Here is a 56045-nt window from a genome sequence, read left to right as displayed (position 1 = left end):
CTGGATGCGGCCGGCAAGCTGGTCACGCTTGCCGTTGATCTGCGTGATGTCATCGTCGGTCAGCTTGCCCCACTTCTCCTTGACCTTGCCCTTCACTTGTTCCCACTTGCCTGCGATCTGGTCCCAGTTCATGTCGTGCTCCTTCATCCGGTGGCAAGGGGGCGCCATCCGAGGCGTCCCCTTGCGCGTGGTGCGGTGCTGGCGGAATGCCGCGAAGGCTTACTTGCTGTACTTGGCCTTCACATCGGCCTGGCACTTGTCCTTGGCATCGCCCGACATCGCGTCGCAGCGTTCCTTGTCGGCCTTGTACGCGGCGTCGGTGGCGTCCTTCTTCGCGTCGGCGCGGGCTTCCGCCACGTCGGCACGCGAACCCGTGGCCGCGGCCTTGTCGACCTTGGCAGCCATCAGTGCCTTTTCATGGGCGGCCTTGGCGTCCTTCTTGCAAACGTCCTTGTCGTTGCCCTTCTTGTCGTCGCACATTTCCTTGGCCACGTCATAGTCGCGGTCGGCCTTGACCTTCTCGGCCTTGGCCATCGACTTCTGCGTGCCGTCGCGGCGGGCTTCGGCCTGGGCCTTGGCCACATCGCGGTCGCGCTTGGCCTCGGCCTTGCAAACGTCCTTGGCGTTGGCCTTCATGCCATCGCACTTGGTGGAGGCAGCCTTGTAGTCCGCATCAGCCTGCTTCACCGCGGCGTCATAGTCCGCCTTTGTCCCGGTTGCAGCCGTTCCGGCCGTGGTTGCTGGCGCGGTCATCTGGGCCAAAGCAAATCCCGCCGGTGCGGCAACCATCATCGAACACACTGCTGCGGTCAGCCATTTCTTCAACATGTCGATCTCCTTTCCGGGTGGATGCGTCAGGGTACGCATGAGAGGCCGGCGGCTATGCTGCTGGCCATGCCGTAAGTACAGAGTAGGCTCGGGGAAATATGGGAAGCAGGCGTCCGGCTCCGAAAGGAGCGTCAGACTATTCCGACATTGCGATTCGGGCGAGGCACACGGCGGGGCATGCACCGGATTGCGGAGGGACTTGTGGAATGCGCCTTAAAAGAAAAAACGCCGCCCGGTGTGGGGGCGGCGTCATGCCTGGGGCCAGTCTGCAATGCCACAAAGGCCGCGAGGGACATGCCTCCGCGGCCCTGTCATCACCCCGCAATCGACGGCGTCAACCGGCTCTCGTCGGGCTTGTCGCCCTCTTCGTCCGGCCAGTTGCGGCCCACCATCCATTCATACAAGGTGGGCAGCACGATCAGCGTCAGCATGGTGGCGGTGATCAGCCCGCCGATGATGACGATGGCCAGCGGGCGCTGCGTCTCCGAGCCGATGGCGCGCGAGATCGCCATCGGGAACAAACCCAGCATGGCCAGCAGCGCGGTCATCAGCACCGTGCGCAGCCGGTCCATCGAGCCGGTCAGCACGGCCTGGCGCACCGGCATGCCTTCATCGCGCAGCTGGTTGAAGTAGGTCACCATCACCACGCCGTTGAGCACCGCCTGGCCGAACAGCGCGATAAAGCCGATCGCCGCCGACACTGACAGCGGGATCCCGGTCAGGAACAGCGCGAACACGCCGCCGATCAGCGCGAACGGGATGTTCGAGATGATCAGCGTGGCGCTCTTGAACGACTTGAACGCATTGAACAGCAGCAGGAAGATCACCAGCACCGACAGCGGCACCACGATCGAGAGCCGCGCCATGGCGCGCTCCTGATTCTCGAACTCGCCCGACCAGCTGATCTTGACGTCCTCGGCCTTGACGTTCTTCGCCACCAGCTTCTGCATGTCCTTGACCACGCTGCCCATGTCGCGGTCGCGGATAAAGATGCCGATCGAGGTGGTGCGCTGGCCGTTCTCGCGGCTGATGTTCATCGCGCCGGATGCCGCGCGGAAGGTCACCAGCTGCGACAGCGGCACCTGCGCGCCGTCGGCGGTCTGCATGAAGATATTGGGCAGGTTAGGCAGCGCGCGCTCCGACGGCTTCAGGCGCACGGCCACGCTGAAGTGCTTCTCGCCCTCCCACAGTTCGGTCGCGGCCTTGCCGGCCAGCGCGGTTTCCATCAGGTCCTGCACGTCGGCCACGTTGATGCCGTAGCGCGCGGCCTGGGCGCGGTCGAACTCCAGCACGTACTGCGGCAGCTCGCCGTCGCGGTCGATAAAGGCGCGCATCACGCCCTTGACCGACTGCACGTTGGCCAGGATCTGGTCGGCCACCTTCTTGTTCTGCTCCAGGCTGTCGCTCTGCACCTTGATCACGATCTGGCCCTTGATCTGCGAGATGCTCTCCAGGATGTTGTCGCGCACCGGCTGCGAGAAATTGGGCTCGATGCCGGGGAGCTGGCGCAGATTCTTGTCGATCTCGCCGATGATGCTGCGCTTGTTGAAGCCGTCGCGCCACTGCTTCTCGGACTTGAGGTCGACCAGGATCTCGACGGTGTTGATCAGCTTGGGATCGGTGCCGTCGTCGGGGCGCCCCACCTTCGAGATGGTGGTATTGACCTCCGGGGTCTTGCGGATCACGCTGCGCAGCAGCCGCGCCTGGTCGCGCGCTTCATCGATCGAGACCGATGCGGGCAGGTCGAAACTGACCCACATCGAGCCTTCGTCCAGTTCGGGCAGGAACTCGCTGCCGAGGAACTTGCCCACGCCAACGGTCACCACCAGCAGGCCCAGGGCCGAGCCCACCACCAGTTTCTTGTGGTCCAGCGCCCAGGCCAGCATCGGCTCATAGAGCCGCTTGCAGTGGCGCACGATGAAGTTGTCATCGTGCGCGATGTTCTTGGTGAGCAGCAGGTGGCACAGCAGCGGCACCAGCGTCAGCGAGAGGATCAGGGAACCGATCAGTGCACCCGTCACCGTGTAGGCCATCGGCGCGAAGATCTTGCCCTCGTGCCGCTGCAGCGTGAAGATCGGGATGTGCGCTGCAATGATGATGACCATCGAGAACACGGTCGGACGGCCCACTTCCGTGGTGGCCTGCAGGATCGCGTGCAGGCGCGCCTTGCTGTCCTTGATCTGCTGCGCCTTCAGCTCGCCCAGCCGCTTGAAGATGTTCTCGACCACGATCACCGCGCCGTCGACGATGATACCGAAGTCCATCGCGCCAAGAGACAGCAGGTTAGCCGGAATGCCCACCCAGGTCAGGCCGATGAAGGTCGACAGCAACGCCAGCGGGATGATCAGCGCCACGATTGCCGCGGCGCGCACGTTGGCCAGGAACAGGTAGAGCACCGCCATCACCAGCAGCGCGCCTTCCACCAGGTTGCCGAACACGGTGTGCAGGGTCTTGTCGATCAGCGTGGAGCGGTCGTAGTACGGCACGATCTTCACGCCCTTGGGCAGGATCTGGTCGTCCAGCAGGTCGATCCTCTTCTGCAACGCCTCCAGCACCAGCGAGGGGTTCTCGCCCTTGCGCATCACCACGATGCCCGAGACGATGTCGTCCTCGTCGTCCTGGCCCATCAGGCCTTGCGGCGGCGCGCTGCCGACCCTCACGTCGGCGATGTCCTTGACCAGGATGGGGGTGCCCTGGTTCTCGGCCACCACCACGTTGGCGATATCGGCCGAGGTGCGGAAGCTGCCCAGCGAGCGCAGCAGGAACTGCTGCCTGCCGTGCGCCACGGCGCCGCCGCCGGCGTTGGCGTTGGCGCGCTGCAGCGCGGTGAACAGCTGCGACAGCGAGATCTTGGCATCGCGCATGCGCGCCAGGTTGGGATTGACCTCGTACTGCTTGATGGTGCCGCCAATGGTGACCAGGTCGGCCACGCCGGGCACCTGGCGCAGGTTTTTCTCCACCACCCAGTCCTGCAGCGTGCGCAGCTCTTGCGCGGTATAGCCCTTGCCGGTCAGGCGGAAGCGGTAGATCTCGCCGATCGCGGTGGACAGCGGCGCCAGGTCCGGATGCACGCCGTCGGGGAGGTCCACGCTGCGCAGGCGCTCCAGGATCTGCTGGCGCGCGGTCACGTCGGTAGCCTTGTCGTTGAAGGTCACCATCATGAACGACAGGCCGAACTGGGTGTGCGAGAACACCCGCACCGCATTGGGCGTGCCCGCCAGCGCGGTTTCGATGGGGATGGTGACCTGGCGCTCCACCTCTTCGGCGGCGCGGCCCGGGTACAGCGTGATGACGTTGACCTGGATGTCGGAGACATCCGGGAAGGCTTCGATCGGCAGGTTCTTGAACGCGGCCAGGCCGCCCCCGACGAAGATAAGCAGGCCCAGCCAGACAAAGAGCTTCTGGTGCAGGGCAAAGCTGACAATGCGCGAAATCATGTGGCGGCCGTCCTCACTTCTTCTCGGACGCACGCGCCGCGTTCACGGCAGTGGCATCGCGCAGGATGTCCTGCAGGTAGAGGTTGCCGTCGGTAATCACGGTCTCGCCGTCCTTCACGCCTTCAAGCAGCTCGGTGGTGCCGGGCAGCGTCACGCCCACGCGCACCAGGCGGCGCTCGAAGGTATTGGCGGCGGTGCGCACGAACACATAGTTGCGGTTGTCGGCCAGGAACACGGCCTTGGACGGCACGGCGATGCCCTTGAACGATGCGGCCGGCAGCTTCGCGGTGACGAACATCTCCGCCTTCAGGCGGCGCTCCGGGTTGGGCACGGTCAGCCGCACCTTGATGCTGCGCGCGGTGGGATCGACATAGTCGGCGATCTTAATCACGGTGCCGGAGAAGGTCTCTCCGGGCCAGGCAGCAGTGGTCAGCTGCACGTCCACGCCAGGCTTGAACAGGCTCAGGTCGGTCTCGCCCGCATCGACCTGCGCCCACAGCGTGGTTGGATCGGTCACCAGGAACAGCGGCGCGGCGGGCGGCTGGTCGGGGCGCAGCTCCATGCCGAGGTTGATGTTGCGCTCGACCACCAGGCCGTCGATCGGGCTGCGCAGGGGAAAGCGCTGGTTAACGGTGCCTGTGGCGCCTGCGCCGCCCGCGGCCGCGCCGTACTGGCCCAGCGCTGCCTGGGTGCGCTGCAGGTCCGCCGCGGCACGCGCGGCGTCGGCCTGCGCCTGTTCCAGTTCCTTCTGCGCGATGATGCCGGCGCCGTACAGCTCGCGCTGCCGTGCCAGCGCCTTGGCCGCAACCGCGCTGTCGGCGGCGGCCTTGCGCGCATCGGCCTGGGCCACGCCGAAATCGGGCGAGGTCAGGCTGGCCAGCGGCTGGCCCGCTTTCACGGTGGCGCCGGGCTGCACCAGGATCTCGGTGACGCGGCCGGCAAACGGCGTCGACACGCGCACGGTCTTGTCCTCGTTCCACACCAGCCGGCCGGGCAGGCTCAGCATGCGCTCGCCGCCGGTTTTGGCGGCCTCGCCGGCGATGCCCGGCAGCGTCTTCACGCTGGCCGGGAACTGGATGGTATTGCCGCTGACCTTGGGATCGTCATCGGCCTTGGGCGCTTCAGACTTGCCGCAGGCGGCCAGCGCCAGCGCGCACAGGGACAGGGCAGCAAGCCGTGCGGGCAGGCCGGCGGGGAAATGGACAGAAGACATGCGGCGGGACATGCGTGACAGGAGAGAGTGCATTGGATTCGCTGGAACTGCGGTTCAGGGACGCGAGGTCGTCGCAGTGCCGGTCGTGGAGGTCTGCAGCGCGGCGCGGTAGGCCGACAGGGCCTTGGCGTAATCGCCCTGGGCGCTGACGGCGTCGAGCCGGGTCTGGCGCAGCGCGCGGCGGGCATCGAGCAGATCGAGCACGCCCGTGGCGCCCTTGCCGTAGGCAAACTCGGCGCTGCCGGCCACGCTTTCGGCAGCGGGCAGCACGTCGTCGCGCATCTGCCGCAGTGACTGGCGCGAGGCTTCGAGCTGGTTGCGCAGCCGTTCCATCTCATTGCCGGCTTCAAGCAGCACGCGGTTGCGGTCGTCCAGCGCGGCGTAGTAGTCCACCTCGGCGCGGCGGGCCTCGCCGCCGTTGCGGTGGCGCACGTACAGCGGGATCGTCAGGAACACGCCGTAGCTGTTGCCGCTGCCATTGGTATTGGTGGCCGAGACCGGATAGTGCTCAGCCTGCGCGCCCACGGTCACGTCAGGCACGCGGCCGGCGCGCGCCAGGTCGCGGGCGGCAGCGGCCGCCGCCAGGCGGGCCTCGGCCGCGGTCACGTCGGGGCGGCGCTGCAGCGTGTCGGGGTCGACCTGCGGCACGGGGGTATCCAGCGGCGGCCAGTCCGGCACCAGCCGGTTGTCGGCAAGCGTGCCGGGCACGCCCATGGCCTGCGCCAGCTGGGCCTTGTCGCGGGCGTGGTCGGTCATGGCCTGGCGCATGTCGTTCTGCGCGCGCAGCGCGTCGAGCTGCAGCTTGGTCACGTCGGCACGCGAGACATCGCCGGCCTTGAGGCGGGTCTCGCTGGCCTGGCGGGTGCGGTCGTACAGGCCCAGCATCTCCCTGAGCACGCCCACGCGCTCCTGGCTGACCACCGCCTCATAGAAGGCCTGCTCCGCCCCGGCGGTCTGCTGCACCACCACCGCCTGCACCGACTCGCCGGCGGCCGCGCTGGCCTTGCGCGCGGCGTCCACGCGCAGGCCGCCCTTGTTGGCGGTCTCGATCAGCTGGTCCACGCGCAGGGTGGAGTCCACGGTCTTGCTGCGCAGGTTGCCCGAGCCGATGCCGGCATGCGGGTTGATGTTGGTCACGCCCAGGCTCAGCACCGGGTTGGGCCGCTGCGAAGCGATCTGTATGTCCGCCTGGCTGGCTTCGACGCCGCGGCGGGCGGCGATGATGTCGCGATTGCAGCGCAGTGCGTTCAGGCGCACCTGCGCCAGGGTCAGCGTCGCGCCCGCTGGCGGCGGCACGCAAGGACCGGCAGCATCTGCGGAATCAGCGGAAGGAAGCGGATCGGCGGGGGGTTCGGCGGCAAGGATTGCCGCGGGCCGGGCCAGAACCCCCAGTACCAGCAGGGCACCTACGGCAATACGGGAAAAGACAAAAGGCACGGTCAGTCAGGCTCGGTTCGACAACGGTCTGCGGTAAACGACCGTGCCCGCCGAACGGTGCACCGGGGCGGCAAATATTCATCCGACCCCGATCCCGCCAGTGCGGTCGCGAAGCGTGGCTGTCTTGGTGCGCCCTCGCCTGCTGTCCTGATGCATCAAACGCCACCCGGACACGATCTCCCGCACGCATTCAAACCGAATCGCATTACAAACAGCTTTCATTGGGCTGACAAAAGCCTTTAACTACGCGAAAACCCTAGCCAACCGGAAAAAACAACCAACGGCGCGGGCCGTTGCCGGCCATGCCGTCGGAAATTGCGGCGGACCTGATCCCCTCGTCCGCGCGCCTGGTCCGTTTCTCCTTACCCCTTCACGCGGTCATCCAGCCCCAGGCTGCGGCCGATGATCTCCTTCATGATCTCGCTGCTGCCAGCGTAGATGCGCGAGATGCGCGCGTCGGTGTACATGCGGCAGATGCGGTATTCCTCCATATAGCCGGCGCCGCCGTGCAGCTGCACGCCCTCGTCGACCATGCGCCCTTGCAGTTCCGACGTAAGCAGCTTGGCCGACGCCGCCGTCTCCACGGTCAGCGTGCCGGCGTTGTGCCGCAGCACACACTGGTCGACAAAGGTCTGCAGCGCATCCAGCTGCGCACGCAGCTCGGCCAGCTTGAAGCGCGAGTTCTGGAACGTGCCGATAGCCCGGCCGAAGGCCTTGCGCTCCTTGACGTAGTCCAGAGTGAGGTCGAACGCCACCTGCGCCGACGCCATGTAGCCGCAGGCGCCAATCAGCCGCTCTTCGGCCAGGTGGCGCGTCAGGTAGTGGAAGCCCTGGCCGGGCTCGCCCAGCACGTTGGCCTTGGGCACCTTGACGTTGTCGAAGAACAGTTCCGAGGTGTCCTGCGAGTGCAGGCCCATCTTGCGCAGCTTGCGCCCGCGCTCGAAGCCCGGCATGCCGCGCTCGACGATAAAGAGGCCAAGGCCGTGGCTGCGCTCCGGATCGGTGCGCGCGACCACCACCACGTAGTCGGCCAGCTGGCCGTTCGAGATATAGGTCTTGGCGCCGTTCAGCACCCAGTGGTCGCCATGGTCTTCGGCACGCGTGCGCATGCCGGCCAGGTCGGAGCCCGCCTGCGGCTCGGTCATGGCAATGGCAAAGATCGACTCGCCGCGCGCGGCCGCCGGCAGCAGGCGCAGGCGTTGTTCCTCATTGCCGATGCGGCCGATATATGGCGCCACCAGCCGCGAGTGCAGCGTGCCGAAAAAGCCCGAGTCGCCGTGGCGCGCGTTTTCCTCGATCAGGATCTGCTCATAGCGGAAGTCCTCCACGCCGGCGCCGCCGTATTTCTCATCGGCCCACATCAGCAGGTAGCCCTGCTCGCCGGCCTTGCGGAACACTTCGCGGTCCACGCAGCCCTGTTCGCGCCAGCGCTCGCCGTGCGGCCCCACCTCGCGCTGGTAGAAGCGGCGGGCGGATTCGCGGAAGGCATCGTGTTCGGCTTCGAAGATCAGGCGTTGCATGGCGGGGTCTCCTGGTGTTTTTGAGAGTGACCGGCCGAGTGTCTGCCGTGCAGCGTCTATGAGATTCGTCGGAAAGGATGATTTTTCCTACCGCAGCCGAACGGGCAGCTTTGAAGGAGAAGCCCGCTTGAATGCAATTTTATTGATATGAAGTGGAAATAACTTTCATTTACCCGCCGGCACGCTTTGCGCCAATACTGGAATCACAGAACCCTATTCGATGGAGCGGGAACATGGAAGCCGTCCTCTGGATTGCCCTGGCGCTGGCACTGGTGGCACTGGGAGGCACCGTCACATGGCTGATCGGGACCCGGGTGCCCGAGCCGGTGTTCGAACGCGCGCAGCAGCATGGCCGCTTTGCCGGGCTGGAACCGCGCCCGCCGCGCGGCGGCGGGCGCGGCCGCCGGGTGCGGCGCGTGCGGCAATGGCGCCTGGTGGCCGTGCCCGGCCCGATGGGCGAACTGGTGCCGGTCCGGATCTGACCGCTTTGCGCTATTGCGGGAAATCCCAGCGCTGCGACCAGTCGGATTCTTCGCGCACGATGTCGCGCAGGATGCGCACCGCGTCCTGCGCCGCGCCTGTTGGGGTCTTGGCGCAAACGAGGAATACCGGATAAGAGAACTCTGACGCGCCACCGATGCGCGCCAACACCCCGCTGTCCAGGTAGCTCTGCACCACGCGTGTCCGGAAATACCCGCTGCCGCCGAACTGCAGGATGTACTGCAGCGCCAGCGGCCCCAGGTTGAAGTACAGCGAGGCGCGCGCATGCTCCGGCAGCGCGCTGTCATGCTGGCGGCGGAACTCCGGCCCCCAGTCGACATAGACATAGCCGCCATCGCGCTGCGTCGAGCGGATCAGGATCAGCTTCTCTTCCATCAGCGCCTCGACATGCATGCCGGGCGCGTACTCCGGCTGGTAGACCAGCGCCGCGTCCAGCGTGCCTGACTGCAGCTTGCGCTGCAGCTCCGCCCCTTCCCCCACTTCCGCCCGCACCGCCTGCGCCGGCATCAGCTGGCGCAGGCGCGTGGTCCACAGCAGCACCAGCGGATTGCCCAGGCTGATTTCCGTGCCGAAGCGAAACAGGCTGGCCAGCCCGGCCGGCAACGGCAGCTCGCGGCAGGCCGCCTCCCAGGTCTGCACCAGCTGGCTGGCGTAGCCGAGAAAGCGCTGGCCATCGGGCGTCAGCCGTGCGCCCGCCTTGTTGCGCTCGAACAGGCGGCAGTTGAGCTGCGATTCCAGGCTCTTGATGCGCGCGGTCACGGCGGTCTGCGTGACATGCAGCTTGTCGGCCGCGGCCAGCAGGCTGCCGGTGCGGACGACTTGCAGGAAGGTGCGGGCGAGATCGATGTCCATGGGGCGGGGGATTGGCTGGTGTGACGAATTGTAGGCAATTGGGGGCGAATATTCCGCAATTGCCGTCACATGGATGCCCGCCGACGCTGCTGCAACTATGCTGTCCTGTCTGGATGAAATGAGAAACCACCATGCCACGTACCCGGCTTTACCGATCTCTTATGCAGCCCGACGGCATCCCAGCTGATGCTGCATGCCCCGACTCCGGCGTACCGCCCGAGACTGTGCCCGGCGAAGACAATGCAGTCAGACCAGCATGCCGGCGCCTGACGGGATTGCTCGATATCTTCGCGGCCTTCCCGAACGACTTCATGTCGGCAGGGCGGGGCGAACAGGAACAGATCAGGCGCTAAAGACCCGCACGGCGCCACTTGCTTCGCCGCCCTGCTCCCGGGGGCCCCGCCGGGTCAGCGCGCCGGCTGCGGCCGCACCGCCGCTGGCATGGCAACCGGCACGGCGCCTACCGCCGGCGCACTGCGCGCCTCGCGCGGCGGCCTCAGCGGCGCGAGGCCTTCCGGCTCCCGCAAGGCCAACCCATTGTCATAGCCGGTGGCAACGGCCTCCAGGTATCCGGGGGCAAACTTCTGTTCCGGCGTCACGGCCTGCACGGCCGGCGCTGCAGCCTGCGGCGCCTCGGACTGGGCGCAGGCGACGCTGTTGATGCATAAGCCCAGCACACGCAGCAGCGTCATGGCCTGGCGCGAGCGATGCAGGATTGTGGGCGGGCGCGGCGCGGCCTGCCCTGTCTGGCATTGGGGTCGGGTGTTCATCGGGGTTCTCCGGGAAGCCATTGCTGGCTGGTGGCACAACGAGCCGCGGCGCCGCGCTCGCTGTCCATTGCGCAATGACCGTGCCACCGCCGCAAGGCTGGTTGCGGCGTGGATTACGGCACTTTCCGGGGATGGGATGGTGGGGCCAGGCCGACGCTGGCGGCGGGGATGTCGGTCGATCTCCAACACTATCGGCGGCGTCCGCGCGCCGCGACGGGTGCGTGAGCCCCGCCCTCAGGGCTTGACCGCCGCCGCCAGCACCGCCGGCATCGGCACCTCGAAGCCGCTGCCGCGCATATAGGCGGCGACGGTGCCGCGCAGCACGGCGCGGATCTCATCGCGGGCCTTGGGGGTCTGCGCGCGCAGCGTGGCGGCGGCGCGCACGGTGCCCTGGGCCAGCGCATCGAACAGCTGGTCGGGCGTGGAGAAGCGCCATACCTGCGGCACGTTGCGGCAGGTGGGCGAGACAAAGCCGGCCTGCTGCAACGCGGTGCGGCAATGGCCCGGATCGCTGAACAGGAAGAAGTTCGGCCCCACGGGGATATCGACCTCCATCGAGCCATAGGCGCGGATCGCGGCATAGACCGCGCCGAAACCGACCGCGCGCTCGGGCGTGTCCCACACGGTGAAGGCGATGCGCCCGCCCGGGCGCAGCACGCGGAACGCCTCGGTCAGCGCGGCGTCGGGGTCGGACAGGTGACACATGCCGAAGCCATTGACCACGGCATCGAAGCTGGCATCGCCGAACGGCAGCGCCTGCGCATCCGCTTGCTCATAATGGACATCCGGATGGAGCTTGCGGGCCAGCTGCACCTGCGCCAGCGAGAAGTCGATGCCGACGGATTCGGCACCGCGTTGCACCGCCCCCGCCGCGACATGGCCGGAGCCGGTGGCCACATCCAGCACGCGCAGCCCGCTGGCCACATGGGCGTCATCCAGCAGGGACTCGACCGATTGCCGGGTCACGTGCGACAGATGCTCCTGGTACTGGCTGACGACCTCGGGGTCTTCCCAGCCAGCCAGCTCAAAGGCCCGAAACGAATCTGCGGTGTGGTCCATGCCCTCTCCTCGGCGTCGATGTCAGGCTGCCGGTTTGCGCGGACGCAGTGCCCCGCCGCCGTATGACCCCGGTAAACCAAGTATAGACAGCACCGGCCGCGCGAAGGCCCGCCCTACTTCGCGCCGGTGACCCGCCAGATCGCATTGCCGACATCGTCGGCCACGAGCAAACCGCCTTGCTTGTCGATGGCCACGCCCACCGGCCGCCCGCGCGCATTGCCGTCCTCATCGAGAAAGCCAGTCAGCACGTCGAACGGCGCGCCGTCGGGCCGGCCCTTGCTGAACGGCACGAAGATCACCTTGTAGCCCGCCAGCGGCCTGCGGTTCCACGAACCGTGCTGGCCGATGAACATGCCGTCGCTGAAGCGCGCCGGCAAGCTGTTGCCGCCGGCGGCAGCCAGCCCGAGCGATGCGGTGTGTGCCCCCACGGCATAGTCCGGCACGATGGCCCTGGCCACCTGGTCCGGCGCCGGCGGCTTCACGCGTGCGTCGACATGCTGGCCGTAGTAACTGTAGGGCCAGCCATAGAAGCCGCCGTCGCGCACCGAGGTAATGTAGTCCGGCACCAGGTCGCTGCCGATCTCATCGCGCTCGTTGACGGCAGTCCAGAGCATGCCGGTGACCGGCTCCCACGCCATGCCGTTGGGATTGCGCAGGCCGCTGGCAAAGATCCGGTGCGTGCCGGCCTTCGGGTCGACCTCCCAGATGGCGGCGCGGCCAACCTCCTTGTCCATGCCGTGCTCGCCCACGTTGCTGTTGGAGCCCACCGTCACGTACAACTTGCTGCCGTCGCGGCTGGCGACCAGGCTCTTGGTCCAGTGATGGTTGAGCGGCCCGCCGGGCAGGTCCACCACCTTCTGTGGCGCGGCAGTGATCTGGGTCTGGCCGGGCTGGTACGGGAAGCGCAGCACCGCGTCGGTGGCGGCCACGTAGAAGTCGTTGCCGACCAGGGCCATGCCGAACGGCGAGTTCAGGTCCTTCAGGAACACCGAGCGCTGGTCGGCCACGCCGTCGCCGTTGGTGTCGCGCAGCAGCGTGATGCGGTTGGCGCTGGGCGTGCCGGCGCCGGCGCGCTTCATCAGCTTCTTCATGATCCAGCCGCGGATGCCCTGGCCGTCATCGGGCTTGGGCGGGGCATTGCTCTCGGCCACCAGCACGTCGCCGTTGGGCAGCACGTAGACCCAGCGCGGATGGTCCAGCTTGTCGGCGAAGACTGTCACCGCCATGCCTGCGGCCGGCACCGGGCGCTGGCCCGCTGCCCAGCCGATGGCCGGCGCGATCTTGACGGTGGGGATCGCGGTCTGGTTGGGTGGCGGCAGCTGCGGCATGGGGCCAAAGCCCGCTTCGGAAGGCAGCTTGGCCGATTCGCCGCAGGCGGCGAGCGCGGCGGTGGCGCCCGCCAGCAGGACGACACGCAACAGGGAGATCGTGGTGGGCATCGGCATGGTCCGGGCTCCTCAGGCAACGCGGGGCGGCGCGCCTGTCCCTGGACTATAGGATGCGGGCCACCCGCCCCTCTGCAGGCGCCGGGGAAGCCACCGTGTAGGACGATGCCCCCGCCTGCGGCGCACGCACGCACGCCGCGGGCTGCCTCAGCCGCGGTGCGGCGTATCGAGCCCCTTCACCACCGCCGGGCGCTTCACGAAGGCCTCCAGCACGCGCCGGACGTGCGGGAAGTCCTGGATGCCGACCAGTTCGCCCGCCTCATAGAAGCCAACCAGGTTGCGCACCCACGGGAAGGTGGCGATGTCGGCAATGGTGTATGCGTCGCCCATGATCCAGTCGCGTCCCTCCAGCCGCTGGTTCAGCACATTCAGCAGGCGCCGGCTTTCGGCCACGTAGCGGTCGCGCGGGCGCTTGTCCTCGTACTCTTTGCCGGCGAACTTGTGGAAAAAGCCCACCTGCCCGAACATCGGCCCGATGCCGCCCATCTGGAACATCACCCACTGGATGGTTTCGTAGCGGCGCGCGGGGTCGGCCGGGATCAGCTTGCCCGACTTGTCGGCCAGGTAGAGCAGGATCGCGCCCGACTCGAATAGCGCCAGCGGCTTGCCGCCCGGGCCATCGGGATCGAGGATGGCGGGAATCTTGTTGTTCGGGCTCAACGACAGGAACTCCGGCGACATCTGGTCGTTGGCGTCGAAGCGCACCAGGTGCGGTTCATACGGCAGGCCGGTCTCCTCCAGCATGACCGACACCTTGACCCCGTTGGGCGTGGGCAGGGAATACAGCTGGATGCGGTCGGGATGCTGCGCCGGCCATTTGCGGGTGATGGGGAAAGCGGACAGATCGGGCACACTGGCTCCTGGTTCAGGCGCTTGCGCACTGCGCAAGAAGGCGCCGGACAACGGAAAAGCCCGATCATAAACCGCCCCTGCCATGCATGCAGCGCAGGGCCTCAGGCGGTCTCGGCCGGCTGCACAACCTGATGCGCAAGCTCGACCTGCATAACACCGCCGAAGTGGTGGCTTACGCCGCGCGCCAGGGTATTCCGCTGGATTGAGCTTTTGCGCTCCTGCCGGTTTGCTCCCCTTGCCCTGCCTTCTTCTTCATCCGGATAGCCGGCCTTCAAATGGCAACTCTCAGCTGAGCCCGAAGCGCTCCAGCGTGCCAGCAAGTCCCAGCAACTCGACCATGGTCTTGCCTTGCACTAGTTGCTGGCGCATCCAGTCCTCCTTCTCCTCGCGCTCCGCACTTCTGGCCAGCACGGACTCAACCTCCGCGGCGGCAACCACGACCAGCCCGTCGCGGTCCCCGACAACGATGTCTCCGGGCGCAATCGATACACCGCCTACGCAGACCGGCACATTGACCCTGCCGGGCTGATTCTTGTGAGTGCCCTTGATCGACAGGCCACGGCAGAACACCGGGAACCTCATGTCGACAATCGCGTTGCCGTCGCGCACGGCGCCGTTGATCACCAGGCCGGCCAGGCCGATGTGCTGCGCGGCCAGCGTCAGCACGTCACCCCACGGGCCGGCTTCGGTAAAGCCCTTGGCGTCGAGCACCAGCACGTCGCCGGGGCGCGCCTTGGTCAGTGCGTAGTGGACCATCAGGTTGTCGCCGGGACGCAGGTCCACCGTGAGGGCGGGCCCCGCCATCCTGATGTCCGGGTCCAGCGGCTTCAGGCCACCGTCCAGCGCGCCCTTCTGGCCTTGGGCTTCATGAATGGTGGCGGTGCCGAAAGCCTTCAGCCGTTCGAGTTGCGTTGGTGTAACGGAGTGGATCATGGCGCTATGACTTATCGGATAAAAGATGCCGGCTTGGGCCTGTAGGCGTGCCGCCTTAGCTGGCAGCGCGTTGCAGCGTGTGGTAGCCGTGCTGGTGCCGGGCTTCCGACAGCGTCGCGCCCGCCAATGCCGCGGCCAGGATCTTCTCTTCCGCGGCGCGCGTCGCCAGCGCCTTGCGGAACACTTCTTCGGCCCTGCCCTGCGGCACCACAACGATGCCGTCGGCATCGCCAACGACGAAGTCGCCGGGGCACACCCGTACATCACCAAGGCTGACCGGCACGCGCACCGCTTCCACCTGCACGCGGTCCTTGCCCGTGCGCATGAAGCGGCCGCGCGCATAAAGCCGGTAATTGGCCTGGTCAGCCTCCTCGGTGTCGCGGCACACGCCGTTGATCACGGTGCCGGCGATGCCCCGCTGCGCGGACAGCGCGCTGAGGATGCCGCCCCATACCGTGCAGTCGGTGCGGCCACCGTTGTCCAGCACCACGACCGCGCCGGCGGGCACTTCATCGAAATAATCGCCGACCGTGCCGGGTGCGGCCGTATCGACCGGCGCGTAGCGCACGGTATAAGCCTGGCCGAACAGCTTGCCTGCGCCCGCAATGCGCCCGATGCCGTGCGCGCTGCCCGGCAACCGGAAAAAGTCCAGCGCATCGGAAACCTCCGCGGTAGTCAGTGCCTTCGCTGCCTCGAGCCAATCGGCTTGTGTCTGCTGCGTCATCGTCTCGCTCCATGTGTTGATGCATTGGAGTTTCGAGTAAAGTAACGCCGAGATCAAACATCGTTTAATGGATATAACTTCATAAAAAATGAACCAACGGCAGCTACGATACTTCTGCGAGGTGGTCGATGCGGGCAGCGCGGCGGAGGCGGCAAAGCGCCTCTTTGTCGCGCCAACGGCGATCAGCATGCAGCTTGCGCAACTGGAGGAAAGCGTCGGCGCGCCGCTGTTCGACCGCACGCACCGGCCCATGACGCTGACCGCGATGGGCCGCTTCCTTTATCCGCGTGCAAAGGATGTGCTGGCCATGATGGGCAGGCTGGAGGAGGAAACACGGGCGGTCGCGGCCGGCAGCGGCGGCTGGCTCGGCATCGGCTTTACCCGCTCGATGATCTTCAGCATCCTGCCGGCGGCGGTGCGCCGCTTCCGTACCACGCGGCCCAATGTCCAGGTCGATCTGCTGGAACTGCTGTCGGAACACCAGCCCGAGCAGCTAAGGCGGGGGCGCATCGATATCGGCATCTCGCGCTATGTCGGGATCTTCGAACAGGCGCCGGACCTGCTGTACACGCCGCTGTTCCATGACCCGTTCGTTGCCGCCGTTCCCGCCAGCAGCAAGCTGGCCAAACGCAAGACCATCCGCGCGGCCGAGCTGAACGGGATGCCACTGATCCAGTACCCGAAAGATCCGCAGAGCGGCTTCGCGGCGCGAATGGTGGCGCTGCTGCGCGATGCCGGCGTCGAGTGCGTGGCGGGACACGAGGCGATCGAGATCCACACCGCGCTCGGGCTGGTGGCCGCGGGGCTGGGCTTTACGCTGGTCGGCCGTTCCGTGGCCGATGGCAACCGCTCCGACATTGCCTTTGTCCCGGTCACCGGACTCAAGGGCACCGCAACCGTCGTCGCCGTCACGCGCAAGGATGACGACAGTGCGCTGGTGTCGTCCTTTCTAAGTGCGCTAAACGCACCAGCGGGCTGAGCCGGGCCCGGCCAATCGCCCCGCAGCGAAAGAGGCTTCGGCGAGCTGCGCGCACCTGCTTGCTCCAGATCCCGTGGCTCGGGCATCGCCCGCCTATGCTTATGAGCAGCGCTTAGTTGTCCAGGCGGCATGCGTTGGCTATGGTGGAAATGCAAGCCATCGCCGCATGCCGTGCACAAGGAGGGGGTTATGGACCTGCTCGACTGGATCACCGCAATCGCCACCGTCGTCCTGGTATTCGCGGCGCTGCGTTATCCGCTCTACCCGCCGGGTATGTACGGGGAAAGGCGAGACCGGACCTGAGGCGGCAGACCACGGCGTCCCTGCCGCTCAGGCGGTCGAGATTGCGGCACTACGACGCCTGGGCTTTCGTTCCACCACCTTCTCTGCCGCCAACGCAGCGATAGCCGCCTCGACCAGCGGGTTCGCCCGGCTGGTCGACCACGCCATGGCCGTGGTGACCACGCTGACCGCCTCCTTCAGCGGCCTGACCGCCACGTTGTCCGAGGCCGCCTTCTTCAGCGAGGCCGGCACCAGCGCAATCCCCTGCCCGCAGCCGACGAAGGCAATCTGTGACGACACGGTCCTCACTTCGTGCAGCACGCGCGGCGAGAAGCCGGCGGCCCTGCAGGTGGCAATCAGGCTGTCGTAGTAGACCGGGCTCACATGCCTGGCAAACATCACGAATTCCTCGTCCGCTAGCGACGCCAGGCGAATGCGAGGCATCTCGGCCAGCCGGTGGGATCGCGGCAGCGCAACCGCAAGGCGGTCCTGCTTCAGCGCGATGGACTTGATGGACGACCCCAGGTCCCCTTCAAGGCGGGCGAACGCCAGATCGACATCCCCCCGCTCCAGCGCCGGCACCGCCTCGACGCTGTCGATCTCCCTGACCGACACCGTCAGCTGCGGATACGCGGCCTTCAGGTGTTCGATCAACGCAGGCAGCGTCTCCACCATCGCCGACGAAATGGCGCCGATGGTCAGCACGCCGCTCTGCCGCTGAACGGCCTCACGCACCGCAAGCTCGAGCCGCTCGAGCTGCTCGGCGAACTTGCGTACCGCCGGCAGGATCGCCGCTCCCGCGGGCGTGAGCTGCGCACCCCGCCGGGAGCGCTCGAACAGCTTTACCTTGAGCGCGTGCTCAAGCACCTGGATCTGTTCGGTCAGCGGCGGCTGGGACATCCCCAGCCGTTTTGCGGCGCGTCCGAAGTGCTCTTCCTCCGCAACCGCCAGGAACAACCATAGGTGCCGAACCAGTCTGAAGTTGATCATGGTGTTTGATAGCTTGGGCGTATGGATACGTTACGTTCTTCGGAATTTACATATCGAACTCTAAAGCCGATAGTGCAAGCCATGCAACACACTGAGGACTCCCGGCAATGACCACCGCCACCTTGCTCGACCGCCTTGCGGCCCTCGACACCAACACAGTGTCTGACGCGCTGGACTTCCTGAACCTGCCCGGTGCGACGTATGGAATTCGCCCGCTGTGGCACTGCCCAAAGATCACCGGCAGGGCCAGCACCGTGCAGCTTGGGCCCAAGACCGATGCCGCGCCGACGGCACACCTGATCACCCCTGTGATCGAAGCGATCCATAGCGACGACCGCATCCTGGTGATTGCCGGCGGCCTCGAAGGCATCTCCTGCTGGGGCGACATCCTCGCCAACGCCGCGACCGCGAAGCAGGTGCGGGGGTCCGTCATCGACGGCCTGAGCCGCGACATCGAAGGCAGCGAATCCATCGGCTACGCGGTCTTTGGCCGCGGCCTGACCATGATCAGCGCGCGCAACCGGGTGGTACAGACGGGTGCCGGCGAGCCGGTTGTCTTCGCCGGCGTGGTCGTGAACCAGGACGACTATGTGATCGCGGACCGCTGCGGCACGGTCTTTGTCCCGGCCGACCGCATCGAAGACGTGCTGGACCTGGGCGAGCGCATCGCCCGTCGGCAGGACGGCATGGTGCAGGCCGTGCGCGCAGGCCGCTCAGTGGCCGAGGTCATGCATGACAAGGAATTCGAGGCCATCCAGGGCAAGGAAGCAAAATGAGCGCGGCGCACGATATCCAACGGCTGAACGTCCATCTGGCCAGCGCCCAGGCATCGGCTACCTACCGGATGATGGACCGCGTCGCTGCAAAGCGCGCTTCCGGCGCCAGCGTCATTTCGCTCAGCGCGGGCGAGCCGGATTTCGACACGCCCACGCATGTGTGCGATGCGGCGGTCGAAGCGATTCGCGCTGGCCATACGCGGTACACGCAAGTGGCGGGCATGCGTGCGCTGCGCGAGGCCATTGCCGCCAAGTTCCGGCGCGAGAATGGCCTCGACGTCGACTGGCAGGACACCATCGTCTGCACCGGCGGCAAGCAGGTGATCTACAACGCCCTGTCGGCCACGTTGAATGCGGGCGACGAGGTCATCGTGCCCGCGCCTTACTGGGTGAGCTACCCGGAGATAGTCCAGTTGTCCGGCGCCACGCCGGTGATCGTCTCGTGCGGTGCCGACGTCGGCTTCAAGCTGACCCCTGCCGCACTGACCCGCGCGATCAGCGCAAAGACGCGCTGGCTGATCCTGAACTCGCCGTCCAATCCTACCGGTGCCGTCTATTCGCGCGAGGATCTGGCCGCGCTCGGCGAAGTGCTGCTGGCACATCCGCATGTGCTGGTGCTGTCGGACGATATCTATGAGCACCTGACCTTCGACGGCGAGCGCTTCCATACGCTCGCCGCAGTGGAGCCGCGCCTGGCGCCACGCACGCTGACCATGAACGGCGTTTCCAAGGCCTATGCCATGACCGGCTGGCGCATCGGCTTCGGCACCGGTCCTCGCTGGCTGCTGGAAGCCATGGAGAAGGTCCAGGGCCAGCAGACCTCCGGCGCCTGCTCCATCTCGCAGCATGCGGCACTGGCCGCGCTGACGGGGCCGCAGGACTTCATTCGCGAATCGCGCGCAGTCTTCGAGGGGCGCAGGGACATGATGGTCCGGTTGCTCAACGACACGCCGGGGCTGGAATGCCTGGTGCCTGGCGGCGCGTTCTATGCGTTTGCTTCGTGCGAAGGGCTGCTGGGCCAGCGCACGGCAGCCGGGACGCTGCTGACTACCGATGAGGATGTCGCGGGCGCGCTGCTGGATGAGGCCAATGTGGCGGTGGTGCATGGCAGTGCGTTTGGGCTTGGGCCATATATCCGGATTGCTTATGCGCTCGATACCGAGTCGCTGCGCCAGGCATGCGACGCAATCCGGCAGTTCTGCCTGTCACTGCGGGATTAAGCCATGGTCCGCTTCGTGCGCTGCCGGGTTGCTCCCTCTCCCGCGAGAGAGGGAGCAACCCGGCGGTAGTGCAAAACCCCGCGACACTGCGACACCTTTGTCATCGGCATAACGGTGGTTCCTTTCGCTTCCAACATGGAGATAGCCAGCGTGTCACCAAGCACTCTCACCAAGGAACGCCTCCACCTGTCAGTCAGCGGCACCGATATCGGGCTTTCCGCACTGCATAGCCCCGGCGAACACCCTCCTCTGGTCTTCCTGCATGGCTTTGGCTCGACCAAGGAGGACTATGCGGACGTGGTCCTGCATCCCGCCCTCGCAGGCCGCGCAGTCCTCGCCTACGACGCCCCCGGTTGCGGCGAAACGGAATGCCGGGACCTGTCCAGGATCTCGATTCCCTTCCTGGTAGAGACTGCGCTAGCGGCGCTCGACCAGTTCGGCCTAGACCGGTTTCACCTGATCGGCCATTCCATGGGCGGCCTGACCGCCCTGATGCTGGCCCACCGCGTGCCGGAGCGCGTCCTGAGCTTCATCGACATCGAGGGCAACGTAGCCCCCGAAGACTGCTTCCTCAGCCGGCAAATCGTCTCGCATCGCAGTGAAGCCCCCGATCGCTTCTTTGACGAGTTCATCGACCGCACCTGGCATTCCCCGTACTACTCCAGTCCGCTGTATGCGGCCAGCCTGCGCCACAAGGTACGCGCCGGCGCAGTGCGCGGGATCTTCGAATCGATGGTCGACCTGTCCGACAACGCTGACCTGATGACGAAATTCCTCGGGCTGCCCTGCCCGAAGATGTTCATGTACGGCGAGCAGAACGCTTCCCTGACCTACCTGAAGCATCTCCAGCGCCATGGCGTCGAGCTCGCGGAAATTCCGCTGTGCGGGCATTTCCCGATGTACTCGAATGCGCCGGCGATGTGGGAGCGGATTGCCCGGTTCCTTGCGCGGATGTGAAGCCGTCGGCGACCCGCCGGCTTCCCAGCGTTGTTGCGTGTCCCATTCCCACGATGTGTTCTTGCCCCCACAGAAGGAAAGACTGCCATGAAGTTCGCCAATACCTGCCTGACTGCGTCCCTGACTGCATGCCTGACTCTTGCCTCGCATATCCACACGGCAAGCGCCACCGACTACCCGACCAAGCCGATCCGGGTCGTCGTTCCGTATCCGGCGGGCGGATCCACGGACGCCGTCGCGCGCATGGTCGGGCAAAAGCTGACGGCAAAGTTCGGCCAGCCCGTGGTCGTAGAGAACCGTCCCGGTGCCAGCGAAGCGATCGGCGCGAGCTTCGTGGCGAAGTCCGCACCGGACGGCTACAACATCCTGCTGGCCACGATGACCGGGCTCTCGGTCAACCCCAGTCTGTACAGCAAGCTAGCCTATGACCCGCGCAAGGACTTCGCGCCCATCATCCAGGCGACGACCATCCCCAGCGTTGTGGTAGTCAATCCGAAGGTGCCGGCCAAATCCATGACTGACCTGCTCAGCTTCCTGAAGGGCAATGCCGGCAGCGAGGGTTATGCCTCGGCTGGCAACGGCACGCCCAGCCATCTCGGCATGGAGCTATACAAGCGCGTCACCGGCGCCAATGTCGTTCACGTGCCATACAAGGGAGGCGCGCCCGCGCTGCAGGACCTGATGGCGGGCCAGGTGCAGATCATGATGGCGCTGCTGCCCGAGGCGATGCCGCTGGTCAAGGCCGGCAAGCTCAAGGCGCTGGCCATCACCACCTCGAAGCGCTCGGCCGAATACCCCGACCTGCCCACCGTATCCGAGTCCGGCATGCAAGGCTTCGAGATGATCTTCTGGCAGGCGTTTGTCGCGCCGGCGGGAACGCCCAAGGATGTCGTGGCGAAGCTCAACCAGGCCATCGATGAAATCCTGCGCGACAAGGAAACCCGCGCAAAGCTGATCGAAATGGGCCTGGAACCCGCCGGCGGGTCGCCCGAGCACCTGGGCTCGGTGATGAAGACCGAAACCGTCAAGTGGAAGAAGGTCGTCGACGACGCCGGCATCAAGCTCGACTGATCCCGCAAACCCGGATTGCGCACCAAGCGCCGCGGCTTCAGCGGCACAGAATTGACGAGTGGATATGACAACGATTGCCGTTGAAGACCAAGCTGCGCCGTTGGCAGATGGCGCTCCGCCAACGCTGCGGATATACGCCGCCGGCACCGGCGCGCTGCTTCTCGATGCCTGCGCCGGCGAGTTCGACCAGGCCACACAGGAGCGCATCTGGGCGCTGTCGGCGATGCTGTCGGCAGGCAGGGTGATGGATGGCATCCGGGAAACCGTTCCCGGCGTCAACAACCTGCTGATCGTCTTCGACCCTGCGCTGCTGCATCCGGCCGCGGCCCGTGAACGCTTGCCGGCAATCTGGCAGACGCTGGAAGTCAGCGCGCGCCGCGGCCGGGAGATCGAGATCCCGGTGGTCTATGGCGGCGAAGCCGGCGAAGACCTGCCGGCGCTGGCCACGGACGCCGGCCTCGGCATCGAGGAGTTTGTCGGCCTGCACAGCGCCGCCGTCTACTCGGTGGCCTGCATCGGCGCCTACCCCGGCTTTGCCTTCCTGACCGGGCTGCCTGCGCGGCTCGCCACGCCCCGCCGGCAGGTTCCGCGGATGAAGGTGGCGAAGGGATCGGTCGCCATCGGCGGCAGCCAGGCCGGCGTCATGCCGTGTACCGCGCCGTCCGGGTGGCATCTGATCGGCATGACGGAGCTCAGCATGTTCGACCCGAACCGCAGCGCGCCTTGCCTGCTGTCCCCCGGAGACAGGGTCCATTTTCGGGTGAAGGGAATCGAGTCATGATTGAAGTCCTCTCCAACGGTGCGCCGAATATCGTCCAGGACCTGGGAAGGCCCGGCCATCTCGGCATCGGGGTTGGCCGCAGCGGCGCCATGGATGCGATGGCGCTGTCGCTCGCGAACGCGCTGGTCGGCAATGACGACGGCGAGGCCGGCATCGAAATCAGCCTGTTCCCGTTCCGCCTGTGCTTCCGGTCTGACACCGTCTTCGCTTGCACCGGCTCGGACAGCCGGCTGCTGCTAGACGACCGACCGTTGGCCCCCTGGTGGGGCCGGCGCGCCAGGGCCGGCCAGGTCCTGGTTGTTGAACGCCCCCGCCGCGGCGCGCGCGCGTACCTGGCCTTCTCCGGCGGCATTGACGTTGCCCCGGTGCTGGGCTCCCGCGCCACGGATCTCAAGGGCGGCTTCGGCGGCTGGGAGGGCCGTGGACTGCGGCGCGGCGACGTGCTGCCGTTGGGACAAGCGGCGAAGCCAGTGCTGCAGGCGTCTGGCCTGGGCCTGATCCCCAACGATCTCGCTGCGTTCTGGCGCGAGCTTTCGCAACGGTGCATCACGGTGCGCGCGGTGCCGGCCGCCGAATACGAGATGTTCAGCCATGACGCCAGGGCTGCCTTCACCACCACCGACTACAAGGTGACGCCCGACGCCAACCGCCAGGGCTATCGCCTGGTGGGGCAAGCGCTGGCGCCGAGCCGGCCACTGGAGCTGCTCTCGCACGGCATCGTTCCGGGAACAGTACAGGTGCCGCCCTCCGGACAACCGATCATCCAGCTCGCGGAGGCGAACACCTGCGGCGGCTATCCGAAGATCGCCACCGTGATCGAGGCCGACCTCTGGCGGCTCGCCCAGGCGCCAGTGGGCTGCGGCGTGCGCTTCCTGACGGTCGACCAGGACCAGGCGATCGCCGCCTCGGCAGCGCAAGCCGAAGAACGTGCGGCCCTGCGCAGCAACATCGCGCTGATGACGCGACGCAGCTAAGCCATCGTTCCCCCTTCCCAACATCCATAGACAGGGCCAGCCATGACCAGCCAGAATGCAGCAACCTTGCGCGTCGACCTCAACTCCGACATGGGCGAGGGCTTCGGCGCCTACCGCATGGGCGACGACGAAGCCATCCTCAATATCGTCAGCTCCGCCAATATCGCCTGCGGCCTGCACGCCGGCGACCCCGAGATCATGGCCAGGACCTTCACGCTGGCCCGGGAGCGTGGGGTCGCCGTGGGCGCCCATCCCGGCTTCCCCGACCTGTGGGGGTTCGGTCGGCGCATCATTCCGTTCAGCACCGGCGAGATCGAACGCCTGGTCGCTTACCAGATTGGCGCCGCACAGGCCCTTTCCGCCTACGCGGGCCATCCCATCACCTACGTCAAGGCGCATGGCGCATTGGGCAACCTGACGCAGACCGATGCCGATGTCTCCGCCGCCATCGCGCGGGCGATCAAGGCAGTCGACCCGAAGCTGGTCTGCCTGACGTTTGCCAATGGGCATCTGGAACGCATTGGCAAGGAGATGGGCCTGCGCGTGTGCGCTGAAGTGTTCGCGGACCGCGCCTACACCGAAGAGGGCCATCTCGTGCATCGCAAGGTACCGGGCGCGGTGTTGCACGACGCGCACGAGGCCGCGGCGAGAATGCTGCGGATGGTCCGGGCCGGCGCCATTGAAACCATCTCCGGCACGTTGGTGCCCGCGCCGATCGAATCGATCTGCGTGCACAGCGATACGCCCGGCGCGATCACCATGGCGGCGGAGGTGCGGCGCACCCTGGAAGAGGCTGGCGTCACCGTGCGATCCTTTAGCTGAGGCGGCCATGTCGATGAATATCGCATTCGTGGAGCAGCTTATCGGCATCCTGGAGCGTTCGACGCTTTCAGAGCTGGAATATGGCGAGGATGGGGGGCGCGTCCGGCTGGTGCGTTTGGCCAACCGTGCGACCGCAGGCACGGCTTCTGCACTTTCTCCGCCAGTGCCCGAAGCGCCAGCCCCTGCTGGCCCCGCGTCCGCCATCGAGCCCGGGCCGACGGAGCGAACCGTATCGGCGCCGCTTGCAGGCATGTTCCATTGCGCCCCGGCCCCCGGCCAGCCGCCGTTCGTGACGATCGGCGACCTGGTTGAGGAAGGGCAACAGCTTGCCATCATCGAAGCGATGAAGATGCTGAACGCAGTCGAAGCCGATCTGAAGGGTCGGGTGGTCCATGTTGCTGCGCAGGATGGTGCAGCGGTGGAAGCCGGCGCCCCGCTCTTCGTGATCGAGCCTGCGGGAGACGGCGATGCTTGAGACCGTCCTGATCGCCAATCGTGGTGAGATCGCATTGCGGGTGCTGCGGGCCTGCCGCAAGCTTGGCATCCGCACCGTTGCCGTGCATTCGGAAGTCGATGCGAACTTGCGCCATGTCGCCCTCGCCGACCAGGCATTGTGCATCGGTCCCGCACCCGCCGGCCGCAGCTACCTGGATCAGAACGAACTGCTGCTCGCCGCCAGATTGTCCGGGGCGGACGCCATCCATCCCGGGTATGGATTCCTGTCCGAGAGTGCCGATTTTGCCGAAGCCGTGGAACGAGCCGGGCTGGTATTCATCGGGCCCACCGCTGCCTCGATCCGGCGCATGGGGGACAAGGTCAGCGCCAAGCGCGCCATGATCGAAGCCGGCGTGCCCTGCGTTCCCGGGTCCGAGGGTGCACTGACCGATGACTTGCAGGCAACCGCCGCACTCGCCGACAAGGTCGGCTATCCGCTGATCGTCAAGGCGGCGGGTGGCGGCGGCGGCCGCGGCATGCGGATCGTCCGTGCGCCCGATGAGCTGGCACAGGCGGTCGCGATGACCCGCGAGGAAGCCGGCCGGGCCTTCAACAACCCGGCGGTCTATCTCGAGAAGTTCCTGGAACACCCGCGGCACATCGAAATCCAGGTATTCGCGGACGCGCACGGCAACGCCGTGTGGCTGGGCGAACGCGACTGCTCGATGCAGAGGCGCCACCAGAAGGTCATCGAAGAATCGCCGGCGCCGGGAATCTCACGCGAGGCGATTGCGCGAATCGGCGAGCAATGTGCCAATGCGTGCCGGCATATCGGCTATCGTGGGGCCGGCACTTTCGAGTTCCTCTACGAGGACGGCGCCTTCTTCTTTATCGAAATGAACACACGGGTGCAGGTCGAGCATCCGGTCACCGAGCTCGTCACCGGGATCGACATCGTCGCCGAGCAATTGCGCATCGCGCGCGGCGAGCCGCTTTCCTTCCGGCAGCAAGATGTGGCGTTGCGCGGGCATGCCATTGAATGCCGTATCAACGCCGAGCACCCGTGGCGCTTCACGCCGGCCCCCGGGCGGATCACCGATTGGATTGCGCCTGGCGGTCCCGGCATACGCGTGGAATCGCATCTCTACGCCGGCTATACGGTGCCTCCTGACTATGATTCGCTGGTGGCCAAGCTGCTGGCGCATGGCGACACGCGCGACGAAGCGGTCGCGCGCATGCGTTTGGCGCTCGATGAGATCGTGCTGGGCGGCATCCACTCCAACGTGGCGCTGCACCGTGTACTGATGGACGAGCCTGGCTTTGTCCAGGGAAGCTATGACATTCATCATCTGGAGCGGTGCCTGGAACAGGGCCTTGGGGGAGCGTGACGGACATGAAGCTGGAAGAGATCGAGCGACTGGTTCAGCGCCTTGCGGGCGGTGCGATTGAAAGGCTGGAATTCGAAGTGGAAGGGAAGCGCCTGGTGTTGCATCGGCCGGCGGGGTACGACGTCGGCACTCCAGGATTACCTCATGCGGAAACAGCAGGCGCAGCGCCCGATTTCGTACGAGCGCCCGCGGCAGGCGTGTTCTACGCCAGTCACCCTCTGGCAGAAGAGACCTTCGCGCTGCCCGATCACATCGTCGAGCCCGGCGAGGCGGTGGGGTACCTGCGTGTCGGTTCAGTGCTCAGCGCGGTGAACGCCGGGGAGCGCGGCGTGCCAGGCGAGCAGCTTGTCGAAAGCGGGACGCTGGTGGGCTTTGGTGAGGCGCTTTTTGCGCTGGAGAAGGTGGCGTAGGGAGGGAGCAAACCCGCAGCGGCACCATATGCCAGGGTGCCTTTCAAGCGCTGAATGTGTGCGGCCGCGCTAGACCAGGCAACGCGGCGCCTGGAATTCGATCACGTCTTTGATCACCTCGCACATCTCCGTGATCAGCACGCGCGAGTCATCACGACGCCATTGCACGACATAGTGCAGCGGTTCCAGCGCGCCGCCCTTCTTCAGTATCTGCAACACCCCGCGCACTTCCAGCGCTTCGGCCCATTGCTTCGGCATGAAGGCGAAACCCAGCCCCTCCGCCACCATGCCGACCACTGCGCCCCAGCTATTGCACACCAGGCGGCGGTTGACCGCCATGCCGCCGCTGGCCAGCCACTGGTCGAGCACCCGGGTGCCGCCCGCGCCGACCGGCAGGGACAGCAGCAATTGCTCCGCCATCAGCCGCCGTGGATCGTCGGTGCCGGTCTGGTCGACAAAGGACTTGGTTGCGACCCAGACAAAGTCGACCTGTGCAATTCGTTCCGACGCGAGGCTGCTGCGCGATGACGGCCCGGCGATCACCGCGAGGTCGAGTTCGCCATCTTCCAGGCGCTGCTCGAGCACCTGACCGATATCGACGTAGGGCTCGAGCTGAAGCTCGGGATGCCGGATAGCCGTCTGCCGTACCAGCCGGGGCAGCCACGTCAGGCCGCTCAGTTCGCCCAGGCCCACGCGGCAACGGCCTTGCAGGCCACGGCTCTGCCCCGCCGACTGCTGCAGCTCGGCCGCAACCCGCAGCAGTTCCCGGATTCGCGGCAGCATCTGCTCGCCTTGCCCCGTCAGCTCGGCGCGGCGGCCGCTGCGGTCGAAGAGCTGCACGCCGAGAGAGGTTTCGAGCTCCGCCACCCGCTTGGACAGCGACGACACCGACAGGTGGCAGCGCTCTGCGGCAACCGAGAAGTTCAGGCAGGTCGCGGCCCAGTAGAAGGCTTCCAGTTGCTTGAGGGTCATGGATCAGGGCCTTGGGGTGGCTGTCTATGTTTCCTAAAAGCGAAATTATAGCTTCGCTATTTTTCGCTTTTTTCGCGGCTTGGCGGTTGCTAGATTGGACCCTAGTCGTCGCCTTGCCACCCCATATCGACCATGCCAGCCATCCAAGCCCCTGCAGCAGCGACTTCGGTTAATGATCCGGAAAGTGACTCAAGTGCCGCCGCGCCGACCGCGCACGCCCGGGGTACAGCCGCGCTGCGCCGGCAGGTGCTTTCATTGAACGACTTTGAAGTGCTGGCACGCCGCCGCCTGCCCCGGCCGCTGTACGCCTACGTCAGCGGCGCCGTGGAGGACAGCCACTCCCTGGCGGAAAATCGCCGCGCCTTCGCCGAGATCGCGCTGCGGCCGCGCGTGCTGGCTGGCGTGGCCACGCGCGAACTGGGGTTCGAACTGTTCGGCCGGCGCTATACCGCACCTTTCGGCATCGCGCCCATGGGAATCGCGGCACTGTTTGCCTACCGCGGCGATATCGTGCTGGCGGAGGCCGCGCAGCAGGCCGCGGTGCCGGCAATCATGAGCGGTTCGTCGCTGATCCGGCTGGAAGAAGTCATGGCGACAGCGCCCGGCACCTGGTTCCAGGCCTACCTGCCCGGCGACATGGCGCAGATCGATGGGCTGTTGGCGCGCGTGGCGGCGGCCGGCGTGCAAACGCTGGTGATCACCGTCGATACGCCCGTTGCCGGCAATCGCGAGAACAACGTGCGCGCCGGCTTCTCGACGCCGCTGCGGCCGAGCGCGAGTCTGGCATGGCAAGGCATCACGCATCCACGCTGGCTGCTCGGCACCTTTGCGCGCACGCTGCTGCGGCATGGCATGCCGCATTTCGAGAACGCCTACGCGCACCGCGGCGCGCCCATCCTGTCGTCGCGCGTGCTGCGCGACTTCTCCGACCGCGCGCATTTCACCTGGAGGCACCTTGAAGCCATCCGCCGGCGCTGGCAAGGCACGCTGGTGGTCAAGGGCATCCTGATCGCGGAAGACGCGCTGCTGGCACGCCGGCACGGTGTGGACGGGATCATCGTCTCGAACCACGGTGGCCGGCAACTGGACGGCGCCATCGCACCGCTGCGAGTCCTGCCTGAGATCGTTGACGCCGTGCCCGACCTGCCAGTGATGCTCGACAGCGGCGTACGCCGCGGCACGGACGTGATCAAGGCGCTCGCGCTCGGCGCGCGTTGCGTCTTTGTCGGCCGGCCCTTCGCCTATGCGGCGACGGTCGGATCCACCCCCGGCGTGACGCACGCCATCGACTTGTTGCAGGCCGAGATCTCGCGCGATATGGCGATGCTCGGCCTGACCCGGCTGGCAGACATCGGCCCTGCCTGCATCCGACCTGCCGCCTCACCCCACATGCCCCCTCACCCGGAGAGTTATCGATGAGCACGCTTCACGGTTTCCGCATCCACGCCCAGCCGGCGCCGACCGTCAGCAACGCGCTGCTGGAACGCTACCGCGGCTTCCCCGTGGCCAATGTCAGCGACGCAATGAGCCGCACCGTCGGCACCACGCAGCTGCGCCCCTATCACCGGCGTGATGGCGTCATGGCCGGCCGCGCCCTCACGGTGCGCACCCGACCTGGCGACAACCTGATGGTTCACAAGGCCCTCGACCTCTGCGGCCCCGGCGATGTGATCGTCGTCGATGCCGGCGGCGCCGGTCCGAATGCCATCATCGGCGAGATCATGCTGGCGCTGGCGATCGCGCGCGGCGCGGCGGGCTTTGTGATCGACGGGCTGATCCGCGACAGCGATACGATCGGCAAGGAGCCGCTGCCCGTGTATGCGCGCGGGGTATCGCACCGCGGTCCTTACAAGGATGGCCCCGGCGAACTGCATGTGCCCATCTGCATCGACGGCATGGTCGTACGTCCTGGCGACCTGGTGCTGGGCGATGGCGATGGCCTGCTGGTCGTTGCGGCCGAAGACGCGGAGGAAATCGCCGCGCGCGTGGAGAACGTACAGCGCACCGAAGCAGCGGTGCTGGAGTCGATCGCGCAAGGCCGCGCCGATCGCAGCTGGGTCGAGCGCACGCTGCGCGAGAAGGGGGTGGTCGTATGAACGCGCCCGACCTGCCGCTGCCTGCCGCCGGCACGGTGGTCCGTTTCGACCACTGGCTCGACCCGGCCTTCGACAGCATCATCAAGGCCACGCCTGGCCTGACCCTGCACACCTGCGCCCGCGAAGGCGCCGACGCAGCCGCCTGGGACCAGCTGTGCCGCGCCCATGTCTACCAGATCTCGGCCGCCAAGGACGAGATCCCGCGCCACTGGTTTGCCGACGCCGCGCTGCTGGCGCGCTGCCCCAACCTGCTGGCGGTGTCATCCAGCGGCTCCGGCTGCGACACCATCGACATCAATGCCTGCACCGACGCCGGCGTCGCGGTGCTCAACCAGGCCGGCGGCAATGCCGACTCGGTGGCGGAGATGACACTGGGCCTGATGCTGGCGGTACAGCGCCGCATCGCCGAATCCGACCGCCGCCTGCGCGCGCACCACTGCGAAAGCCGTGAGGACCTCATGGGCCACGAACTGCGCGGCCGCACGCTCGGCCTGGTCGGCGTGGGCCACGCTGGCCGCCGCGTCGCCGCGCTTGGCCGCGCCTTTGGCATGCACGTGATCGGCTGCGATCCGGCCCTGGATGTGGCGGAAATGGCCGCACGCGGCGCACAGGCGGTGTCCTTCGAGGAATTGCTGCGCCGGGCCGACGTGGTGTCGTTGCATTGCCCGCGCGACGCCACCACGCTGCGCATGATGGATGCCGCGGCCTTTGCCGCAATGCGGCCGGGCAGCATCTTCGTCAGCACCGCGCGCGGCGGCATCCACGATGAGAACGCGCTGCATGCGGCGCTGGCCACCGGCCAGCTTGCCGGGGCTGGCCTGGATGTGTGGGAGCAGGAACCGCCGCCGCGCGAGAACCCGTTGCTCGCACTGGACAACGTCGTCGCCACCTTTCACACCGCCGGTGTCACGCACGAGGCACGGCGCAGGAACGCAGAGCTGGCCGCGACCCAGATCATCACACTGCTGGCCAGCGGCGCGCAGCCCGAGCGGCTGGTGAACCCCGAAGTCTGGCCACGTGCGCGACAGCGCATCGCGGCAGCGATGCAGGCCGCCGAGCCATCAGTCGCACCTTAGCCCGCAAGTCCGCGATCTATTCTTCATTCATAAGAGGCCGGCACAAGCGACCGGCGAGGAGACACCAACCATGCACACGACCCCAGACCAACGGCGCCGGCGCTTTCCCCTTCGCCTCGCCGGCGCGCTTGCACTGGCCTGCGGCCTCGCCGCCGCGACCGGCGCTCAGGCAGAGGCGGCCTATCCCAACCGCCCGATCCAGATGATCGTGGCCTACGGTCCCGGCGGCGGTACCGACCTGGTGGCGCGGCTGCTGGCCCGGCACCTCGAGAAGCAGCTCGGCGGCGCCACCGTGGTGGTACAGAACAAGCCCGGCGCGGGCGGTGCCATCGGCTTTGCCGAACTGGCGCGGGCCGCACCGGACGGCTACACCATCGGCTTTATCAATACGCCGAACCTGCTGACCATTCCGATCGAGCGCAAGACCGCCTTCACCTGGCGCAGCTTCGACCTGATCGGCAACCTGGTCGACGATCCGGGCGCCTTCACCGTGCACAACAACGACCGCATCGACTCGCTGGCGGCGCTGGTGCGCCATGCCAAGGCGCATCCGGGAGAGGTGTCGGTCGGCACCACCGGCGTCGGCTCGGACGACCACCTCGCCATGCTGCTGTTCCAGAAAGCAGCGGGCGTCAAGCTCACCCATGTCGGCTACAAGGGCGCCGGCGACGTCCGCGCGGCGCTGGTAGGTCAGCAGCTCAGCATCGGCGCGATCAACGTGGGCGAGGCGCTGCAGTACCAGAAGGGTGGCTCGCCGATCAAGTTCATCGGCCAGATGGGTGAGACACGGGCAGCGCTCGCTCCGAACGTGCCCACCTTCCGCGAGCAGGGGTTCGACATCGAGCTGGCCTCGCTGCGCGGCCTGGCGGCGCCCAAGGGGCTGCCTGAGCCGGTCAGGAAGAAACTGGTGGATGCCATGGCGCGCGTGGTCGCCGATCCGCAGTTCCGCCAGCAGGCCGAGGCGATGTATGCCCCGCTGCGCTACCTCGCGCCGGCGGCCTACAGCGCGGAGCTGGAGCGCGGCGAGGCGGGCTTCCGTCAGCTGTGGAAGGCGATGCCGTGGCAAGAGAACTGAGCGTGGTGGGCCTGCGCCCCGCATGGCCCCTGCTTTCGCGCCCGGGTACCGCCGAGCATAAGGCGGAGCGGCGGGCGTTCATGGAAAAGCTGCTGACGCCGAACTGACCGCCCGCAAAAAAAATGACCCGCTCGAAGGCGGGTCGCAAGGTTCAGGAGACCACGGAAGCCAACCCTCAGAACGAGCGCGGCATCCCCAGGATGTGCTCGCCGACGTAGGAAAGAATCAGGTTCGTAGAGATCGGCGCCACCTGGTAGAGGCGGGTCTCACGGAACTTGCGCTCGACGTCGTACTCCGCCGCGAAGCCGAAGCCGCCGTGATACTGCAGGCAGGCATTGGCCGCTTCCCACGATGCGTCCGCCGCCAGCAGCTTCGCCATGTTGGCTTCGGCGCCGCAGGGCTGGTGCGCGTCGAACAGCTTCGCCGCCTTGAACCGCATCAGGTTGGCCGCTTCCACGTTGATGAAGGCCTTGGCGATGGGGAACTGCACGCCCTGGTTCTGGCCGATCGGCCGGCCGAAGACGATGCGCTCGTTGACGTACTTGGTCACCTTGTCGATAAACCAGTAGCCGTCGCCGATGCACTCTGCGGCGATCAGCGTGCGCTCGGCGTTCAGGCCATCGAGGATGTACTTGAAGCCCTTGCCTTCCTCGCCGATCAGGTTCTCCGCCGGGATTTCCAGGTTGTCGAAGAACAGCTCATTGGTCTCATGGTTGACCATGTTGATGATCGGCTGGACCGTCAGGCCCTTGCCGATGGCCTCGCGCAGGTCGACCAGGAAGATCGACATGCCTTCGGATTTCTTCTTGCACTCGGCCAGCGGCGTGGTGCGGGCCAGCAGGATCATCAGGTCGGAATGCTGGACGCGCGAGATCCACACCTTCTGGCCGTTGACGACATATTTGTCGCCCTTGCGCACGGCGGTGGTCTTGATCTTGGTCGTGTCGGTGCCGGTGGTCGGCTCGGTCACGGCCATCGATTGCAGGCGCAGTTCGCCGCTGGCGATCTTGGGCAGGTACAGCTTCTTCTGTTCGGCCGAGCCATGGCGCAGCAGCGTGCCCATGTTGTACATCTGGCCGTGGCAGGCGCCCGAATTGCCGCCGGCACGGTTGATTTCCTCCATGATCACGGACGCCTGGGTCAGGCCCAGGCCCGAGCCGCCATACTCCTCCGGGATCAGCGCTGCCAGCCAGCCCGCTGCGGTCAACGCATTCACGAACTCTTCAGGGTAGCCACGTACCTCGTCGATCTTGCGGAAGTACTCCGACGAGAACTGGCCGCACAGATCGCGCACGGCTTCACGGATTTCCTGGTATTCATCAATTCTGTTCTGCACAGCCTGGTCTCCAACAACTTTTGGGGTTAGTTCAGTTCAGCGGTCGCGCTCATCGCGAGGGCGCCGTCTTCATGGCGGATCCACAGCTCGACGGTCTTGCCGTCTTCGCTGCGCTTGCCGCAGACAAAAATGCGCTGGGGCACGAAGGTCGGCCGCACGCCCCGGAACGAGAAGCTCTTGACCACTGCATCCGGCAGGTTCTTGCGCACCAGCTCGAGCAGCAGCATCGCCTGCAGCGGGCCGTGGACGATCAGGTCCGGATAGTGCTCGACCGCGGTCACATACTGCTTGTCGTAATGGATGCGATGGCCGTTGAAGGTCAGCGCGGAGAAGCGGAATAGCAGGACCGGATCCGTGGCCACCTCGCGCACCCATTCTTCGCCCTGCGGCGCCGGAACCGGTTCCGGTGCGGGCGCGTTCGGCGATGCGCTCTCGCGGTAGACGATGTCGTGTTCTTCGGTAACCGCCAGTCCGTTGCCGCCGTAGTACTTGTGCTCGACCGTCACAAAGGCGAGCGAGCCGCTGCGTCCGCTCTTGGCGCTGACATCGAGGATGCGCGACACCTTGGAGGCGGCATCGCCGATGCGCAGCGGCTGGTGGAACCACAGGCGGCCGCCGGCCCACATGCGGCGCGGCAGCGGCACCGGCGGCAGGAAACCGCCGCGGCTTGCATGGCCATCGGAACCAATCTCGGATTGCCGGTGCAGCGGCAGGAAATAGAGCCAGTGCCAGAGCGGTGCAATCGCGTCGCCGCGAACGGGCGCCGGGTCATCGTAGTCGAGCGTCGCCGCGAGTGCCTTGACGGGAAACGCCGTGACCTCGTCCTGGCCTTCGGTCGTCTTCCCAACCCATTCTTTCAACTTCACAACGTCCATCACGTCTCTCTGTGGTCTGATTGCCTGGCCTCCACTATGCACGGTGCCGCCGCTGCCTCCAATTCGAAAGTTCGGAACGAGCCATTCGCTTCGACAGAAAGCATGGGCTTGTGGGATACCCGAATGCACTGTTCGGAAGAAACGGATTTACGTAGGACCGAAGTGCAGCGAGCATCTGGGCATGACAGAGTGTTGAACTGCTTCCAATGCAAGTCCAGATTCGTTGCCGCAGCCGTGTGTCCCTGCATCGGCTCATCCCGGCCTTCCCGTTGCGGATTACCGCGTCCCGCGGACAGCACATCCTCGCCGCGCGCGGCTTCTCACGCACCCTGCGCGAAGGCCAGACCGTCAGCATCCCGGCGTTCGCGTCCATCGACCTGCACCTGGCGGGCAGCCTGTTCAGCCCAAGCGCCTGTGACCTCGTGCTGGACGACGCCGCGGTGGATCTGCGCACCGTCATGAAGGTCGGGGCGACTGCCCCCAAGGTTGAGTACCTGCGCGAACTGATCTCCGGGACAGTGTTTCACCACCCGCAGCAGGAGTGGAATGCGCGGGTGATGGCCAGTGCGCTCCAGACCACACCGGACCGGATCCGCACCGCGCTGTTCCGGCAAGGGGCTGCCTTTACCCAGATCTGCCGGACGCAGCGGTTGATGCGGGCGCTGTTCGAGTCGATCCAGTCGAACCTGTCCGTGGCGGACCTGAAAGCCCGCGTTGGCTGGGCAGACAGCCGGGACCTGGAGGCGTCCTTCTACGACTGGTTCGGCGTCTCCCTGCAGACGGTTTCGCGCCTGCGGGAAGACAGCCTGTAGGCCGCTACGGCCTATTGCAGCTCGATCAGCAACTGGCCGGCCCGAACCAGCGTACCGGGCTGGACCAGGATGCTCTTCACGGTGCCGCCGGCCTCAGCGATGACGCTGGTCTCCATCTTCATCGCCTCGATGGCTGCCAGCGTGTCGCCCTTGGCGACAGTCTGTCCCGGACTGACGCTCACCGAAATCACGCTGCCCTGCATCGGCGAGGCCACCTGCATCGGGTCATCCGGGTTCGCCATTCGCTCAGCCTGGGCAGCCTTGCCCTCCTCGCGCTTCAAGGCGCGGATCGGACGCGGCTGGCCGTTGACGTCGAAGTACATACGCACGCCACCCTGCGCATCCGCTTCCGCCTGGGCGTTCAGCCCCACGTACAGCGTCTTGCCCTTCTCCAGTTCGACCGCGATCTCCTGGCCAGCTTCCAGGCCATAGAAGAACACGGGCGTCGGCAGGATGGAGACATCGCCGTACTGCTCCTGGTTGGCACAGAAGTCCCTGAAGACCTTCGGATACATCAGCCAGGAGGCAAGGTCGTTGTCGGACAGTGACCGGCCAACCTCACCTTCGGCCTGCTTGCGGGCCGCTTCCAGGTCGACCGCCGGAATATGTGCACCGGCCCTGCCCTCGATCGGCGCGGCGCCGCGCAGCAGCTTCTTCTGCAGCGCTTCGGGAAAGCCATCGGCCGGATAGCCCATCTCGCCGCGGCACATCGAGATGACGGAGTCCGGTACCGAGACCTCCTTGGCCGGGTCGAGGATATCGGCGGTCGACAGCTTGTTGGCGACCAGGTGCAGCGCCATGTCGCCCACGACCTTGGACGACGGCGTGACCTTGACGATGTCGCCGAACATCACATTGACGTCGGCGTAGGCCTGTGCGACCTCCGGCCATTGCGCCGCCAGCCCGAGCGAGCGCGCCTGCTCGCGCAGGTTGGTGTACTGGCCGCCCGGCATTTCATGGCGGTAGACGTCCGACGTGCCGGCGCGCATATCCGCCTCGAAAGGTTCGTAGTTCCTGCGCACGGACTCCCAGTAGGTGCAGAACGGCTGCAGGTCACGGTAGCCGAGCGCGGGCTTGCGAGCGCTATGCTCGAGCGCCGCGCAGATGGCGCCGAGGCTTGGCTGCGAAGTAAGCCCGCTCATCGAGTCCATGGCACCATCCACGGCGTCGACGCCGGCGTCGACCGCCGCCAGCACCGATGCCACCGAAGCGCCGCTGGTGTCGTGCGTATGGAAGTGGACCGGCAAGCCGACCTCCTCCTTCAACGCCTTCACCAACGCATGGACTGCCTGCGGGCGGCATACGCCGGCCATGTCCTTCAGGCCGAGGATGTGGACGCCAGCCTTTTCGAGCGCCTTGGCCAGCTCGACGTAGTAGCGGATGTCGTACTTGGCGCGCGAGCGGTCAAACAGGTCCCCCGTATAGCAGATGGTGCCCTCGCACAACGCCCCGGTGTCGAGCACCGCATCGATCGCCACGCGCATGTTCTCGACCCAGTTGAAGGAGTCGAATACGCGGAACAGGTCAACCCCGCTGGCGGCAGCCCGCTTGACGAAGTACTGGACCACGTTGTCCGCGTAGTTCGTATAGCCGACAGCATTGGAGCCCCGCAGCAGCATCTGGAACAGGATATTGGGGACGGCCTCGCGCAGTGCTTCCAGCCTCTGCCACGGGTCCTCCTTCAGGAAGCGCATGGCCACATCAAAGGTCGCGCCGCCCCAGCACTCCATCGAGAACAGCCCTGGCAACTGCCGCGCGTAGTATGGGGCAATGGCAGTCATGTCGCCGGTCCGCATCCGGGTCGCCAGCAGCGACTGGTGGGCGTCGCGCATAGTGGTGTCGGTCAGCAGGACGGCCTTGCTCGCCTTCATCCACTCGGCAAACGCCCGTGGGCCGATGCAGGATAGCAGCGTGCGCGTCCCTTCCGGAACCGCGCCGGCGGGATCGGTAGCAGGCAGCGGATGCGACAGCACAATCCTGGAGGGCGCGGCGCGTCCCTTGACGTCCGGGTTGCCGTTGACATTGACGTCGGCAATGAAGTTCAGCAGCTTGGTCGCCCGGTCGCGGCGCTGGCGGAAATTGAACAGCTCGGGCGTGTTGTCGATAAAGCGCGTGGTACAGCGGCCCGAGCGGAATGCCTCGTGTTCGATCACGTTCTCGAGGAAGGCCAGGTTGGTGGCCACGCCGCGAACGCGGAACTCGCGCAGCGCGCGGCTCATGCGCTCGTTGGCCTCGTCGGCATCGCGCCCCTTGCAGGTCACCTTGACCAGCAACGAGTCGTAGTAAGGCGTCACCACGGCCCCGGTATAGGCGGTGCCGGCGTCGAGCCGGATGCCGAAACCGGCGGCGCTGCGATATGCGGTCACCTTGCCGTGGTCGGGCGAGAAGCCGTTCTCCGGATCTTCGGTGGTCACGCGGCACTGGACGGCGTGCCCGCGCAGCCTGATCTCTTCCTGGCGCGGCACGGACGAAGCGGCGTCCCCGATCCGGGCGCCTTCCGTGATGCGGATCTGCGCCTTCACGATATCGACCCCGGTGACTTCCTCGGTCACCGTGTGCTCGACCTGGACGCGGGGATTGACTTCGATGAAGTAGAAGGCCTCCGTGTCGGCGTCCATCAGGAATTCGACCGTACCCGCATGCGTGTACGAGACGGCTCTCGCAAGCTTGAGCGCTTCCCCGCACAGCGCCTGGCGCCTGGCATCGTCCAGGTACGGGGCCGGTGCCCGCTCGACCACCTTCTGGTTGCGCCGCTGCACCGAGCAATCGCGCTCGAACAGATGGACGATATTGCCGTGGGTGTCGCCAAGAATCTGCACCTCGACATGCTTGGCCCGCGCAATGAACTTCTCGAGATAGACCTCGTCGTTGCCGAAGGCGGCCCTGGCTTCGCGCCGCGCCGCGAATGGCGTCCGCCAGGTCGGCCTCCTTGTGGATGGCGCGCATGCCGCGGCCGCCGCCGCCCCAGCTCGCCTTCAGCATCAGCGGATAGCCGACCTCCGCCGCCAGCTTGCGGGCCTGCTCCAGGTCATCGGGGAGCGCGCCAGTGGCGGGCACCACCGGCACACCCACCCGCTGCGCCAGTTCCCGTGCGGCAACCTTGTTGCCCAGCTCGCGCATCACCTCTGGCTTCGGGCCGATAAACGCGATGCCCTCCTGCGCGCAGCGCTCGGCGAAGTCCGGATTCTCGGAGAGGAAGCCGTAGCCCGGATGGATGGCATCCACGCCCGCCCCCTTGGCCACGCGCAGGATATCCTCGATATCGAGATAGGCGTCGACGGGCTTCTTGCCCTGGCCGACCAGGTAGCTCTCGTCAGCCTTGAAGCGATGCTGGGCGAAACGGTCCTGGTAGGAATAGATGGCGACGGTGCGGATGCCAAGCTCGCTGGCGGCGCGCATCACGCGAATGGCGATCTCGCCCCGGTTGGCGATCAGGAGACTGCGGATTTTCTTCATCTTGCTTGTGGAAACCCAGGAATTTTGGATTGCGTTCGCGCCTGTCAGGAGGTGAGGCGGCCCGCCTGCCTCAGCAGGTCCGCAGCACGTGCGATCACGGGCGCGTCTACCATTTCTCCATCCAGCTGGAACGCACCGGGGCTCGACTTTGCACCATCGATGACCCGCTGCGCCCACGCCAGTTGTGCTTCGGTAGGCCGGTATGCCGCGTTGACCTCCGCTACCTGCGCCGGATGGATGCAGAGCTTTGCGCCGAATCCCAGCCGGCGGCCACGGGTGCTGGCAGCGCGCAGTTCATCCACATCGGAGATGGAGACTGTCACCCCGTCCACCGGCGCGGCAATGCCCGCGGCCCGGGAGGCCAGGACCAGCATGGAGCGGAAGAAGAGCAGTTCCTGGTCGTCCCCTTCGATACCCAGCTCCGTGCGGAAATCCACGGTGCCGAAGATCAGGCGCTCGACGCCAGGCGCTGCGGCAATTTCTGCCACGTTGGTCATGCCGGCGGCAGTCTCGATCAGCGGCAGCACTTTGACCTCCGGTGGCAGGTGTCGCACGACCTCGGCGATTTGCGCCGCGCTCTCCGCCTTGGGCAGCACGATGCCCTGAACGCCCGCCTTCAGACATGCGCGCACGTCATCCTCGAACCAGCGCGTCTGCGTGGCGTTGATGCGGACCAGGCCAGTGCCGCCTGCGGCCAGGTAGTCCGCCAGCAGTTGCCTGGCGCGGTCCTTGTCGCCCTGGGAAACGGCATCCTCCAGGTCCAGGATGACGCGATCGGCGCCCGATGCATGGGCCTTGGCAAAACGCTCCGGCCGGTTGGCGGGAACAAAGAGGTAGGAACGGGTGATGGCGGTGGTGGTCATGGGAGCACTGTCTGGCAGATGGGCGAGCGCCTCCCTGCCTGCAAGTGGCCGCGAAGAGGCAGGAACAAGGAACGGCCGCGGTCCGGCCGGCGGATCAGATGGCGCCTTCGGTGTGCAGGCGCGACACGTCCTCGGCGGTGTAGCCAAGTTCGCGCAGGATGCCTTCGCTGTGTTCGCCCAGGGCCGGGATGGCGTCCATGCGCGGCTCGAAGGCATTCGGCAGGCCGGGCGGCAACAGTGCCGGAATCACACCCACCGGCGATGAAACCGACGTCCACCGCTCGCGTGCCTTGAGCTGCGGGTGGTTCCAGACATCGCGCATATCGTTCATGCGGGCGTTGGCGATCTGGGCGCGCTCCAGCCGCTCGACCACCTGGTCGATGGTCAGTGCGGAGAAGACGTCGGTGATGACCTGCGTCAGCTCGTCGCGGCTCCTGGCGCGCAGGGAGTTGGTGACGAAGCGCGCGTCGGTGGCGAGCTCCGGCCGTTCCAGCACGACCCGGCAGAAGGCTTCCCACTCGCGCTCGTTCTGCAGGCCGAGGACGATGGTCTTGCCGTCGCCGGCCGTGAACGGGCCATAGGGGAAGATGGTCGCATGCGAGGCGCCGGCGCGCGGCGGCGGCGTGGCGCCGTCGAAGGCGTAGTAGAGGGGGTAGCTCATCCACTCGACCATGCTTTCCAGCATCGATACGTCGATATGGGCGCCCTTGCCCGTCTTGCCGCGCTGCAGCAGGGCCGCCAGGATATTGGTGTACGCGTACATGCCGGCGGCGATGTCCGCGATCGAGCAGCCTGCCTTGGACGGGCTCTCCGGCGTGCCGGTGATGGAGACGAAGCCCGACTCGGCCTGGATCAGCAGGTCATAGGCCTTCTTGTCCCGGTACGGGCCGTCGTTGCCGTAGCCGGAGATATCGCAGACGACGATGCCGGGATAGCGCTGGGAAAGCGCTTCGTAGGACAGGCCGAGCCGGTCGGCGGCGCCCGGCGCCAGGTTCTGGACCAGCACGTCCGCCTTGTCGAGGATCTTCTGCAGGATTGCCGGCGCTTCCTGGTGTTTCAGGTCCAGGGCCAGGCTCTCCTTGGAGCGGTTGGTCCAGGCGAAATGCGACGACATGCCGTCCACCCGCTCGTCATAGCCGCGGGCAAAGTCGCCAACCTTGGGCCGTTCGATCTTGATCACGCGCGCGCCCAGGTCGGCGAGCTGGCGGGTACAGAACGGCGCAGCGATTGCATGCTCCAGAGAAACCACGGTAATGCCATCGAGGGGACGCATAACAGCCTTTTTCGAGAAAGGTAGCGTTCGAACTGCCTTGGCAGGAACAAACGACTGGGATTCGGTGCGCGAGGCGACTTCGCTTGCAGTAAGTCTCTCAGCGCTTGGAGAGTCGGTAAATCTCGTTTTCTCGAAGCGGCCATTCGTCTGCGGCGAAAGCACGGGCGTTCGGGACCGCCATGACCTGGTTTGCGACATATGTGGCGCCTTGATACAGTTGAGGCAAGGAGCACATATGCATTTTGACTATGCCGACCTCAGGCTGTTTGCTCGCATCGCCGAGGAGGAAAACCTGTCGCGCGGGGCGAAAAAGGCATTTTTGTCTCCGGCCGCGGCCAGCGCACGACTAAAGGCGCTGGAAGACCAGCTAGGTACCCGCCTCTTCTATCGGGAGAGCAAAGGCCTCGCCCTGACCCCCGCCGGCGAACGCCTGCTGCGGCATACCCGCGTGATCGAGCGCCAGTTCGAGCATGTCAAAAGCGAGTTCGAGGAGTATTCCAAGGACACGGTCGGCCATATCCGCATCTTTGCAAACACCACCGCCGTCACGGAGTTCATGCCCGAGGTCCTGGCGCGCTTCATGGCAGAGCGGCCTGCCGTCACCGTCGACCTGCAGGAACGCCTGACGCGGGACATCATCCGCGGGGTATTGGACGGGAGCGCGGATCTCGGCATCATCTCCGGGCCGCTGAATTCGGAAGGGCTGGAGGTCATCCATTTCAGTACGGACAAGCTGGTACTGGCCACACCGGTCGGCCATCCCCTGACCCAGAAGCCAGAACTCTCCTTTAACGACACGCTCGACTACGAGCATGTCAGCCTGCATGAAGGCAGCACCCTGCACGCGTTTCTGACCGAACTTGTCCGCGACCAGCGGCGCAAGCTCCAGATCCGCATCCAGATCCGGAGCTTTGAAGCCATGTGCCGGATGATCGAGGCCGGCGTCGGCATTGGCGTGGTCCCGCTGTCCGCGGCGTTGCGTCACAAGCAGACGATGAAGATCGAAATCATCGAACTTCACGAGCCGTGGGCGATCCGGGAGCGGGCGGTGATCGTGCGGGAACTGGAAGGGCTGCCTGGGTGTGCCAAGGCGTTGATCGATGAACTGATCGAAGTGGCGCAGGCGGCGGGCGGCAGCCCGGCTGGACTCAATCTCTGATGACGAGGATGGCTTCAATCTCCACCGTCATGCCATGAGGTAACGAGCTCACGCCCACGGCCGAGCGAGTATGCCTTCCCTTTTCCCCAAATACGTTGACGAGAATGTCCGAGCAACCGTCAATGACCTTGGTGTGGCGGCGGAACGTTGTGCTCGCATGCACCATGCCCAATAGCTTGACCACTGCTTCGACGCGACTTAGCTCGCCAACGGCAAGCTTTATCGTTGCAAGCATGTTCAGCGCTGCAAGTTGAGCGTCGGCATACCCGGCAGGCACCTGCTCGTCGGAATCGAGACGCCCCAACCGGTACGTGTTATCCGGTAACCGAGGGCCGTGCCCCGACAGGTAGAGGGTGTTTCCAATCAATCGATACGGAATATAGGTACCGTTCGGCGGCAAGGCTGCTGGAATCTCGAACCCTAGTTCCGCAAGTCTTTCTTCAGGTGTCATACAAGAGCTCTCCGGTGGACTGTCTGAAAGCAAGTAACGCGTCGCCTGCCTGTGGCAGCATACCCATGCACCTCTAGCAGCGCTCCCTGGCCTCCTGTCGCCCGGCCAGCGCGCGGGTAAAGATGGCCGGGTCAACGTTCCCCCCTGAGCAAACGATCGCCACGTTTTTACCGGCCAGGTCGACCTTCTTCTCGATTACTGCAGCCAGGCTCGCGGCCGCGCCGGGCTCGACCACAAGTTTCAGCAGGCGAAAGGCAGCAGATACTGCGCGCAGCGCCTCTTCGTCATTGACGCTGATGCCAGCGAGACGGTGTCGAAGAAGCACACTCAGTGGTTTAGTACCCACAACCGGGCCGGAAATTGCATCCATGACCGTCTTTGGAACCGAGGTATTTCTCTCAGGACTTCCGCTGACCAGCGAATGCGCCATCTTCTCAAAGCCTTGGGGCTCCACGATGAAACACTGAGCCTGCGGGTACTTCGCTGTTACGGCGGTGATGACCCCGGACGAGAGCCCTCCGCCACTGCAATTCACGAGCAACGCGTCGAGCGACACGCCGCGCTCCTCGAATTGCTCACAAATCTCCAGGCCAACGGTGCCTTGCCCGGCCATGACATCAAAGTCGTCAAAGGGAGAAACGAATGTCATGCGCCTTTGCTCGATGATTTTGTCCGCGACGGCCTCGCGTTCTTCGGTCTGGGGGTCGTACAGTATGATTTCCGCGCCCCACCAGCGACAGCTATCGATCTTGATTGCAGGCGCCGTTTGCGGCAGCACGATTACCGCGGGACAACCCACCAACCTGGCGGCCGCGGCAACACCCTGGCCGTGATTGCCGGCCGAGTACGTAACCACCCCGCGTTCGAGGCGTCCGGCATCAAGCGAAAGTAGCTTGTTCAGCGCCCCTCGGATCTTGAATGAGCCGGTCAGCTGAAGCGGCTCCGCCTTGACAAACAGATTGCAGCCCGCCGCCTCGTCAAGCATCGGCGTGCTAAGCAGCGGCGTCCGGACAATATGAGGGTTGATGCGCGCCGCGGCGCGACGAATGTCGTCCAGGTCGAAGTTTTTCATTTCATTCCGTTCGGTGTGAAGTGCACTGACAAGCTCAGCCTAGTCCACTGAATCATTGAAATGGGAGGTGAAGGACATGTCATGCGGGATGCAGCGCTAGGCGCAAAGCGCAGCAATAGCACGGCTATTGCGAGCATTTGCAACGACGCGATGCGCCCGCATGACATGGCAGGCACCGACCAATTTCAGTGAATCAGTGGACTAGTGCTGCAGGATCTTGGAAAGGAAATCCTTCGCGCGCGGCGACCTCGTTTCGGCGTTGCCAAAGAAATCGTCCGTGGCACAATCCTCGATGATCCTCCCGCCATCCATGAAGATCACGCGGTCGCTCACCTTCCTGGCGAAGCCCATTTCGTGGGTCACGCACATCATGGTCATGCCTTCATTCGCCAGTTGCACCATGACGTCCAGCACTTCGCCTACCATCTCCGGGTCCAGCGCTGAAGTTGGCTCGTCAAACAGCATGACAGCCGGATCCATCGACAGCGCCCGGGCAATCGCCACGCGCTGCTGCTGCCCTCCCGACAGTTGTCCCGGATACTTTTCCTTGTGTGCAAGCAGCCCTACACGTTCCAGCATCTTCAGGCCACGGCACTTCGCGTCAGCGCGATCACGGCCCAGGACTTTCACCTGGGCCAGCGTCAGGTTCTCGGTCACAGAGAGATGCGGGAAGAGCTCAAAGTGCTGAAAGACCATGCCTACACCGGAGCGAACTCTGGGGAGGTTGGTTTTGGGATCGGTAATGGAGGAGCCATTGACGACGATATCGCCGCTCTGTACCGGTTCAAGGCCGTTGACCGTCTTGATCAACGTACTTTTTCCGGAGCCGGACGGCCCGCATACGACGACCACCTCTCCCTTGCTGATCCCGGTGGTGCAGTCCGTCAGCACTCGTGTGCTTCCGTACCATTTGCTAATGTTGTTGATACTGATCATGACGCGTCTCCTCAGCGAATGATTTGCACCTTTCTCTGCAGCCTTCTCACGAGCATGGACAGGGAAAGGCAGATAGCGAAGTAGACAACCGTCGCTATCAGGTAGGTTTCTACCGGCCGATTGAGGTTCTTTCCGACCACTTCGAACCCTTTGAGCAGATCATGCGCACCGATCGCATAAACCAGGCTCGTGTCCTGAAACAGCACGATCGTCTGTGTCAGCAGCACAGGCAGCATGTTGCGGAAGGCCTGCGGCAGAACTACCTGGTGCATGGTCTGCACATAGGTCATGCCCATCGCATATCCGGCAAACACCTGCCCCCGTGGCACACTCTGAATGCCCGCCCGCATGATCTCCGAGTAGTAAGCCGCTTCGAATGCGGTGAAGGTGATGATCGCAGACAGCTCTGCACCAAGCGGTCGCTTCAACAGCAGGGGTATCAGCAGGAAGAACCACAGGATCACCATCACCAGCGGCACGGATCTGAGCGTGTTGACGTAAGCGGCCGCCGGCACCTCCAGCCATCGCTTGCCGGACAATCGCATCAACGCGAGCATGGTTCCGAGTACGATCCCACCGAGCATTGCGACCAGCGTGAGTTGCACTGAAAAGTAGAGCCCTTTCAGCACGAACCCCGAAACGACGCTCCAGTTGAAGAAACTGAAATCCAAAGTGTTCATTTGACTGCCCCCGGCATGCCAGGTACACGGACCTTGCGCTCGATGATGTGCGCAATGCGGTTGACGGCAAAGGCGGAGATGAAATACAAGCCGGTCACCGCCAGGTAGATCTCGATACCGCGGGCGGTCTCTTCCTGCGCCTGCATCGCGAACATTGTCAGTTCGGCGATGCTCACCGCGAATGCCACCGAAGAGTTCTTGATGATGCTCATCGACTCACTGGTGAGCGGCGGAATGATGATTCTCAGCGCCACCGGCAAGATGACGTAGCGATATGTCTGGACCGGGGTGAATCCCATTGCCAGGCCCGCATGGCGCTGGCCTCGCGGCAACGCCAGGATCCCCGCCTTTACCTGCTCCGCGACACGAGAGGAGGTATAAAGTCCCAGCGCCATGACCACCAGGAAAAATCCAGGCAACGCGCGCAGGCTCGGGATAAGCCCGGGAATGACGTGGTACCAGAGGAAGATCTGAAGCAGCAGCGGAATATTGCGGAATACCTCGGTCCAGACATTGCCGAACGCCACTACCGCACGATTTCCGGTGGTACGCAACACGCCCACAATGGCACCGACCAGCAACGCCAGAACCAGCGAGCACAGCGCAACGGAAAGTGTCCATCCCCACGCCGACAGCATCCACTCCAGATACGTCTCGCCTCCGCCGGTGTCCTGAAGAAACACCTGCCAATCCCAATAATTACTCAACGATGTCTCCTTCCGCTCCATTTGCGAACTCACCTGCAGATGACGCCCGGCGGCATGCTTCGCCGCCGGCACACCAGTCGTTTCGCTCTCAGATGCCGCGGTTATTGGGATTGCTATAGGTGTCCTTCAGCGCTTTCGACATTGGAAAATTCAGGCTGACTCCCGACGGAGGGACCGGGCGCGAGAACCACTTTGCATACAGCTCGTTGATCTCTCCGCTCTTCATGACGGCGCCGATGGTGTCATTGACCAGTTCCTTGAAGGCCGGATCGTCCTTGCGAAACATCAGGCCGTAGGGCTCATCCCGGAGTCTCTCGTCGAGTATCTTGTATTCATTCGGACTTGCCGAAGTCGCGATCAAACCGGCTAGCTGCACATCTTCCAGGATCATTGCGTTCGCACGGCCAGACGAAAGCAACAGGAACGCATCGGCAATGTCCTTGCCGTACAACTCCTGAAAGTCCTTCTTCTCGGTCCGCCGATAGCTACGAAGTAGCTGAATCGTGGTGGATCCGGTGACCGTGGCAACTGTCTTGCCTTCGAGCTGCGTCATGGAACTGATTCCGGATTGCTTCTTGACGGCGACTGCAATGCTGCTGACGAAATGGGTAGGCGCGAACTCCACCTGTTGGGCACGTGCAGTGGTATTTGTGGTGGTACTGCACTCGAGATCGATCGTGCCGTTCTGCAGCAACGGGATCCTGTTGGTTGGCGTGACGATCGTGTACTGCACTTTGAGGTTCGGCATCTGCAGTTTCTTCTTGACTGCATCGACCACCTTTAAACACAGATCAGCCGAAAACCCGACCGGATTCGCGTCCGCGCTCGTCTTGTATGAAAACGGGAAGGACGCGTCTCTGGCACCCAAGCCAATGACGCCGGACTCCTTGATCTTCTGCAAGGTGTCTTTGGATTGGGCCTGGATAGGGCTAGCGCAAAGCAACGAGCAAAGCGCGATCAAAGAGATAGGCAGTTTCATTTAATGTCTCCTTATTTCTATACATATTTTTCACGTCGAGCCGCACCGACTCACCGGATAGTGAATGGATTGCCGGTGGCGGCCCCGGTGTTGATCCACACACTCTTGGTCTGCAGGTACGATTCGATCGCGGCGATACCGTTTTCCCGGCCGAGGCCCGAGTCCTTGTAGCCGCCGAACGGCGACATGAAGCTGACGGCGCGATAGGTGTTCACCCAGACTGTGCCCGCCTGGATCTTCTCCGACATGCGGAAGGCGCGGCCGATATCCGAGGTCCAGACCCCGGCGCCAAGGCCATAGCAACTGTCGTTGGCAATCGCAATGGCTTCGGCTTCGTCCCGGAACTTCAGGATGGACAGCACCGGCCCGAATACCTCCTCCTGCGCGATTCGCATCTTCGGCGAGACCTTGGCGAAGATGGTCGGCTCGACAAACCATCCCTCGCCGCAGGACGCCGGCTTGCCGCCGAGCAGCAGTTCCGCGCCTTCGTCCTGCGCGATCTTGATATACGACAGCACCTTTTCGTATTGAGCTGGCGTGGTGATGGGCCCCACCTGCGTGGAGGCATTCATCGGGTTGCCCAGCTTTGCCGTGCTGGCTAGCGCCAGCAGCTTCTCGACAAAGACATCGTGGATATCTTCCTGCAGCAGCAGCCGTGAACCGGCGATACAGGTCTGGCCGCTCGCGGCGAAGATGCCGGAGACGGCGCCATTGACGGCGTCATCCAGGTTGGCATCGTCGAAGACGATGTTCGGCGACTTGCCGCCGAGCTCCAGACTCACGTGCTTGAACTGCGCCGCACACTGCTGGTTGATCACGCGCCCGGTGGCGTCCGATCCGGTGAAGGTCACCTTCTTGACCAGCGGATGCGTCACCAGCGGAGAGCCCACCTCGGCGCCAAACCCGGTCACGACGTTGAAGACGCCCGCGGGAAAGCCTGCTTCCTCGAACAGCAGCGCAAGCTCAAGCGCCGACACGGAGGTGAACTCCGACGGCTTCACCACCACGGTACATCCCGCGGCGAGAGCTGGCGCGATCTTCCACGCCAGCAGCATCAGCGGCGAGTTCCACGGCGTGATGGCCGCCACCACGCCCAGCGGCTCGCGCCGGGTGTAGTTGAAGTAGCCCTTCTTGTCGAGCGGAATGACCGTGCCTTCGATCTTGTCGGCCAGCCCCCCGAAGTAATAGAACCACTGCGGCAGGTACTTGAGCTGCGCGCCCATCTCCGCCAGCAGCTTGCCGTTGTCCTGCACCTCGAACTCGGCCAGCCGCTCGGCGTCCCGGGCAATCAGGTCGCCGAGCTTGCGCAGCAAAGCGCCACGCTGCGTCGCCGTCATCTCCGACCACTGGCCGGAGCGGAACGCCGCGTCGGCCGCCTGCACAGCGCGGTCGACATCCGCTTCGTTGCCGCGGGCCACTTCGGCCCAGGTCCTGCCGGTGTAGGGGTTCTGGGTTTCAAACCAGCGACCGTCGCTCGCATTGACGAAGGTGCCGTCGATGAACATTTGATACTGCTTCATGGCGCAGGGCTTTCCGGGTTCGGGTTGGCAGGCTAGAACGGCGCGAAGCCGAGATGCTCGCGGAAGCGGTTCTTGACGAAGGTGCCGTCGCGCGGCGGCAGTGCCCGCTGCGGCTCGTCGGTCGAGATGTAGACCTGTGCCACGGTCATGCCCTCGCCCTTGCGGATCTCGTGCGCCAGCTTTTCCAATTCCTGGATGTCCGAGATTTCCAGTGTCGTCGGCACGCCGACCGCCTTCGCCACCTGGGCCAGGTTGGTGCCCAGGCTGGTGTGGCTTTGCTGCATCCCGGTCTCGCCGAAATGGCCGTTGTCGAGGATCACGATCGACAGGTTCTTCGGCTTCTGCGCGGCGGCGGTTGCCAGGCTGCCAATGCCCATCAGCTGCTCGCCGTCGCCGGTGATGGCAATGACGGTCTTTTCCGGTTGCGCGATGGCAAGGCCGAGGGCGAGCGAGGTGGAGCCGCCCATCGCGCCCCACAGGTAGAAATTGCCGGGACGGTCGCCAGCGGCAAACACGTCGTATGAAGGCGAACCGAGGCCCGATACCACGAGCGCGTCAGGAAATTGCTTCAGCAGTTCGGCAACGAACTTGCGGCGGTCGATGCCGGGCTTGGAGGTAGAGGTAGTCATAGGATCAGCGCATCCACTTTTTGCGGCCGATAAGGCTCTGGGACAGGAGAACGGCAACGCGGTTGCCCGCATCGAAGGCGGAAACCAGGCCAGCGTCAACCAGCTCGGCGGCTTCATCCGGCGAATTCACGCGATAGACCGTGATGCCCATCAGCTCCAGCGCGCGCTGGGTGGCCAGGCCCATCGGGTTCTGCCAGGGATTGAACTCGGCGTACTCGCCGCGCATGGTCACGAGGGTGAAGAACGGGAACTGGCAGCTCTCCAGCAGCGAGAACATGTTCACGCAGTTGCCGACGCCGCTGCTCTGCATCAGCAGCACGGCGCGGTCCCCGCCCAGCCAGGCGCCGCTGACGACGCCCACGCCTTCTTCTTCGGTGGTCAGCACCACGTCGCGGATTTCGGGGTCGGCCTTGGCGCGTCGGATGACGTGCGAGTGGCCGGCGTCGGGCACGTAGGCCACCTGGCGCACGCCGTTCTGTTTAAGGACCTGGAAGATGTCCTCTTGCCAGGCAAGGGGCTCAGAGTTGTTTGTCGTCATAGTCGCAAGTTAGGAAAGGGGGACAACGTTTGCTATCATAGAGTTGACTAGCTTGCATGGTGAAATACAATTAATTGATGCCTGCAATCACAAAGTTGAATGCTGGCCAAGGGCCTAAGAGATATGGACATCAAGCAGCTTCGCGCCCTGTTAGCCATCGCCGAGACCGGCAGCGCCACCAAGGCAGCCGAGCTCCTGCGTATCGTGCAGCCGGCGGTTTCCAGACACGTGCGCCTGCTCGAGGAGGAGCTCGGCGTCGAACTGTTCGAGCGCGAGCGCCATGGCATGGTCCTGACCGATGCCGGCCGCACGCTGGTCGAATACGGCCGCAGGGCACTGCAGGAACTCGATCGGGCCAAGGCGGAGATCACTCCGGCGTCTGGCGCTATTTCAGGCACTGCGGTCATTGGGCTACTCCCAAGCACTTGCGAACTGCTGGCAGCGGAGCTGGTCGCCACGGTGAAGGCCAGGCATCCGCAACTGGTGGTACGCCTCAACGTCGGCTACGCGGGAAACCTGCTGCAGTGGCTCGAGGCCGGCGACGTGGAAGTCGCCCTGCTCTACGACACCAAGAGCTCTCCCCGCCTGCAGGTTGAAGCACTGCTCGATGAACAGCTCTACCTGGTGGGACCGGCCGGCACCCTTGCACCAGGCGAGGAACAAACCGTCGAGCGCTTCCGCGACTTGCCGCTGATCCTGCCCAACGCCCCGCACGGGCTGCGCAGCGTGGTCGAGCATGCCTGCGCGGTCGCCGGCTTCAGCCCCACGATCGCGGTCGAGACCAACTCCCTGGCCGTGCAGAAGAACCTGGTGGCAAAGGGCTTCGGCCACACCGTGCTGCCCAGTTCCGCGGTGTCCGAGGAGATGGAGGACGGCATCCTTGCCGGCGCGCCGATCGTCTCGCCCAACCTCTCGCGCCGCATCGTGCTGGCGCACGCTGCCACGCGGCGGCTGACACCGGCGGCCGGCTTCGTTTCCGCGGAACTGGTCGCGCTGATGAAGCGGCTGGTGCTCGACGGGGCATGGCCGGGGGCAACATGGGTCAGCGCCTGACGCGGCGACGGCGTCGGTGAGTCAGTCCAGTTCGATGTTGGCGGCCTTGATGACCTCGGCCCACCGGCGCGTCTCAGCCTGGACAAACCTGGCCGCCTTGTCCGGGGTGGAATCGACGATGGGCTGCACGCCGATCTTTTCCATGCGCTGACGCACCTCAGGGTCCTTGACAGCCGTCTGCAAGGCAGCGCTCAGCTTTTCAATGACCGGGGCCGGCGTGCCCTTTGGCACCATCACCATGTTCCACAGCGACGTTTCATAGTTCGCGTAGCCCGCTTCCTTCATCGTCGGCACGTCCGGCAGCACGCTGGAACGCGTGGCAGTCGTGACCGCGAGCGCCTTCAGGCGACCGGACTGGATCATGGGCGCAGCTGTCGACACTGCATCGGTAATGAACTGGACGTCGCCGGAAATCACCGACTGGATCGCCTGGCTGGCGCCACGGAACGGAACATGGGTGAGCTTCAGGTGCTCCTGGAACTGCAGCAACTCGACCGCCATATGGACGGCGCTACCCTTGCCTGCGGAACCGTAACTGTACTTGCCAGGATTCTTCTTGATGTCCTCGACCAGTTCCCTGGCCGTGTTCGCCTTCACCGAAGGATTGACCGCCAGCACCATCGGCACCCCCGCGACCACAGATACCGGCACCAGCGCATTGACGGGGTCATACGGCAGCTTCTTGTAAAGCGTGGCGTTGATGGCGTGGGAACTGGTGCCGAACAACAGCGTGTAGCCATCCGCCGGGCTCTTGGCGACCACGTCGGTCGCAATGGTGCCGCCGGCACCCGCCTTGTTTTCCACCACGACCGACTGCCCGAGCAAGGCGCCGAGCTTGTTCGCCACGATGCGCGCCACCACATCGGTGCTGCCGCCGGCGGCGAAGCCTACGACCATTCGGACGGGATGGTCAGGATAAGCAGCCTGGGCGTGCGCGCTGAACGAAATGAGCGCACCGATCCCCACTTGAGCAAGCAAGCGTTTCATGTCCCTTCCACATAGATAGTTTTGGTTGGGTGGCGCATTGCGCGTCAACACCCTTTGAAACGATGGTAGCGAGCAACCGTGGCGACGGTGAAATAGAAAATTCCGCTGCTGCTATCAAGGGGCGGCATGCCTGGGGCTTGTACTGCGGTGTTAACCCGAAGCAGGCTCCGCAGGCGCCGCGTAAACGCAAGTACGCCGCGCAGCCATCGCCGCGCGGCGTACATTCCAGGTCCAACGGAACGGAAGCGTTGGCGCGCTACCGGCTGCAGGATGTCAGTCGGCCTCCACCTTCATCGTTTTCAGCAACGGCTGCCACTTATCGCTTTCCGCCTTGAGCCAGGTCCGCAGCCCCTCCGGCGTCTGCTTGTCTACCGGCACCACCTCCGCACCCAGGTCGTCAAGCCGCTTGGCGATGGCAGGATCCTTCAGTGCCTGCTGCAGCGCCTTGGTCAGCCGGGCGGTGACCGCGGGCGGCGTGCCCTTGGGCGCATAGATTCCGTGCCAGACCTTCATCGAGAAGCCCTTCAGGCCGCCTTCCTGCAGCGTGGGCGCATTGGGCAGCGCCTTGATACGGCTCGGTGTCGTCACGCCATACAGCTTGACGCGGTTGGCGTTGATATGCGACAGCGTCGACGTGGTCTGGTCGCACAACAGATCCACCTGCCCGCCCAGCAGCGCCGTCAGCGCGGGGCCGGTGCCCTGGTAGGGAACGGAAGTCATCTTGACGTTGACTGCCTCCTCGAACAGCAGGCCGCATAGCTGCGAAACCGCGCCAAGGCCGGCATTGGCCAGCGAGACCTTCTCCTTGTTCTGCGACACGTACTTGATCAGCTCCGCCGCGTTGGCAGGCGGCAGGTCCTTGCGGCCCAGCAGCGTCATCGGCACATCCGCCACCTGCCCGATGTACTCGAAATCCTTCAGCGGGCTGTAGGAGAGCTTCTTGTACAGCGCCGGCGCCGTCGCCATGCCGTTGTGGTGGATCAGGATGGTGTAGCCGTCCGGCTGCGCCCGCGCCACGAAGGCGGCCGCCACCGTGCCGCCGGCGCCGAGCTTGTTTTCCACGACGACGCTCTGCCCCAGCTCCTTCGACATGGCCTGCCCAAGCGCCCTGGACACCACATCGGTCGGGCCGCCGGCTGAGAACGGCACCACCAGCGTAATGGGCTTCGACGGATACGCGTCCGCCGCCAGCGCCCCCGCGGAAAACGCCAGTCCGAGCGCCCCGCCCGTGATCCACTTCATACCGGCCAGCATGGCCTTACCCGCTTGAACGCGCATATCACCGTCTCCATGTCGCCAGCGCGTGCTTGTGGTGTCGCGCCGGTCGGTTTATCAAACGGAGACTAGAGTGCGGGATTGCTGCACCGGAGGGAATCCGGATTTATCGAATGGGTCATACGGCCCGGCCGAACGCAGGCAGGCGCTGCGAGACCAGGCCCCAGCCGCGTCCAGCCCGATTCTCCGATACTGAATTTTCTGAGCGACGCACTAAGGCGCGTCGCGGCGCCTTGTCTGCCTGTGCCTCGCACCAAAATCGCAGCACTGCCGGGCAATGTCCGCAACGGCATAACCGAGTGCCGCCTGATGTTGCTTCAGAAACACGGCAAAGTAAGCAATGCCCGGCGCAGGCGGGTCGGTGCGCACGTGCTGGAGGCGCTTCTGCCTGATCTCCTGTTCGAACAAGTGCAAAGGCACGCAGCTCACCCCCATGCCGGCTTCTACGAGCCCGGCGAGCGCGACCAGGCTGTTGCTTCCTGATACGCGATGGGGCTGGATACCAGCCTGCGCAAACAAGGTCTCGCAAAGCGCTGTAAGGCCGGAGCCCGCGTCCTGCTCGATCAGCGGCCGTGCCGCGAGGTCCTGCAACGAGACGACCGCATTGCCATCGAATGCGCCGCTCGGACAAATCCACCCGAACGGCACGGACTGCAGCCTGACCGATGCCATGGCCGGCGCGATATAGGCTTCGGGCAGCACCGCCAGATCCAGTCGTCCGTCCAGCACCTTGTCGCGCAGCGAGGCAGACAGGTCGACGTCCGGCTGCAGCGTGACCTGCGGATACACGCCATTGAGCCGTCGCACCAGGCTCGGGAACCACGTCAGCGCGACGAGTTCCGTAATGCCGATGTGCAGGACGCGTGCGACGTGCTTCGCGGACGCCTTGACCTCCTCCAGGCGCGCGGTTGCCGCAAGGAAGTTCTCGCACAGCTCGAGCAGTTCCTGCCCTTTCGGTGTCAGCGCGGCTTTCCTGCCTGAGCTGTCGAACAATGGCGCCGCCGAGATCCGCTCCAGTTCCTGCAGGCGCTTGGTTGCCGCCGATTGCGTCACGTGCAGCTTGGAAGCCGCCCGTTGCACGGTTCCCAGCTTCGCGACCCAGTAGAACGCTTCCACTTGCTTGATGGTGATCATGCGGCAGCCTCTCTCACCGTTCGATGTCCCTGACGGGTGCGTGATAGGAATGCTCGAAGTCGCAAGTGCTACGCGCGAGCTCTACCACACTGCGCAGGAACGGCATCGCCACATCGGAACGAATCATCGTCACGTAGCGAACTCGCGGCAGCTTTGGCGTGACGTTCAGTTCCACCAGCTGGCCTGACTCCAGCAAGTTCCGAATCACCGAGCGTGGCAGGTACGCCACGCCCAGCCCGGATGCGGCAATGCCGACCAGCGCGACCAGGCTGTTGCTTGCGATGGTATTGCGCGGCACCACGCCGTGTCGTCGCAGCCATTCGCCGATCAGGATGCCGGACCCCGACAGGTTGCCCTGCGTGAGCAAGGTGTATTCGCTCATCCGGGACAGGGGCATGCGGCCCGTGCCGGGTCGCAAGCCAGGTGTGCAGAACCACTCGTTCTGTACCTCCGCCAGCTTCTCCTTCACGTAGCCGGTGGCGGCAAATGCGTCGGGCAGGATGGCGAGATCAAGCTGCCCGGCTTGCAGCCGCTCCCGCAAATGCACGCTGTAGTCGACTTCCGGCTCGATCGTGACGCGCGGATACACCGCCTGAATGGCCTCCAGCAACCTTGGCAGCCAGGTCAGCGCCGTCAACTCGGTCACGCCAAGGCGCAGCTTGCGGGTCAGCACCTCCTTGCTGGCGATCCGCTCCAGCAGCAGGTCCCGCTGCATCAGCACGGCCTTGGCCCGGTTGAGCACCTCCACGCCTTCCACCGTGAGCCGCACCGTGCGTCCGGCGCGGTCCAGCAGCGGATAGCCGAAGTCGCCTTCGAAGTCGCGGAGGTGCCGGGACACCGCCGAATGGACCACACCGAGGCGTCGTGCTGCCGCCTCCACCGAACCCGTGTCCGCAATCGCAGCCAGGGCCTCCAGTTGCTTGAGCGTCGTCATGGGCTTAGGGGTAACCCCATCGTTCCGTCACAATTTTGAATGAGATAGCGCCTGAAAATGTCGCTTTAACTAATTATATCCATCTGCAAGAATCGTTTTCACGTTGCGCAACCGAACCTGCGCCACTGACGACGAAGACCCACGAAAGACCATGCCGCGTCGGCGGCACAGACACTGCCCCCTGGAGAAACCATGAAGCCCATCATCAAAGCCAGCTTGGCCGTACTGGCCTGTGCCGCGGCAATGGCCGCCCCCGCCCACGCCGACCAGCTGACCGACATCAAGTCCCGGGGCACGCTGGTCTGCGGCGTGCTCAGCAACCTGGAGCCGTTCGGCTTCCAGGACCCGTCCACCCGCGAACTGGCCGGCTATGACGTCGACTTCTGCAAGGCCATCGCCAAATCGCTGGGCGTGAAGCCCGAGCTGAAAGTGGTATCGCTCGAAGCGCGCATCCCGGAGCTGAGCCAGGGTCGCGTGGACCTGCTGGCCGCGGTGCTCGGCCATACGCCCGCGCGCGCCGAGCAGATTGCCTTCTCCGACAGCTACTTCGTCAGCGAGCAGAAGCTGGCGGTCAAGGCCAGTGGCGCGTTCAGGCAGCGCGATGACCTCGCCGGCAAGCGGATCAGCACGATCAAGGGATCGAGCACGCAGAACTTTGTACAAAAGGTACTGCCTTCGGCCCAGCTCGTCAGCTATGACGACGCGCCCTCCGCATTCATGGCGCTGGTGCAAGGCAAGGTCGACGGCTTCGGCCTGTCGGAGTCGATGCTGCGCCGCTTTATCGCCAAGCTGGGACCGTCCGGCAACATCCAGGTGATCACCCCCGCCCTGGGGCAGGAAGCCTGGGGCCTGGGCATCAGGAAGGGCGAGCCGGCACTGGAAAAGGCCGTCAACACCGCACTGGCCGACATGGAGAAGTCCGGCGAAGCGCAGCAGATCTTCGACAAGTGGCTGGGCCTCAAGACCTTGTTCCAGATGAAGCGGGAGTTCCGCATCCAGCCGATCAAAGGCTGAGAACACAAAGGCGGGGCGGTATCGGTTGATATCGGCCCCGCTCCAGGAGCAAGCCATGCTTTCCCACTTCAACTTCACTGCGATCCTTGCCGCGCCGTACGGCGAGCAGCTGCTCAAGGGCCTGCAGCTGACCGCCTGGCTCACGATCTCGAGCTGGACGCTTGCCTTCGTGCTGGGCACCGTGCTCGCCACCGTCCGCGTATCCGGCAATCCCATCGCCGAACGCTTCGTGGCCGGGTACGTCGCCTACCACCAGAACGTGCCGATGCTGGTCCATATCCTGCTGTGGTACTTCGGCATTCCAACACTGCTGCCCGAAGCGGCCCAGAACTGGGCCAACGCCAACGGCGGCGAGATGATCTTCGCCAGCATCGCCATCGGCCTGTGCATGGCCGCCTACTTCTCGGAGGACATCCGCAGCGGGCTGCGTTCGATCCCGTTCGGGCAGCACGAAGCCTCGCGTTCGCTCGGCCTGAGCTACCTGGGG

At 65.2% G+C, this 56045-nt stretch carries 54 protein-coding genes and 1 pseudogene (2 of these 55 only partly in view); 22 read left to right on the top strand and 33 right to left on the bottom strand.

All coding sequences use genetic code 11. The annotated features are described in order from the left end of the window. The 6 genes from ACW4E8_RS11205 to ACW4E8_RS11180 all read right to left on the bottom strand — a co-directional run. Window positions 1-132, bottom strand: partial view of a CsbD family protein gene (locus ACW4E8_RS11205; RefSeq protein ID WP_456804571.1) — the 5' portion only. 72 nt of this gene lie to the left of the window's left edge; the window shows 132 of its 204 coding nt (coding positions 1-132); its start codon is at window positions 130-132; the stop codon falls past the left edge of the window. An 87-nt stretch (window positions 133-219) separates the two neighbouring features. After that, window positions 220-828, bottom strand: a complete 609-nt coding sequence (locus tag ACW4E8_RS11200) for a hypothetical protein (protein ID WP_456804570.1) — start codon at window positions 826-828, stop codon at window positions 220-222. Between the two features lie 314 nt (window positions 829-1142). Continuing rightward, complete coding sequence (locus ACW4E8_RS11195) at window positions 1143-4265, bottom strand: efflux RND transporter permease subunit (protein ID WP_456804569.1); 3123 nt, start codon at window positions 4263-4265, stop codon at window positions 1143-1145. Window positions 4266-4278: 13 nt separating this feature from the next. Beyond that, window positions 4279-5478 (bottom strand): efflux RND transporter periplasmic adaptor subunit, encoded by a 1200-nt coding sequence (locus ACW4E8_RS11190; protein WP_456804568.1) that lies wholly within the window; start codon window positions 5476-5478, stop codon window positions 4279-4281. A gap of 54 nt (window positions 5479-5532) precedes the next feature. Continuing rightward, window positions 5533-6915 (bottom strand): TolC family protein, encoded by a 1383-nt coding sequence (locus ACW4E8_RS11185; RefSeq protein ID WP_456804567.1) that lies wholly within the window; start codon window positions 6913-6915, stop codon window positions 5533-5535. Window positions 6916-7277: 362 nt separating this feature from the next. After that, window positions 7278-8435 carry an acyl-CoA dehydrogenase family protein gene (locus tag ACW4E8_RS11180; protein ID WP_456804566.1) on the bottom strand — a complete coding sequence of 386 codons (1158 nt, stop codon included), beginning with the start codon at window positions 8433-8435 and terminating at the stop codon, window positions 7278-7280. 233 nt (window positions 8436-8668) lie between these two features. Here ACW4E8_RS11180 and ACW4E8_RS11175 point away from each other — a divergent pair, with 233 nt between their 5' ends. After that, window positions 8669-8917 (top strand): hypothetical protein, encoded by a 249-nt coding sequence (locus ACW4E8_RS11175; RefSeq protein ID WP_456804565.1) that lies wholly within the window; start codon window positions 8669-8671, stop codon window positions 8915-8917. A gap of 10 nt (window positions 8918-8927) precedes the next feature. On the opposite strand, the gene ACW4E8_RS11170 is transcribed toward ACW4E8_RS11175, so the two are convergent. The 7 genes from ACW4E8_RS11170 to ACW4E8_RS11140 form a co-directional block, all read right to left on the bottom strand. After that, window positions 8928-9788: a LysR family transcriptional regulator gene (locus tag ACW4E8_RS11170; RefSeq protein WP_456804564.1), complete on the bottom strand. Its 861-nt coding sequence runs from the start codon at window positions 9786-9788 to the stop codon at window positions 8928-8930. A 407-nt stretch (window positions 9789-10195) separates the two neighbouring features. Further along, window positions 10196-10558 (bottom strand): hypothetical protein, encoded by a 363-nt coding sequence (locus tag ACW4E8_RS11165; RefSeq protein WP_456804563.1) that lies wholly within the window; start codon window positions 10556-10558, stop codon window positions 10196-10198. A 234-nt stretch (window positions 10559-10792) separates the two neighbouring features. Further along, on the bottom strand, window positions 10793-11617 hold the full coding sequence (locus tag ACW4E8_RS11160) for a class I SAM-dependent methyltransferase (protein WP_456804562.1): 825 nt from the start codon (window positions 11615-11617) through the stop codon (window positions 10793-10795). A 113-nt stretch (window positions 11618-11730) separates the two neighbouring features. Continuing rightward, entirely contained in the window at window positions 11731-13062 is a 1332-nt protein-coding gene (locus ACW4E8_RS11155; protein WP_456804561.1) for a PQQ-dependent sugar dehydrogenase, read from the bottom strand. Between the two features lie 147 nt (window positions 13063-13209). Next, the gene (locus ACW4E8_RS11150; RefSeq protein WP_456804560.1) at window positions 13210-13914 is read right to left on the bottom strand and encodes a glutathione binding-like protein; all 705 of its coding nucleotides are present in this window, start codon (window positions 13912-13914) and stop codon (window positions 13210-13212) included. A 285-nt stretch (window positions 13915-14199) separates the two neighbouring features. Further along, window positions 14200-14847, bottom strand: coding sequence for a 4-carboxy-4-hydroxy-2-oxoadipate aldolase/oxaloacetate decarboxylase (locus tag ACW4E8_RS11145; protein WP_456804559.1), 648 nt, complete (start codon window positions 14845-14847; stop codon window positions 14200-14202). A gap of 55 nt (window positions 14848-14902) precedes the next feature. Continuing rightward, complete coding sequence (locus tag ACW4E8_RS11140) at window positions 14903-15760, bottom strand: RraA family protein (RefSeq protein ID WP_456804558.1); 858 nt, start codon at window positions 15758-15760, stop codon at window positions 14903-14905. Between ACW4E8_RS11140 and ACW4E8_RS11135 the strand changes: the two genes are divergently transcribed. Next, entirely contained in the window at window positions 15660-16550 is an 891-nt protein-coding gene (locus ACW4E8_RS11135; protein ID WP_456804557.1) for a LysR family transcriptional regulator, read from the top strand. The two genes, ACW4E8_RS11140 and ACW4E8_RS11135, sit on opposite strands and share 101 nt — an antisense overlap. A gap of 330 nt (window positions 16551-16880) precedes the next feature. Here ACW4E8_RS11135 and ACW4E8_RS11130 read toward each other — a convergent pair whose 3' ends face one another. Next, complete coding sequence (locus ACW4E8_RS11130; protein WP_456804556.1) at window positions 16881-17822, bottom strand: LysR family transcriptional regulator; 942 nt, start codon at window positions 17820-17822, stop codon at window positions 16881-16883. 107 nt (window positions 17823-17929) lie between these two features. Between ACW4E8_RS11130 and ACW4E8_RS11125 the strand changes: the two genes are divergently transcribed. The 10 genes from ACW4E8_RS11125 to ACW4E8_RS11080 all read left to right on the top strand — a co-directional run bounded on the left by ACW4E8_RS11125 (window position 17930) and on the right by ACW4E8_RS11080 (window position 26656). Further along, window positions 17930-18598, top strand: coding sequence for an RraA family protein (locus ACW4E8_RS11125; RefSeq protein ID WP_456804555.1), 669 nt, complete (start codon window positions 17930-17932; stop codon window positions 18596-18598). Then, window positions 18595-19818: a pyridoxal phosphate-dependent aminotransferase gene (locus ACW4E8_RS11120; protein ID WP_456804554.1), complete on the top strand. Its 1224-nt coding sequence runs from the start codon at window positions 18595-18597 to the stop codon at window positions 19816-19818. The genes ACW4E8_RS11125 and ACW4E8_RS11120 overlap by 4 nt, the downstream gene beginning before the upstream one ends. 150 nt (window positions 19819-19968) lie before the next feature. After that, window positions 19969-20775, top strand: coding sequence for an alpha/beta fold hydrolase (locus ACW4E8_RS11115; RefSeq protein ID WP_456804553.1), 807 nt, complete (start codon window positions 19969-19971; stop codon window positions 20773-20775). A gap of 87 nt (window positions 20776-20862) precedes the next feature. Next, entirely contained in the window at window positions 20863-21846 is a 984-nt protein-coding gene (locus tag ACW4E8_RS11110; RefSeq protein WP_456804552.1) for a Bug family tripartite tricarboxylate transporter substrate binding protein, read from the top strand. Between the two features lie 64 nt (window positions 21847-21910). Further along, on the top strand, window positions 21911-22627 hold the full coding sequence (gene pxpB, locus ACW4E8_RS11105; RefSeq protein ID WP_456804551.1) for a 5-oxoprolinase subunit PxpB: 717 nt from the start codon (window positions 21911-21913) through the stop codon (window positions 22625-22627). Next, on the top strand, window positions 22624-23601 hold the full coding sequence (locus ACW4E8_RS11100) for a 5-oxoprolinase subunit C family protein (protein WP_456804550.1): 978 nt from the start codon (window positions 22624-22626) through the stop codon (window positions 23599-23601). Before pxpB ends, ACW4E8_RS11100 begins: the two co-directional genes overlap by 4 nt. 42 nt (window positions 23602-23643) lie before the next feature. After that, window positions 23644-24423: a LamB/YcsF family protein gene (locus tag ACW4E8_RS11095; protein WP_456804549.1), complete on the top strand. Its 780-nt coding sequence runs from the start codon at window positions 23644-23646 to the stop codon at window positions 24421-24423. A 7-nt stretch (window positions 24424-24430) separates the two neighbouring features. Beyond that, window positions 24431-24898 carry an acetyl-CoA carboxylase biotin carboxyl carrier protein gene (locus ACW4E8_RS11090; protein ID WP_456804548.1) on the top strand — a complete coding sequence of 156 codons (468 nt, stop codon included), beginning with the start codon at window positions 24431-24433 and terminating at the stop codon, window positions 24896-24898. Further along, a complete protein-coding gene (gene accC / locus ACW4E8_RS11085) occupies window positions 24891-26246 on the top strand; it encodes an acetyl-CoA carboxylase biotin carboxylase subunit (protein ID WP_456804547.1) in 1356 nt (451 codons plus the stop codon). The genes ACW4E8_RS11090 and accC overlap by 8 nt, the downstream gene beginning before the upstream one ends. A 5-nt stretch (window positions 26247-26251) precedes the next feature. Continuing rightward, window positions 26252-26656: a hypothetical protein gene (locus ACW4E8_RS11080; RefSeq protein WP_456804546.1), complete on the top strand. Its 405-nt coding sequence runs from the start codon at window positions 26252-26254 to the stop codon at window positions 26654-26656. 69 nt (window positions 26657-26725) lie between these two features. Here the strand turns inward: ACW4E8_RS11080 and ACW4E8_RS11075 are convergent, their stop codons facing one another. Next, a complete protein-coding gene (locus ACW4E8_RS11075) occupies window positions 26726-27628 on the bottom strand; it encodes a LysR family transcriptional regulator (RefSeq protein WP_456804545.1) in 903 nt (300 codons plus the stop codon). A 246-nt stretch (window positions 27629-27874) separates the two neighbouring features. Here ACW4E8_RS11075 and ACW4E8_RS11070 point away from each other — a divergent pair, with 246 nt between their 5' ends. The 5 genes from ACW4E8_RS11070 to ACW4E8_RS11050 all read left to right on the top strand — a co-directional run bounded on the left by ACW4E8_RS11070 (window position 27875) and on the right by ACW4E8_RS11050 (window position 31982). Then, window positions 27875-29047: an alpha-hydroxy acid oxidase gene (locus tag ACW4E8_RS11070; RefSeq protein ID WP_456804544.1), complete on the top strand. Its 1173-nt coding sequence runs from the start codon at window positions 27875-27877 to the stop codon at window positions 29045-29047. Beyond that, the gene (locus tag ACW4E8_RS11065; protein ID WP_456804543.1) at window positions 29044-29724 is read left to right on the top strand and encodes an RraA family protein; all 681 of its coding nucleotides are present in this window, start codon (window positions 29044-29046) and stop codon (window positions 29722-29724) included. The genes ACW4E8_RS11070 and ACW4E8_RS11065 overlap by 4 nt, the downstream gene beginning before the upstream one ends. Then, the gene (locus ACW4E8_RS11060) at window positions 29721-30800 is read left to right on the top strand and encodes a hydroxyacid dehydrogenase (RefSeq protein ID WP_456804542.1); all 1080 of its coding nucleotides are present in this window, start codon (window positions 29721-29723) and stop codon (window positions 30798-30800) included. Before ACW4E8_RS11065 ends, ACW4E8_RS11060 begins: the two co-directional genes overlap by 4 nt. Before the next feature lie 70 nt (window positions 30801-30870). Beyond that, complete coding sequence (locus ACW4E8_RS11055; RefSeq protein ID WP_456804541.1) at window positions 30871-31875, top strand: tripartite tricarboxylate transporter substrate binding protein; 1005 nt, start codon at window positions 30871-30873, stop codon at window positions 31873-31875. Then, window positions 31860-31982 (top strand): hypothetical protein, encoded by a 123-nt coding sequence (locus tag ACW4E8_RS11050; RefSeq protein WP_456804540.1) that lies wholly within the window; start codon window positions 31860-31862, stop codon window positions 31980-31982. The genes ACW4E8_RS11055 and ACW4E8_RS11050 overlap by 16 nt, the downstream gene beginning before the upstream one ends. Before the next feature lie 68 nt (window positions 31983-32050). Here ACW4E8_RS11050 and ACW4E8_RS11045 read toward each other — a convergent pair whose 3' ends face one another. Both ACW4E8_RS11045 and ACW4E8_RS11040 read right to left on the bottom strand, forming a co-directional pair. Then, window positions 32051-33211, bottom strand: coding sequence for an acyl-CoA dehydrogenase family protein (locus ACW4E8_RS11045; RefSeq protein WP_456804539.1), 1161 nt, complete (start codon window positions 33209-33211; stop codon window positions 32051-32053). A 26-nt stretch (window positions 33212-33237) separates the two neighbouring features. Continuing rightward, window positions 33238-34086, bottom strand: coding sequence for an FAS1-like dehydratase domain-containing protein (locus ACW4E8_RS11040; protein WP_456804538.1), 849 nt, complete (start codon window positions 34084-34086; stop codon window positions 33238-33240). 206 nt (window positions 34087-34292) lie between these two features. Here ACW4E8_RS11040 and ACW4E8_RS11035 point away from each other — a divergent pair, with 206 nt between their 5' ends. Further along, complete coding sequence (locus ACW4E8_RS11035; RefSeq protein ID WP_456804537.1) at window positions 34293-34898, top strand: hypothetical protein; 606 nt, start codon at window positions 34293-34295, stop codon at window positions 34896-34898. A gap of 11 nt (window positions 34899-34909) precedes the next feature. Here the strand turns inward: ACW4E8_RS11035 and ACW4E8_RS11030 are convergent. The 3 genes and pseudogenes from ACW4E8_RS11030 to ACW4E8_RS11020 all read right to left on the bottom strand — a co-directional run bounded on the left by ACW4E8_RS11030 (window position 34910) and on the right by ACW4E8_RS11020 (window position 40490). Then, window positions 34910-38354 (bottom strand): annotated as a pseudogene (locus ACW4E8_RS11030) (pyruvate carboxylase). Between the two features lie 44 nt (window positions 38355-38398). Next, a complete protein-coding gene (locus ACW4E8_RS11025) occupies window positions 38399-39217 on the bottom strand; it encodes an HpcH/HpaI aldolase/citrate lyase family protein (protein ID WP_456804536.1) in 819 nt (272 codons plus the stop codon). A gap of 94 nt (window positions 39218-39311) precedes the next feature. After that, window positions 39312-40490, bottom strand: a complete 1179-nt coding sequence (locus ACW4E8_RS11020) for a CaiB/BaiF CoA transferase family protein (RefSeq protein ID WP_456804535.1) — start codon at window positions 40488-40490, stop codon at window positions 39312-39314. 235 nt (window positions 40491-40725) lie between these two features. Here ACW4E8_RS11020 and ACW4E8_RS11015 point away from each other — a divergent pair, with 235 nt between their 5' ends. Next, window positions 40726-41649 (top strand): LysR family transcriptional regulator, encoded by a 924-nt coding sequence (locus tag ACW4E8_RS11015; protein ID WP_456804534.1) that lies wholly within the window; start codon window positions 40726-40728, stop codon window positions 41647-41649. Here ACW4E8_RS11015 and ACW4E8_RS11010 read toward each other — a convergent pair. The 9 genes from ACW4E8_RS11010 to ACW4E8_RS10970 all read right to left on the bottom strand — a co-directional run bounded on the left by ACW4E8_RS11010 (window position 41639) and on the right by ACW4E8_RS10970 (window position 49161). Next, the gene (locus tag ACW4E8_RS11010) at window positions 41639-42100 is read right to left on the bottom strand and encodes a RidA family protein (protein WP_456804533.1); all 462 of its coding nucleotides are present in this window, start codon (window positions 42098-42100) and stop codon (window positions 41639-41641) included. The genes ACW4E8_RS11015 and ACW4E8_RS11010 overlap by 11 nt on opposite strands. Before the next feature lie 73 nt (window positions 42101-42173). Then, window positions 42174-43172 carry a threonine ammonia-lyase gene (locus ACW4E8_RS11005; RefSeq protein WP_456804532.1) on the bottom strand — a complete coding sequence of 333 codons (999 nt, stop codon included), beginning with the start codon at window positions 43170-43172 and terminating at the stop codon, window positions 42174-42176. A 201-nt stretch (window positions 43173-43373) separates the two neighbouring features. Continuing rightward, entirely contained in the window at window positions 43374-44108 is a 735-nt protein-coding gene (locus tag ACW4E8_RS11000) for an amino acid ABC transporter ATP-binding protein (RefSeq protein ID WP_456804531.1), read from the bottom strand. Window positions 44109-44119: 11 nt separating this feature from the next. Continuing rightward, window positions 44120-44788 (bottom strand): amino acid ABC transporter permease, encoded by a 669-nt coding sequence (locus ACW4E8_RS10995; RefSeq protein ID WP_456804530.1) that lies wholly within the window; start codon window positions 44786-44788, stop codon window positions 44120-44122. Then, window positions 44785-45495: an amino acid ABC transporter permease gene (locus tag ACW4E8_RS10990; RefSeq protein WP_456804529.1), complete on the bottom strand. Its 711-nt coding sequence runs from the start codon at window positions 45493-45495 to the stop codon at window positions 44785-44787. Before ACW4E8_RS10990 ends, ACW4E8_RS10995 begins: the two co-directional genes overlap by 4 nt. A gap of 88 nt (window positions 45496-45583) precedes the next feature. Next, entirely contained in the window at window positions 45584-46474 is an 891-nt protein-coding gene (locus ACW4E8_RS10985) for an amino acid ABC transporter substrate-binding protein (protein ID WP_456804528.1), read from the bottom strand. 50 nt (window positions 46475-46524) lie between these two features. Next, a complete protein-coding gene (locus ACW4E8_RS10980; RefSeq protein ID WP_456804527.1) occupies window positions 46525-47994 on the bottom strand; it encodes an aldehyde dehydrogenase in 1470 nt (489 codons plus the stop codon). Between the two features lie 32 nt (window positions 47995-48026). Then, on the bottom strand, window positions 48027-48623 hold the full coding sequence (locus tag ACW4E8_RS10975) for a thiamine pyrophosphate-dependent enzyme (protein ID WP_456804526.1): 597 nt from the start codon (window positions 48621-48623) through the stop codon (window positions 48027-48029). Window positions 48624-48627: 4 nt separating this feature from the next. Next, entirely contained in the window at window positions 48628-49161 is a 534-nt protein-coding gene (locus ACW4E8_RS10970) for a phosphonopyruvate decarboxylase (protein ID WP_456804525.1), read from the bottom strand. Window positions 49162-49284: 123 nt separating this feature from the next. Here ACW4E8_RS10970 and ACW4E8_RS10965 point away from each other — a divergent pair, with 123 nt between their 5' ends. Next, on the top strand, window positions 49285-50214 hold the full coding sequence (locus tag ACW4E8_RS10965) for a LysR family transcriptional regulator (RefSeq protein WP_456804740.1): 930 nt from the start codon (window positions 49285-49287) through the stop codon (window positions 50212-50214). Window positions 50215-50235: 21 nt separating this feature from the next. Here the strand turns inward: ACW4E8_RS10965 and ACW4E8_RS10960 are convergent, their stop codons facing one another. The 4 genes from ACW4E8_RS10960 to ACW4E8_RS10945 form a co-directional block, all read right to left on the bottom strand. Continuing rightward, window positions 50236-51249: a Bug family tripartite tricarboxylate transporter substrate binding protein gene (locus ACW4E8_RS10960; RefSeq protein ID WP_456804524.1), complete on the bottom strand. Its 1014-nt coding sequence runs from the start codon at window positions 51247-51249 to the stop codon at window positions 50236-50238. 225 nt (window positions 51250-51474) lie between these two features. Further along, window positions 51475-52479, bottom strand: a complete 1005-nt coding sequence (locus tag ACW4E8_RS10955; RefSeq protein WP_456804523.1) for a tripartite tricarboxylate transporter substrate-binding protein — start codon at window positions 52477-52479, stop codon at window positions 51475-51477. Between the two features lie 210 nt (window positions 52480-52689). Continuing rightward, window positions 52690-53610 (bottom strand): LysR family transcriptional regulator, encoded by a 921-nt coding sequence (locus ACW4E8_RS10950; protein ID WP_456804522.1) that lies wholly within the window; start codon window positions 53608-53610, stop codon window positions 52690-52692. A gap of 13 nt (window positions 53611-53623) precedes the next feature. Then, window positions 53624-54544, bottom strand: a complete 921-nt coding sequence (locus ACW4E8_RS10945) for a LysR family transcriptional regulator (RefSeq protein WP_456804521.1) — start codon at window positions 54542-54544, stop codon at window positions 53624-53626. 192 nt (window positions 54545-54736) lie between these two features. Between ACW4E8_RS10945 and ACW4E8_RS10940 the strand changes: the two genes are divergently transcribed. After that, window positions 54737-55558, top strand: a complete 822-nt coding sequence (locus ACW4E8_RS10940) for an ABC transporter substrate-binding protein (protein WP_456804520.1) — start codon at window positions 54737-54739, stop codon at window positions 55556-55558. Between the two features lie 55 nt (window positions 55559-55613). Further along, window positions 55614-56045: the 5' portion of an amino acid ABC transporter permease gene (locus tag ACW4E8_RS10935; RefSeq protein ID WP_456804519.1), read on the top strand. Its footprint extends 267 nt past the window's final position; only the first 432 of its 699 coding nucleotides appear in the window; the start codon lies at window positions 55614-55616; its stop codon lies off the right edge, out of view.

Source organism: Cupriavidus sp. CP313 (genome assembly GCF_054072015.1).
Note: the sequence above shows the minus strand (reverse complement) of the source record. Positions and strands in the feature narration are given on the sequence as shown.

What these genes read in the sequence shown, in the direction of transcription:
- ACW4E8_RS11155 (WP_456804561.1), bottom strand. Translation starts at nt 13,062, where the DNA reads ATGCCGATGCCCACCACGATCTCCCTGTTGCGTGTCGTCCTGCTGGCG.
- ACW4E8_RS11160 (WP_456804562.1), bottom strand. Translation starts at nt 11,617, where the DNA reads ATGGACCACACCGCAGATTCGTTTCGGGCCTTTGAGCTGGCTGGCTGG.
- ACW4E8_RS10940 (WP_456804520.1), top strand. Translation starts at nt 54,737, where the DNA reads ATGAAGCCCATCATCAAAGCCAGCTTGGCCGTACTGGCCTGTGCCGCG.
- ACW4E8_RS10980 (WP_456804527.1), bottom strand. Translation starts at nt 47,994, where the DNA reads ATGAAGCAGTATCAAATGTTCATCGACGGCACCTTCGTCAATGCGAGC.
- ACW4E8_RS11125 (WP_456804555.1), top strand. Translation starts at nt 17,930, where the DNA reads ATGACCACCGCCACCTTGCTCGACCGCCTTGCGGCCCTCGACACCAAC.
- ACW4E8_RS10970 (WP_456804525.1), bottom strand. Translation starts at nt 49,161, where the DNA reads ATGACGACAAACAACTCTGAGCCCCTTGCCTGGCAAGAGGACATCTTC.
- ACW4E8_RS11190 (WP_456804568.1), bottom strand. Translation starts at nt 5,478, where the DNA reads ATGTCTTCTGTCCATTTCCCCGCCGGCCTGCCCGCACGGCTTGCTGCC.
- ACW4E8_RS10995 (WP_456804530.1), bottom strand. Translation starts at nt 44,788, where the DNA reads ATGAACACTTTGGATTTCAGTTTCTTCAACTGGAGCGTCGTTTCGGGG.
- ACW4E8_RS10955 (WP_456804523.1), bottom strand. Translation starts at nt 52,479, where the DNA reads ATGCGCGTTCAAGCGGGTAAGGCCATGCTGGCCGGTATGAAGTGGATC.
- accC (WP_456804547.1), top strand. Translation starts at nt 24,891, where the DNA reads ATGCTTGAGACCGTCCTGATCGCCAATCGTGGTGAGATCGCATTGCGG.
- ACW4E8_RS10985 (WP_456804528.1), bottom strand. Translation starts at nt 46,474, where the DNA reads ATGAAACTGCCTATCTCTTTGATCGCGCTTTGCTCGTTGCTTTGCGCT.
- ACW4E8_RS10950 (WP_456804522.1), bottom strand. Translation starts at nt 53,610, where the DNA reads ATGATCACCATCAAGCAAGTGGAAGCGTTCTACTGGGTCGCGAAGCTG.
- ACW4E8_RS11040 (WP_456804538.1), bottom strand. Translation starts at nt 34,086, where the DNA reads ATGGACGTTGTGAAGTTGAAAGAATGGGTTGGGAAGACGACCGAAGGC.
- ACW4E8_RS11055 (WP_456804541.1), top strand. Translation starts at nt 30,871, where the DNA reads ATGCACACGACCCCAGACCAACGGCGCCGGCGCTTTCCCCTTCGCCTC.
- ACW4E8_RS10975 (WP_456804526.1), bottom strand. Translation starts at nt 48,623, where the DNA reads ATGACTACCTCTACCTCCAAGCCCGGCATCGACCGCCGCAAGTTCGTT.
- ACW4E8_RS11145 (WP_456804559.1), bottom strand. Translation starts at nt 14,847, where the DNA reads ATGATCCACTCCGTTACACCAACGCAACTCGAACGGCTGAAGGCTTTC.
- ACW4E8_RS11060 (WP_456804542.1), top strand. Translation starts at nt 29,721, where the DNA reads ATGAACGCGCCCGACCTGCCGCTGCCTGCCGCCGGCACGGTGGTCCGT.
- ACW4E8_RS11025 (WP_456804536.1), bottom strand. Translation starts at nt 39,217, where the DNA reads ATGACCACCACCGCCATCACCCGTTCCTACCTCTTTGTTCCCGCCAAC.
- ACW4E8_RS11110 (WP_456804552.1), top strand. Translation starts at nt 20,863, where the DNA reads ATGAAGTTCGCCAATACCTGCCTGACTGCGTCCCTGACTGCATGCCTG.
- ACW4E8_RS11090 (WP_456804548.1), top strand. Translation starts at nt 24,431, where the DNA reads ATGTCGATGAATATCGCATTCGTGGAGCAGCTTATCGGCATCCTGGAG.
- ACW4E8_RS11180 (WP_456804566.1), bottom strand. Translation starts at nt 8,435, where the DNA reads ATGCAACGCCTGATCTTCGAAGCCGAACACGATGCCTTCCGCGAATCC.
- ACW4E8_RS11015 (WP_456804534.1), top strand. Translation starts at nt 40,726, where the DNA reads ATGCATTTTGACTATGCCGACCTCAGGCTGTTTGCTCGCATCGCCGAG.
- ACW4E8_RS11080 (WP_456804546.1), top strand. Translation starts at nt 26,252, where the DNA reads ATGAAGCTGGAAGAGATCGAGCGACTGGTTCAGCGCCTTGCGGGCGGT.
- ACW4E8_RS11140 (WP_456804558.1), bottom strand. Translation starts at nt 15,760, where the DNA reads ATGCTGATCGCCGTTGGCGCGACAAAGAGGCGCTTTGCCGCCTCCGCC.
- ACW4E8_RS11130 (WP_456804556.1), bottom strand. Translation starts at nt 17,822, where the DNA reads ATGATCAACTTCAGACTGGTTCGGCACCTATGGTTGTTCCTGGCGGTT.
- ACW4E8_RS11100 (WP_456804550.1), top strand. Translation starts at nt 22,624, where the DNA reads ATGATTGAAGTCCTCTCCAACGGTGCGCCGAATATCGTCCAGGACCTG.
- ACW4E8_RS11065 (WP_456804543.1), top strand. Translation starts at nt 29,044, where the DNA reads ATGAGCACGCTTCACGGTTTCCGCATCCACGCCCAGCCGGCGCCGACC.
- ACW4E8_RS11075 (WP_456804545.1), bottom strand. Translation starts at nt 27,628, where the DNA reads ATGACCCTCAAGCAACTGGAAGCCTTCTACTGGGCCGCGACCTGCCTG.
- pxpB (WP_456804551.1), top strand. Translation starts at nt 21,911, where the DNA reads ATGACAACGATTGCCGTTGAAGACCAAGCTGCGCCGTTGGCAGATGGC.
- ACW4E8_RS11035 (WP_456804537.1), top strand. Translation starts at nt 34,293, where the DNA reads ATGCAAGTCCAGATTCGTTGCCGCAGCCGTGTGTCCCTGCATCGGCTC.
- ACW4E8_RS11170 (WP_456804564.1), bottom strand. Translation starts at nt 9,788, where the DNA reads ATGGACATCGATCTCGCCCGCACCTTCCTGCAAGTCGTCCGCACCGGC.
- ACW4E8_RS11010 (WP_456804533.1), bottom strand. Translation starts at nt 42,100, where the DNA reads ATGACACCTGAAGAAAGACTTGCGGAACTAGGGTTCGAGATTCCAGCA.
- ACW4E8_RS11200 (WP_456804570.1), bottom strand. Translation starts at nt 828, where the DNA reads ATGTTGAAGAAATGGCTGACCGCAGCAGTGTGTTCGATGATGGTTGCC.
- ACW4E8_RS11120 (WP_456804554.1), top strand. Translation starts at nt 18,595, where the DNA reads ATGAGCGCGGCGCACGATATCCAACGGCTGAACGTCCATCTGGCCAGC.
- ACW4E8_RS11095 (WP_456804549.1), top strand. Translation starts at nt 23,644, where the DNA reads ATGACCAGCCAGAATGCAGCAACCTTGCGCGTCGACCTCAACTCCGAC.
- ACW4E8_RS11020 (WP_456804535.1), bottom strand. Translation starts at nt 40,490, where the DNA reads ATGCGTCCCCTCGATGGCATTACCGTGGTTTCTCTGGAGCATGCAATC.
- ACW4E8_RS11000 (WP_456804531.1), bottom strand. Translation starts at nt 44,108, where the DNA reads ATGATCAGTATCAACAACATTAGCAAATGGTACGGAAGCACACGAGTG.
- ACW4E8_RS11135 (WP_456804557.1), top strand. Translation starts at nt 15,660, where the DNA reads ATGAACCAACGGCAGCTACGATACTTCTGCGAGGTGGTCGATGCGGGC.
- ACW4E8_RS11195 (WP_456804569.1), bottom strand. Translation starts at nt 4,265, where the DNA reads ATGATTTCGCGCATTGTCAGCTTTGCCCTGCACCAGAAGCTCTTTGTC.
- ACW4E8_RS11175 (WP_456804565.1), top strand. Translation starts at nt 8,669, where the DNA reads ATGGAAGCCGTCCTCTGGATTGCCCTGGCGCTGGCACTGGTGGCACTG.
- ACW4E8_RS10945 (WP_456804521.1), bottom strand. Translation starts at nt 54,544, where the DNA reads ATGACGACGCTCAAGCAACTGGAGGCCCTGGCTGCGATTGCGGACACG.
- ACW4E8_RS11005 (WP_456804532.1), bottom strand. Translation starts at nt 43,172, where the DNA reads ATGAAAAACTTCGACCTGGACGACATTCGTCGCGCCGCGGCGCGCATC.
- ACW4E8_RS11165 (WP_456804563.1), bottom strand. Translation starts at nt 10,558, where the DNA reads ATGAACACCCGACCCCAATGCCAGACAGGGCAGGCCGCGCCGCGCCCG.
- ACW4E8_RS10965 (WP_456804740.1), top strand. Translation starts at nt 49,285, where the DNA reads ATGGACATCAAGCAGCTTCGCGCCCTGTTAGCCATCGCCGAGACCGGC.